53 protein-coding genes (2 of these 53 cut by a window edge) are annotated in these 57098 nt (G+C 59.5%); 36 read left to right on the top strand and 17 right to left on the bottom strand.

What is annotated here, in order from left to right; genetic code table 11:
* The 3 genes from ACSQ83_RS12370 to def all read left to right on the top strand — a co-directional run.
* Positions 1-18, top strand: partial view of a cell division protein ZipA C-terminal FtsZ-binding domain-containing protein gene (locus ACSQ83_RS12370; protein WP_436228304.1) — the 3' end only. It extends 1227 nt beyond the left edge of the window; only the last 18 of its 1245 coding nucleotides appear in the window; the start codon falls outside the window, past its left edge; its stop codon occupies positions 16-18.
* 134 nt (positions 19-152) lie between these two features.
* Positions 153-2273 (top strand): NAD-dependent DNA ligase LigA, encoded by a 2121-nt coding sequence (ligA, locus tag ACSQ83_RS12365; RefSeq protein WP_414948354.1) that lies wholly within the window; start codon positions 153-155, stop codon positions 2271-2273.
* Positions 2270-2803, top strand: coding sequence for a peptide deformylase (def, locus tag ACSQ83_RS12360; protein WP_414948355.1), 534 nt, complete (start codon positions 2270-2272; stop codon positions 2801-2803). The genes ligA and def overlap by 4 nt, the downstream gene beginning before the upstream one ends.
* A 226-nt stretch (positions 2804-3029) precedes the next feature.
* Here the strand turns inward: def and ACSQ83_RS12355 are convergent, their stop codons facing one another.
* The 4 genes from ACSQ83_RS12355 to map form a co-directional block, all read right to left on the bottom strand.
* The gene (locus ACSQ83_RS12355; protein WP_414948356.1) at positions 3030-3269 is read right to left on the bottom strand and encodes a hypothetical protein; all 240 of its coding nucleotides are present in this window, start codon (positions 3267-3269) and stop codon (positions 3030-3032) included.
* Between the two features lie 216 nt (positions 3270-3485).
* Positions 3486-5711 carry a pseudouridine synthase gene (locus ACSQ83_RS12350; protein WP_436228303.1) on the bottom strand — a complete coding sequence of 742 codons (2226 nt, stop codon included), beginning with the start codon at positions 5709-5711 and terminating at the stop codon, positions 3486-3488.
* 6 nt (positions 5712-5717) lie between these two features.
* Positions 5718-8303: a [protein-PII] uridylyltransferase gene (locus ACSQ83_RS12345; RefSeq protein ID WP_414948359.1), complete on the bottom strand. Its 2586-nt coding sequence runs from the start codon at positions 8301-8303 to the stop codon at positions 5718-5720.
* Positions 8304-8781: 478 nt separating this feature from the next.
* Complete coding sequence (gene map, locus ACSQ83_RS12340) at positions 8782-9591, bottom strand: type I methionyl aminopeptidase (RefSeq protein ID WP_436228302.1); 810 nt, start codon at positions 9589-9591, stop codon at positions 8782-8784.
* A gap of 891 nt (positions 9592-10482) precedes the next feature.
* On the opposite strand from map, the gene ACSQ83_RS12335 reads away from it, so the two are divergent.
* From ACSQ83_RS12335 to ACSQ83_RS12255, 17 genes are all read left to right on the top strand, one after another.
* The gene (locus ACSQ83_RS12335; RefSeq protein ID WP_414948361.1) at positions 10483-10710 is read left to right on the top strand and encodes a hypothetical protein; all 228 of its coding nucleotides are present in this window, start codon (positions 10483-10485) and stop codon (positions 10708-10710) included.
* A 1154-nt stretch (positions 10711-11864) separates the two neighbouring features.
* On the top strand, positions 11865-12617 hold the full coding sequence (rpsB, locus tag ACSQ83_RS12330; protein WP_031364008.1) for a 30S ribosomal protein S2: 753 nt from the start codon (positions 11865-11867) through the stop codon (positions 12615-12617).
* Between the two features lie 257 nt (positions 12618-12874).
* On the top strand, positions 12875-13756 hold the full coding sequence (tsf, locus tag ACSQ83_RS12325; RefSeq protein WP_165093098.1) for a translation elongation factor Ts: 882 nt from the start codon (positions 12875-12877) through the stop codon (positions 13754-13756).
* A gap of 421 nt (positions 13757-14177) precedes the next feature.
* The gene (pyrH, locus tag ACSQ83_RS12320) at positions 14178-14891 is read left to right on the top strand and encodes a UMP kinase (RefSeq protein WP_165088963.1); all 714 of its coding nucleotides are present in this window, start codon (positions 14178-14180) and stop codon (positions 14889-14891) included.
* 95 nt (positions 14892-14986) lie between these two features.
* Complete coding sequence (gene frr / locus ACSQ83_RS12315) at positions 14987-15547, top strand: ribosome recycling factor (RefSeq protein WP_089159881.1); 561 nt, start codon at positions 14987-14989, stop codon at positions 15545-15547.
* 64 nt (positions 15548-15611) lie between these two features.
* Entirely contained in the window at positions 15612-16394 is a 783-nt protein-coding gene (gene uppS, locus ACSQ83_RS12310; protein ID WP_414948363.1) for a polyprenyl diphosphate synthase, read from the top strand.
* Positions 16388-17221 carry a phosphatidate cytidylyltransferase gene (locus ACSQ83_RS12305; RefSeq protein ID WP_414948364.1) on the top strand — a complete coding sequence of 278 codons (834 nt, stop codon included), beginning with the start codon at positions 16388-16390 and terminating at the stop codon, positions 17219-17221. The genes uppS and ACSQ83_RS12305 overlap by 7 nt, the downstream gene beginning before the upstream one ends.
* 18 nt (positions 17222-17239) lie before the next feature.
* Entirely contained in the window at positions 17240-18445 is a 1206-nt protein-coding gene (locus ACSQ83_RS12300) for a 1-deoxy-D-xylulose-5-phosphate reductoisomerase (protein ID WP_436228301.1), read from the top strand.
* Between the two features lie 7 nt (positions 18446-18452).
* Positions 18453-19838 (top strand): RIP metalloprotease RseP, encoded by a 1386-nt coding sequence (gene rseP / locus ACSQ83_RS12295; protein WP_436228300.1) that lies wholly within the window; start codon positions 18453-18455, stop codon positions 19836-19838.
* Positions 19839-19938: 100 nt separating this feature from the next.
* Positions 19939-22251 carry an outer membrane protein assembly factor BamA gene (gene bamA, locus ACSQ83_RS12290; RefSeq protein ID WP_436228299.1) on the top strand — a complete coding sequence of 771 codons (2313 nt, stop codon included), beginning with the start codon at positions 19939-19941 and terminating at the stop codon, positions 22249-22251.
* Between the two features lie 203 nt (positions 22252-22454).
* A complete protein-coding gene (locus ACSQ83_RS12285; RefSeq protein ID WP_414948368.1) occupies positions 22455-22973 on the top strand; it encodes an OmpH family outer membrane protein in 519 nt (172 codons plus the stop codon).
* A 16-nt stretch (positions 22974-22989) separates the two neighbouring features.
* The gene (gene lpxD, locus ACSQ83_RS12280) at positions 22990-24117 is read left to right on the top strand and encodes a UDP-3-O-(3-hydroxymyristoyl)glucosamine N-acyltransferase (RefSeq protein ID WP_436228298.1); all 1128 of its coding nucleotides are present in this window, start codon (positions 22990-22992) and stop codon (positions 24115-24117) included.
* 100 nt (positions 24118-24217) lie between these two features.
* On the top strand, positions 24218-24706 hold the full coding sequence (gene fabZ, locus ACSQ83_RS12275) for a 3-hydroxyacyl-ACP dehydratase FabZ (RefSeq protein WP_299715542.1): 489 nt from the start codon (positions 24218-24220) through the stop codon (positions 24704-24706).
* A 53-nt stretch (positions 24707-24759) separates the two neighbouring features.
* Positions 24760-25548: an acyl-ACP--UDP-N-acetylglucosamine O-acyltransferase gene (gene lpxA, locus ACSQ83_RS12270; RefSeq protein WP_414948370.1), complete on the top strand. Its 789-nt coding sequence runs from the start codon at positions 24760-24762 to the stop codon at positions 25546-25548.
* An 11-nt stretch (positions 25549-25559) separates the two neighbouring features.
* Positions 25560-26726: a lipid-A-disaccharide synthase gene (gene lpxB / locus ACSQ83_RS12265; protein WP_414948371.1), complete on the top strand. Its 1167-nt coding sequence runs from the start codon at positions 25560-25562 to the stop codon at positions 26724-26726.
* A 68-nt stretch (positions 26727-26794) separates the two neighbouring features.
* The gene (gene rnhB / locus ACSQ83_RS12260) at positions 26795-27451 is read left to right on the top strand and encodes a ribonuclease HII (protein WP_436228339.1); all 657 of its coding nucleotides are present in this window, start codon (positions 26795-26797) and stop codon (positions 27449-27451) included.
* Positions 27452-27460: 9 nt separating this feature from the next.
* On the top strand, positions 27461-28249 hold the full coding sequence (locus tag ACSQ83_RS12255) for a TrmH family RNA methyltransferase (RefSeq protein WP_414967001.1): 789 nt from the start codon (positions 27461-27463) through the stop codon (positions 28247-28249).
* Between the two features lie 388 nt (positions 28250-28637).
* On the opposite strand, the gene ppsR is transcribed toward ACSQ83_RS12255, so the two are convergent.
* The gene (gene ppsR / locus ACSQ83_RS12250; RefSeq protein ID WP_062086846.1) at positions 28638-29456 is read right to left on the bottom strand and encodes a posphoenolpyruvate synthetase regulatory kinase/phosphorylase PpsR; all 819 of its coding nucleotides are present in this window, start codon (positions 29454-29456) and stop codon (positions 28638-28640) included.
* A gap of 573 nt (positions 29457-30029) precedes the next feature.
* On the opposite strand from ppsR, the gene ppsA reads away from it, so the two are divergent.
* From ppsA to ACSQ83_RS12235, 3 genes are all read left to right on the top strand, one after another.
* Positions 30030-32435 carry a phosphoenolpyruvate synthase gene (ppsA, locus tag ACSQ83_RS12245; protein ID WP_414948373.1) on the top strand — a complete coding sequence of 802 codons (2406 nt, stop codon included), beginning with the start codon at positions 30030-30032 and terminating at the stop codon, positions 32433-32435.
* A 123-nt stretch (positions 32436-32558) separates the two neighbouring features.
* Positions 32559-32987, top strand: a complete 429-nt coding sequence (locus ACSQ83_RS12240; RefSeq protein ID WP_414967002.1) for an NfeD family protein — start codon at positions 32559-32561, stop codon at positions 32985-32987.
* Positions 32988-33062: 75 nt separating this feature from the next.
* Positions 33063-34004, top strand: a complete 942-nt coding sequence (locus tag ACSQ83_RS12235; protein ID WP_414948375.1) for an SPFH domain-containing protein — start codon at positions 33063-33065, stop codon at positions 34002-34004.
* Positions 34005-34108: 104 nt separating this feature from the next.
* On the opposite strand, the gene smpB is transcribed toward ACSQ83_RS12235, so the two are convergent.
* Complete coding sequence (smpB, locus tag ACSQ83_RS12230) at positions 34109-34558, bottom strand: SsrA-binding protein SmpB (protein ID WP_047896703.1); 450 nt, start codon at positions 34556-34558, stop codon at positions 34109-34111.
* Between the two features lie 99 nt (positions 34559-34657).
* Between smpB and ACSQ83_RS12225 the strand changes: the two genes are divergently transcribed.
* From ACSQ83_RS12225 to ACSQ83_RS12190, 8 genes are all read left to right on the top strand, one after another.
* A complete protein-coding gene (locus tag ACSQ83_RS12225) occupies positions 34658-35092 on the top strand; it encodes a type II toxin-antitoxin system RatA family toxin (RefSeq protein ID WP_414948376.1) in 435 nt (144 codons plus the stop codon).
* Positions 35089-35421 carry an RnfH family protein gene (locus tag ACSQ83_RS12220; protein ID WP_436228297.1) on the top strand — a complete coding sequence of 111 codons (333 nt, stop codon included), beginning with the start codon at positions 35089-35091 and terminating at the stop codon, positions 35419-35421. Before ACSQ83_RS12225 ends, ACSQ83_RS12220 begins: the two co-directional genes overlap by 4 nt.
* Before the next feature lie 211 nt (positions 35422-35632).
* Positions 35633-37093: an IMP dehydrogenase gene (gene guaB, locus ACSQ83_RS12215; protein ID WP_436228296.1), complete on the top strand. Its 1461-nt coding sequence runs from the start codon at positions 35633-35635 to the stop codon at positions 37091-37093.
* 2 nt (positions 37094-37095) lie between these two features.
* Positions 37096-37893, top strand: a complete 798-nt coding sequence (locus ACSQ83_RS12210) for a hypothetical protein (RefSeq protein WP_436228295.1) — start codon at positions 37096-37098, stop codon at positions 37891-37893.
* A gap of 221 nt (positions 37894-38114) precedes the next feature.
* Positions 38115-39695, top strand: a complete 1581-nt coding sequence (guaA, locus tag ACSQ83_RS12205) for a glutamine-hydrolyzing GMP synthase (protein ID WP_436228294.1) — start codon at positions 38115-38117, stop codon at positions 39693-39695.
* Positions 39696-39747: 52 nt separating this feature from the next.
* Positions 39748-40227 carry a helix-turn-helix domain-containing protein gene (locus ACSQ83_RS12200; protein ID WP_436228293.1) on the top strand — a complete coding sequence of 160 codons (480 nt, stop codon included), beginning with the start codon at positions 39748-39750 and terminating at the stop codon, positions 40225-40227.
* On the top strand, positions 40224-41501 hold the full coding sequence (locus tag ACSQ83_RS12195; protein ID WP_436228292.1) for a type II toxin-antitoxin system HipA family toxin: 1278 nt from the start codon (positions 40224-40226) through the stop codon (positions 41499-41501). The genes ACSQ83_RS12200 and ACSQ83_RS12195 overlap by 4 nt, the downstream gene beginning before the upstream one ends.
* Before the next feature lie 170 nt (positions 41502-41671).
* On the top strand, positions 41672-43876 hold the full coding sequence (locus ACSQ83_RS12190; RefSeq protein WP_436228291.1) for an OsmC domain/YcaO domain-containing protein: 2205 nt from the start codon (positions 41672-41674) through the stop codon (positions 43874-43876).
* A gap of 282 nt (positions 43877-44158) precedes the next feature.
* Here ACSQ83_RS12190 and ACSQ83_RS12185 read toward each other — a convergent pair whose 3' ends face one another.
* The 3 genes from ACSQ83_RS12185 to ACSQ83_RS12175 are packed head-to-tail and all read right to left on the bottom strand — an operon-like array spanning position 44159 to position 45053.
* Complete coding sequence (locus tag ACSQ83_RS12185; RefSeq protein ID WP_436228290.1) at positions 44159-44503, bottom strand: hypothetical protein; 345 nt, start codon at positions 44501-44503, stop codon at positions 44159-44161.
* Positions 44500-44931 carry an SbcC/MukB-like Walker B domain-containing protein gene (locus tag ACSQ83_RS12180; RefSeq protein ID WP_436228338.1) on the bottom strand — a complete coding sequence of 144 codons (432 nt, stop codon included), beginning with the start codon at positions 44929-44931 and terminating at the stop codon, positions 44500-44502. The genes ACSQ83_RS12185 and ACSQ83_RS12180 overlap by 4 nt, the downstream gene beginning before the upstream one ends.
* On the bottom strand, positions 44826-45053 hold the full coding sequence (locus ACSQ83_RS12175) for a hypothetical protein (protein ID WP_436228289.1): 228 nt from the start codon (positions 45051-45053) through the stop codon (positions 44826-44828). The genes ACSQ83_RS12180 and ACSQ83_RS12175 overlap by 106 nt, the downstream gene beginning before the upstream one ends.
* Positions 45054-45354: 301 nt before the next feature.
* Here ACSQ83_RS12175 and ACSQ83_RS12170 point away from each other — a divergent pair, with 301 nt between their 5' ends.
* Together ACSQ83_RS12170 and ACSQ83_RS12165 are read left to right on the top strand one after the other, a co-directional pair.
* Positions 45355-46428 (top strand): NAD(P)/FAD-dependent oxidoreductase, encoded by a 1074-nt coding sequence (locus tag ACSQ83_RS12170; protein ID WP_436228288.1) that lies wholly within the window; start codon positions 45355-45357, stop codon positions 46426-46428.
* A 74-nt stretch (positions 46429-46502) separates the two neighbouring features.
* A complete protein-coding gene (locus tag ACSQ83_RS12165; RefSeq protein WP_436228287.1) occupies positions 46503-47201 on the top strand; it encodes a glutathione S-transferase C-terminal domain-containing protein in 699 nt (232 codons plus the stop codon).
* On the opposite strand, the gene ACSQ83_RS12160 is transcribed toward ACSQ83_RS12165, so the two are convergent.
* The 4 genes from ACSQ83_RS12160 to ACSQ83_RS12145 form a co-directional block, all read right to left on the bottom strand.
* On the bottom strand, positions 47202-47960 hold the full coding sequence (locus ACSQ83_RS12160; RefSeq protein ID WP_436228286.1) for an alpha/beta fold hydrolase: 759 nt from the start codon (positions 47958-47960) through the stop codon (positions 47202-47204). It abuts the gene before it with no gap.
* A gap of 64 nt (positions 47961-48024) precedes the next feature.
* Positions 48025-49380, bottom strand: coding sequence for an ATP-binding protein (locus tag ACSQ83_RS12155; protein ID WP_436228337.1), 1356 nt, complete (start codon positions 49378-49380; stop codon positions 48025-48027).
* A 29-nt stretch (positions 49381-49409) separates the two neighbouring features.
* On the bottom strand, positions 49410-50123 hold the full coding sequence (locus ACSQ83_RS12150) for a response regulator (RefSeq protein ID WP_436228285.1): 714 nt from the start codon (positions 50121-50123) through the stop codon (positions 49410-49412).
* A gap of 266 nt (positions 50124-50389) precedes the next feature.
* Positions 50390-50701, bottom strand: coding sequence for an EF-hand domain-containing protein (locus tag ACSQ83_RS12145; protein WP_436228284.1), 312 nt, complete (start codon positions 50699-50701; stop codon positions 50390-50392).
* A 439-nt stretch (positions 50702-51140) separates the two neighbouring features.
* On the opposite strand from ACSQ83_RS12145, the gene ACSQ83_RS12140 reads away from it, so the two are divergent.
* Positions 51141-51461, top strand: coding sequence for a hypothetical protein (locus tag ACSQ83_RS12140; protein ID WP_436228283.1), 321 nt, complete (start codon positions 51141-51143; stop codon positions 51459-51461).
* A gap of 84 nt (positions 51462-51545) precedes the next feature.
* The gene (locus ACSQ83_RS12135) at positions 51546-52268 is read left to right on the top strand and encodes a carbonic anhydrase (protein WP_436228282.1); all 723 of its coding nucleotides are present in this window, start codon (positions 51546-51548) and stop codon (positions 52266-52268) included.
* A gap of 127 nt (positions 52269-52395) precedes the next feature.
* Here the strand turns inward: ACSQ83_RS12135 and ACSQ83_RS12130 are convergent, their stop codons facing one another.
* From ACSQ83_RS12130 to ACSQ83_RS12115, 4 genes are read right to left on the bottom strand one after another with little or no spacing between them, the layout of a single operon-like run.
* On the bottom strand, positions 52396-53046 hold the full coding sequence (locus ACSQ83_RS12130; protein ID WP_436228281.1) for an energy transducer TonB: 651 nt from the start codon (positions 53044-53046) through the stop codon (positions 52396-52398).
* Between the two features lie 52 nt (positions 53047-53098).
* Entirely contained in the window at positions 53099-53497 is a 399-nt protein-coding gene (locus ACSQ83_RS12125) for an ExbD/TolR family protein (RefSeq protein ID WP_414948394.1), read from the bottom strand.
* The gene (locus ACSQ83_RS12120; RefSeq protein WP_436228280.1) at positions 53494-54099 is read right to left on the bottom strand and encodes a MotA/TolQ/ExbB proton channel family protein; all 606 of its coding nucleotides are present in this window, start codon (positions 54097-54099) and stop codon (positions 53494-53496) included. The genes ACSQ83_RS12125 and ACSQ83_RS12120 overlap by 4 nt, the downstream gene beginning before the upstream one ends.
* 33 nt (positions 54100-54132) lie before the next feature.
* Positions 54133-56487: a TonB-dependent receptor gene (locus ACSQ83_RS12115; RefSeq protein ID WP_436228279.1), complete on the bottom strand. Its 2355-nt coding sequence runs from the start codon at positions 56485-56487 to the stop codon at positions 54133-54135.
* 251 nt (positions 56488-56738) lie between these two features.
* Here ACSQ83_RS12115 and zigA point away from each other — a divergent pair, with 251 nt between their 5' ends.
* A protein-coding gene (gene zigA, locus ACSQ83_RS12110; protein ID WP_436228278.1) for a zinc metallochaperone GTPase ZigA crosses the window boundary here: on the top strand, positions 56739-57098 show its start. Its footprint extends 849 nt past the window's final position; only the first 360 of its 1209 coding nucleotides appear in the window; it begins with the start codon at positions 56739-56741; its stop codon lies beyond the right edge, outside the window.

Genomic DNA, 57098 nt, shown 5'->3' with positions numbered 1-57098 from the left:
CGCTTGTTCAGCCAGTAAGGATCTTACGGCGGCGGCCGTCTGACAGGTAGCGGTTTCGTAAGGCATCGGCTATACGGCCGATGTCACGATTCACTGATCTCTGAGACAATCGACAGGTCGGTTTCTTCTAACTTTCTAGCCTGTCTCGCCGCATGTCTGCCAAACCGAAAGCCGCTTCTAAAGCGGGTCCTAAAGCTGATCCCAAAGCTGCCTCCGCCACTTCCGCGGCGCGGGGCGCGCCCATCGCCAGCGCCGAGCGGCCGGCTGAGCGCGCCGTCTGGCTGCGCACGGAACTCGAGCGTGCCAACTACGCGTATTACGTTCTCGATCAGCCGGATCTGCCCGACGCCGAATACGACGTCCTGTTCAAGGAACTGCAGCAGATCGAGACCGATCAGCCCGACCTGATTACGCCCGATTCCCCCACGCAACGCGTCGGCGGCCAGGTCGCAACGGGTTTCCAGCCGGTCACGCACGACGTGCCCATGCTCTCGTTGAACAACGGTTTCGCTGACGAAGACATCATCGCCTTCGATAAACGCGTGGCCGACGCGCTCGGTCACTCGCCCGTGGAATATGCGTGCGAACTGAAATTCGACGGGCTTGCCATTTCCCTGCGTTACGACGACGGCATCTTCGTCCAGGCGGCCACGCGCGGCGATGGCGCGACCGGCGAAGAGGTTACCGAGAATGTGCGCACCATCCGCTCTATCCCGCTGAAGCTCAAGGGTAAGAACATCCCGAAGCGGCTCGATGTGCGCGGCGAAGTGCTCATGTTCAAGCGCGATTTTGAAAAGATCAACGCGCGCCAGCGCGAAGCCGAACAACGCGAGTTTGCGAACCCGCGTAATGCGGCGGCTGGCGGTTTGCGGCAACTCGATCCCAAGATGACCGCGCAGCGCCAGTTGTCGTTTTTCGCTTATGGCATCGGCGTACTGGACGGCGCGGAGATGCCGGTGTCGCATTCGGCACTGCTCGACTGGTACAAGGAAATGGGCTTGCCGGTCAACTCGGAACGTGGCGTGGTGCAAGGCGCCGAGGGCCTGCTCGAGTTCTTCCGCAAGACGGGCGAGCAACGCGATGGTTTGCCGTACGACATCGACGGCGTCGTCTATAAGGTCAACCAGCGCGACGAGCAGGACAAGCTGGGTTTCGTCTCGCGTGCGCCGCGCTTTGCGCTTGCACACAAGTTTCCCGCGCAGGAAGCGCTCACGCAGTTGCTGGCAATTGACGTACAAGTTGGCCGTACGGGCGCCATCACGCCGGTCGCGCGCCTTACGCCTGTGTTTGTCGGCGGCGCGACGGTAACGAATGCCACGCTGCATAACGAGGACGAAGTGCGGCGCAAGGACATCCGTATCGGCGACACCGTGATCGTGCGCCGTGCCGGCGACGTGATTCCCGAAGTGGTCGGCGCGATTCTCGACCGGCGTCCGGACGATGCCCGCGAGTTCGTGATGCCGACCGAGTGCCCGGTGTGCGGATCGAAGATAGAAAGGCTTCCTGACGAAGCCATTGCGCGATGCACCGGCGGCCTGATCTGTCCCGCGCAGCGCAAACAGGCGCTTTGGCACTTCGCGCAGCGGCGCGCGCTGGATATCGACGGGCTGGGTGAGAAGATCATCGACCAACTGGTCGACGAGAACATCGTGCGCACGCCGGCGGACTTGTTCAATCTTGGTGTGGCAACGCTCGCTGCGCTGGATCGTTTCGCTGATAAATCCGCTCAGAATCTGTACGATTCCCTCGAGAAGGCGAAACAAACCACGTTGCCGCGGTTTCTGTACGCGCTGGGTATTCGTCACGTCGGGGAATCGACGGCGAAGGACCTCGCCAAGCATTTTGGCTCGCTCGATCCGATCATGGCGGCGAGCGTTGAAGAATTGCTGGAAGTGAACGATGTCGGGCCTGTCGTGGCCGAGTCGCTGCACAACTTTTTTAGCGAAGAACACAATCAGATGGTGATCGACCAGTTGCGCGCGCCGGGCAAGGTGACGTGGCCCGAAGGCCCGCCCGCGCCCAAGGCGCCGCAGGGGGTTCTTGCCGGCAAGACGGTCGTGCTCACTGGCACGCTGCCTAACTTGTCCCGCGAAGACGCGAAGGAAATGCTGGAGGCGGCGGGCGCGAAAGTGGCGGGATCGGTATCGAAGAAAACAGATTACGTGGTGGCGGGAGCGGAGGCGGGCAGCAAGCTTGTGAAGGCTGAAGAACTCGGCGTCCCGGTGCTCGACGAAGATGGTATGCGCAAGCTTTTGGAGGGAGAAACCCCATGATCCGCGAAATCCTCAAAATGGGCGATCCGCGTTTGTTGCGTATCGCCGAGTCGGTTGACCATTTCGATACCCCGGAGCTGCACGCTCTTGTTGAAGACATGTTCGACACCATGCGCCACGCCAACGGCGCAGGGTTGGCCGCGCCGCAGATTGGCGTGGATTTGCAGGTCGTGATTTTCGGTTTTGCGCAAAACGACCGGTATCCGGAGGCTGAACCGGTACCGGAAACGGTGCTGATCAACCCGATCATCACGCCGGTTTCGCACGACATGGAAGAAGGCTGGGAAGGCTGTTTGTCGGTGCCGGGCCTGCGGGGCGCGGTGCAGCGGTACACCATGATCCGTTATCAGGGTTTCGATCAGTACGGTTCACCCATCGAACGGCTGGCAGAAGGGTTTCACGCGCGCGTCGTGCAGCACGAATGCGATCACCTGATCGGCAAGCTTTATCCCATGCGTGTGACGGACTTCTCGAAATTCGGCTTCACCGAGGTCCTGTTTCCAGGGCTCGATCCGAAAAGCGACGATTGATCAATAGGGGCCGCCGTGCTGGTCTGAGAGTCTTTTCAGCCATAAGATGAAATAAGGGCCGCGAAGAATCGCGGCCCTTTTATTTGGCTAGATGCAGTTCTCGAGCAGCGCGTGACGAAATGGCGATTCGCTCGGCCATGCCGCACGAAACCCGGCCGTTCAGCCGGATGCTTGTTGCACCTGGAAATCACAGCCGCCGGAGCCCGGCAGCTTTCATCGTCAAGCGTCAAGCGAAGCTTTTCTTGGGTCCCGACGCCATTGCCGGTTGGCGGAACAATGCGATGTGCTCCGGATTCGCCGATGCCTGCAGGCGTCCATCCGGCAACCGTGCGATAACAACTTCACCCACGCCGGGGCTCGTGACGACGACTTCGTCGCGAACCGCGAGCAGCGCATCGAGTCGACGTCTGCCGCTGACGATTTCGAGGCCGGTTTTCGTTTCGCGAACAATGATCTCAACGGACATGGCAATTCTCCAGTAGCACTGCGCCCAGCACACGCGACTCGAAGCGGTAAATTGCGCGTGTACCTGACTAACGGTCATGCGTCATATTTTCTTTAATCAAAAAGCTGGCCAAAAAAAATCGATGCGATCGGCGGGTGCCGTTCGCATCGATTGGTAACAATTTCGTCGTTTTTCCGCGACGCCTGAAGCCCGCGGAAAGCGTGAGCGAAGCTGCTTTTAGAACGCTTCGTCCGCGCCCAGGTAACGCCATTGGCCCTGCGGCAAGGCGCCGAGCGTTACGCGTCCCATCCGGATACGCTTCAGGCCAACCACTTCCAGCCCGACCAGCTCGCACATCCGGCGAATCTGGCGCTTTTTGCCTTCACGCAACACGAAACGCAACTGTTCGCCATTTTGCCAACTGACTTGCGCTGTCTTGAGCGGCACGTCGTCGAGCGAGAGGCCGTGGCGCAGCAGCGCAAGGCTTTCAGGCGGGAAATGCGGTTCGATATCGACTTCGAGATCGCCGAATTTCACGCGCACGAGATATTCCTTATCGACGTCCGAATGACCACCGATCAGTTGCTTCGCCACCCGGCCATCCTGGGTCAGCACGAGCAGGCCGGTCGAATCGATGTCCAGACGTCCCGCCGGTGCAAGCGTGCGCAAATGCAGCGGCGTGAAGCGGATGCCTGACTGGTCGTCGGCCCAATGGTTGGACGGATTGACCAGCGTGACAGCCGGCTGATAACCGTCTTCCGCCTGACCCGACACGTAGCCAACCGGTTTGTGGATCAGGATGGTGACCTGCTGCATCTGGGCCGCGTGCGCGGCGGGTGCAATTTCAACGTTCTGGTCGGGACGAATCTTGGTGCCGAGCGTATCGATGACTTCTCCGTCGACCAGCACCCAGCCCTTTTCGATCCATTCATCGGCTTCGCGGCGCGAACACAGGCCGAGCTCCGACATCACCTTCGACAAGCGCACGAGCCCTTCTTCATTTTCGCGTGCGATGCGAGCGGGTGAGGGAGGTGCGTCGGCGTCACGCGGTTTTGACGGCTTCGATACCGGTTTGCGCGCGGCAGGCTTCCGGTCGTCGCCGAAACGTCCGGATGTGTCGCGAGCTGCGTAAGGGCTGTCGCTCGATGGCCGTTGACGGTCGGTGGGAGCGGGGCGCGGGCTCCCGTCGTGCGAGTGATTGCGCTCGCGCGGGGTGCCACGGTCGCCGCCGCGGTCATTGAACGATGGGCGAGGCGTGCGATCGCCGCCCGGACCGCGCGAGTCGTCGCGGGGTTTGAACGGACGGCGTTCGCTGTCGCCTGACGGACGGTCGCCGCGCGGGGCGCCGCGGTCGCCGAACGACGGGCGCGGGCCGCGATCGCTGCTGGGACCACGCGGAGCGTCGCCGCGAGGTGTGAACGGACGGCGTTCGCCGTCGCCCGAAGGCCGATCGCCACGCGGGGCGCCACGGTCGCCAAAGGACGGACGCGGGCCGCGGTCGCTGCTGGGACCGCGCGGAGCATCGCCACGCGGCGTGTACGGACGGCGTTCACCATCGCCAGACGGCCGATCGCCACGCGGGGCGCCACGGTCGCCAAAGGACGGACGCGGGCCGCGGTCGCTGCTGGGACCGCGCGGAGCATCGCCACGCGGCGTGTACGGACGACGTTCGCCGTCGCCGGAAGAAGGCCGGTCGCCACGCGGAGCGCCACGGTCGCCAAAGGAAGGGCGTGGACCGCGATCGCTGCTCGGACCACGCGGAGCATCGCCACGCGGCGTGTACGGACGGCGTTCGCCGTCGCCGGAAGAAGGCCGGTCGCCACGCGGAGCGCCACGGTCGCCAAAGGAAGGGCGTGGACCGCGATCGCTGCTCGGACCACGCGGAGCATCGCCACGCGGCGCATACGGACGACGTTCACCATCGCCAGAAGAGGGCCGATCACCACGCGGAGCACCACGATCACCAAAGGAAGGGCGCGGACCACGGTCGCTGCTCGGACCACGCGGAGCATCGCCACGCGGCGCATACGGACGACGTTCACCATCGCCCGAAGGCCGATCACCACGCGGAGCACCACGATCACCAAACGAAGGGCGCGGACCACGATCGCTGCTCGGACCACGTGGGGCGTCGCCGCGAGGCGCATACGGACGACGTTCACCGTCGCCCGAAGGCCGATCACCACGCGGTGCCCCGCGATCCTCAAACGAAGGCCGCGCTCCGCGATCCCCCGCGCCACGCGAGTCATCGCTACGCGCCTTGAAAGGTTTCCGCTCGCCCGCACCCGAACCAGCACCCGCTGGCCGTGCACCGCCCGCAGGTTTCTCACTACGCGCTGGCCGCTCGGCGCTCGCCATCTCGGCGCGCGGGGGTTTCTTCCGGCCGGCAGCGCTGCCGGTACGGACGGGGGAACGTGCCGGCGATGCCGGGCGCGGGTGCTTCGCTGTCAGTTTGACGCGCATATATTCTCAGGCTGCGATCGCGCGCAGCAGTTCAGTTTCGACCTGGATCTGTGTCCGGTTGTCGGATAGGGTTTTGCCGTCGAGCAGGAACACGTCTTCCACGCGTTCGCCAAGCGTATTGATCCGCGCCGCGTGGACGCCGATCCGGTGCTGGGCCAGAACCCGCGCGATCGAATAAAGGAGGCCCTGCCGGTCGTTAGCCGATACGGACAGGATGTAATACTGACCACGTTCGTCGGGACGCAAGTCCACGCGCGGCGTGATCGGAAAAGTGCGTACAAGCCGTGAAAGCCGTCCCTTCGACGGTTCCGGCAAGATGCCCTCGGCGGTCAGCAACATACTCAACTGCTGTTCGACGAGATTCGCAATGTCGCGATAATGCCCGTCATGGTCCGGATGCGCGACCAGAAAATTGTCGAGCGCATAGCCGTGCCGCGTGGTCGTCACGCGGGCATCGAGCACGGACAGGCCATTTTTGTCGAAATAAGCACAGATACCGGCGAACAGATCAGGCCGGTCCTGCACGTACACCAGCACCTGGAGCGCGGCGCCAATCGGCGACGGCCGTGCCCGCACAATGGGCTTCTCGCTCTCCACATGCTTATAAAGCACGCGGGTTTGCCAGGCGATATCGGCGGCGTCGTGGCGCAGGAAATAGCCGACATCGAGCTTGTCCCACAACACTTTTTCCGCGTTTTCAGGCACGGTTTCAAGCCGCAGCAACGCGAGCGCGTCTTCCTGACGTGACTTGAGTTCCGAGTGCGCGTGCAGTTCGGCGCCGCCGAGCACGGCGCGCGTGGCGCGGTACAAATCCTCGAGCAGCTTGCCTTTCCACGCGTTCCAGACCTTGGGACTGGTGCCGCGAATATCGGCAACGGTCAGCAGATACAGCGCGGTCAGCCGCCGCTCGGTCTTGACCATCGATGCAAATTGCTTGATGACTTCCGGATCGCTCGTGTCCTGCTTTTGCGCAACCTGGCTCATGGTCAGATGTTGTTCCACGAGCCACACCACCAGGTCGCTGTCGTCCGCGCCAACATCGTGTTCACGGCAAAAACGCCGTGCATCCGCCATGCCGAGCACGGAGTGATCGCCGCCGCGGCCCTTGGCAATATCGTGGAAAAGCGCGGCGATGTACAACACCCACGGGCGCTCGAAATTGCCCATTAGCTGGCTGCAGAACGGATATTCATGCGCGTGTTCGGCCATCGCGAAACGGCGGATATTGCGCAACACCATCAGGATGTGCTGATCGACCGTATAGACGTGATACAGGTCGTGCTGCATCTGGCCGACAATGCGCCGGAAGTTGAGCAGGTATCGCCCCAGCACGCTCGTCTGGTTCATCAGCCGCAGGGCGTGCGTGATGCCTTCGGGCTGCTTCAGGATCTCCATGAAGAGGCGCCGGTTCTCGGCGTCCCGCCGCCAGTCGCGGCCCATCAGGTCACGGGCGTTATAGATTGCCCGCAGCGTCCGGGCGGACAAACCCTTCACGCCGCGCGTCTGTTCGTACAGAAGGAACGCTTCGAGAATGGCGTTGGGTTCGCGTTCGAACACGTCGTCGCTGGCAATTTCCAGCATGCCTTGCTTCTCGACGAAGCGTTCGTTGAGCACGCGCGTAATGCCACTCGTCGATGGAAACAGTTGCGCTTCCACGTTCTGGATCAGGATGGTGGCAAGCTGCGTGACGGCCTTCGCGGCCCAGTAATAGCGGCGCATGAGCTGTTCGCTCGCGCGCTTGGACGATGTCGCTTTGTAGCCCAGACTTTCGGCCAATGCCGTTTGCAAGTCGAAGACGAGAATGTCCTGGCGCCGCCGCGCGATCACATGCAGCCGCGCGCGCAGGGTCTTCAGAAAGCCTTCGTTTCTGCGCAGTTCGCTCGCTTCGCGTTCGGTGATGAGGCCGCGCGAATCCAGTTCACGCCAGCTGCTGCCGAAACCGGCCGCGCGCGAGATCCACAAAATAAGCTGCAAGTCGCGCAGGCCGCCGGGACTTTCCTTGATATTCGGCTCGAGGCTGTACGGCGTGTCCTGATACTTCGCGTGCCGCTGGCGCATTTCCAGGACTTTCGCCTGGAAGAAAGCGCGCGGATCAAGCGTTTGCCGATACCGCGCCTCAAACGTCTCGAACAGGGTTTCACTGCCAACGATGCGCCGCGCTTCCAGCAGGGAGGTCTGGATGGTGATGTCGTTGCTCGCTTCATCGATACATTGCGTCACCGAACGCACGCTGCTGCCGATGTCCAGGCCAAGATCCCACGCCATGCCGATCAACTGTTCGATGCGCGCGGCCTGTGAGGCAGCGTGGTCGGGCGTCTCGTCATCGGGCAGGAGAACGAGGATATCGACGTCGGAATAGGGCGCGAGCTCGCCGCGCCCGTAGCCGCCGACCGCAACCAGCGCCGCCGATTTTGGCATCGCGCAGGCATCCCAGGCGCCTCGGAGCGCATCGTCGGTCGCGCGCCCGAGGGCGTGCATCAGGCCATCGACGTTGGTTGCGCTTTGGAAACGCTCGAGCAGGGCCGCCTTGGCCGTCTTGTAGGAGGCTTTCAACGAATCAGCGCGGGGCGGGGCGTCGGCAGGTACGCTCATGGGCAGGCGGGTCGTGAGGTCAGTGGGTGAAAATTGATCGTGGCGAACAGGCGGTTCGCAGGCTTTCGGGTTCGCGGCTTTCAAGCAGGTCACGGCGATGCAGTCAGCGCGCATCCCACTTTGACCGCTCGCAGCGTATGACACAAACGAATGCCTGCCCAGACTTGACCGCGAGCCTGAGTTGCCCGGGAGACAAGGTGGGATAGTGCTCTCCCTGACGCAGTATCTATACAGCAAGCTTAAGCTGTCTTTAACCCGGGCGAAATGATTGGCTTCAACGATTCGGCGCAGATTAACGACGAAAATTCAAAACGGGAAAAGCGCTTGCCGGACGGAATGCGATCCAGGTGGCGCGATCTGACCGCTTAAAAACCGTCCAAAACACGATGCGTGCACTGCACGGCCACGCTTCGCTAAATCAGCAACGCGACCGCTCAAACGCAGAACCCCGGCACTCGGGTTCTGCATCAGATCGGCTTCAGGCCGTCGCTGCGATCAGTTGCGATGGCGCTTGCGTACCCGCCGACACGGTCAGCACGTCGTAACCCGTCGGCGTGACCAGCACCGTATGCTCCCATTGTGCGGACAAGCTGCGGTCGCGCGTCTTGACCGTCCATTGGTCAGGCATGGTGCGGATATCGCGGCGACCGGCGTTAATCATGGGTTCGACGGTAAAGATCATGCCCGCTTCCAACTCGATGCCCGTGCCGGGCCGGCCGTAATGCAGCACCTGCGGGTCTTCGTGGAAAACCTTGCCCACACCGTGGCCGCAATACTCGCGCACCACGCTGTAACCCTGCGCTTCGGCATATTTCTGGATAGCGTGCCCAATATCACCCAGATGCGCACCCGGCTTGATCTGGTCGATCCCGAGCCACATGCAGTCGAACGTGGTTTGCACCAGGCGTTTCGCCATGATCGACCCTTCGCCGACCAGGAACATCCGGCTGGTATCGCCGAAATAGCCGTCCTTGATCACGGTGATGTCAATGTTCAGCGCGTCGCCGTTTTTCAGCGCCTTGTCGCCAGGAATGCCGTGGCAAATCACGTCGTTCACCGAGATGCAGGTCGCTTTCGGGTACGGCGGATAGCCGGGCGGCTGATAATTCAGCGGCGCGGGCACCGTGCCTTGCTCCTTCACCATGTATTCGTGGCAGAGCCGATCGACTTCGCCCGTCGTCACGCCCGCGACAATATGCGGCGTGATGAAGTCGAGGACTTCGCTGGCGAGGCGGCAGGCGATGCGCATTTGCGCGATATCGTGATCGTTTTTCAGCGTAATGGACATTAATCCCTCAGAAGCCTTATGGAATAGGGGTTTCCTAGTTTGTCGGATCTGGATTAACGCAAATTCGACCAGAATTCCACCAACAGGTACGAAACCACCAGCCAGCAGGGTTTTTTACGGGTAAGCGGTGGATGTTCTCACCAGTAACCCGGCAGACCGCTGCATTTCGGGCCGAATCGGCCATTTTAGCACCGGTCTGCCTGATGGACGGGCTGACTGCTTTCGAAATCAAATGCGCGGCCCGACTGCTGGTTGCTGCCAGGCCTGACCTTTGAAACGGGACTTTTCTATGAGCAGGTCATTGACTCGGTCAGGCGCGTCAAACTGGAATTAGTGAGGTCTTCCATCTGACGTTTATCGCTTCTGTTCGGCTGATTCTCATGGCGAGGGATAGTTGCAAATGGCCAAGTCCGCCAGCGTCGGTTTTGCGCTAACTGCATACGCCGGTCATCCAGCTTGTCCCGTTCATTCGAAAGAATCGCACCCCCCGCAATTTCGTCAACGATCGATACTGGACAGATCGCACTAGCGCTTGTCGCCTTTGTGTAGCCTGCGAGCTGGTAAAAATCATTCACCAGCCAAATCCCGGATGGTTCGGCCCACTAACCGTGTGCGCCGAAAAATCCAGCCGCCACCGCATGCGCCAGCAACATCGGTGGATTCTTCTAACGCGTACCAGGCACATACTGCGCAAGCCGCCGCGGGCACGGACAAACGGGCGTCATATCAATTACACAGGACAACAGAAGGACAAAAAATGACTAGGCTTCACGAATCTATCGTGCAGTCCCGTTTTAGCGTCACATTTTTTCGTTAGGTACAATTGCGGCCCACGACGGCTCTAGCAATCATCCGACAAATATTATGGTGAACTCATCGACAGGACTACCAATGCACGCGCTCATTGACAGAGAGCTGACACACATTGAAACGATTATTCAGCACTCACTGTCAGAAATCGAACTCAATCCTTTTTTAACCTCAGACTATTGGCGCAAACGGCTCTCCGATATATTGGATTGCATCGAGCGGTCGCCCTACCTGCTCCGTCGCGCCGACGCCCTATTCGTCGCACTTGATCAATTCGACGAGCAGTGCGCGTTTTTGGAAAAGCCGTAAAGAGTGTCCTAGAATTTATGGGTGGGGAATGCCCATAAATATTAAGCGGACACTGACATGCATGCCATTCCTGTTCCATACAAGGGTTGGATCTTGCTGCCCTTGGCCGTCGGTTCTGCGGGGTCATTTGCGTCCATGCTGGTTCTTCGATCACCTGACGGCCATCATCGCGCTATCGGTTCGCTTGGGGATTTTGCCACTGAGAATGAAGCCTGCGAGTGTGCGATCAAATATGGGCGGACGACAGTTGATAAGCAGCACTACAAAAAGAATTCCCACGCGCGAAGGGCGGTAGCATGACGTAACCGCACGCAATCGTTGGCTCTTACCTCGTCTGCTCCTCGTCCGCTTTCTAGCCGATTTCTGCTCCCCTGTCGACTGCGCTCTGCTCCCCTGTCGACTGCGCTCTCAGTTGCGCGGAAGTCGCGCGGACTCTGCTGCGATGAGTGTCGGCAAACATCAAGCGACGCCGATCAGAGCGGGGTTATCGCATGAGCGATAGCGAAACGCATTGCCGCAGACTGTCGGCGCTGAACACGGGGCCAAACAGCCGGTAAGGCAAGCGCCACACACGAACACTCTCAGGCGGGATGTGCAGCCGCCTGCGATTGCCCGCGGCGAGCCAAGGAAGAGCGGGTGGCTGCCTTCCGAACCCGAAACCGTGTCTTAGGCCCGATGTCGGGCTTGTAAGGTTTTGCTTTCGATTGGGTGTCTGAGGAGCCAATTTCAGGTGCTGATGCAAGCTCGAGGGGCGGGGGCATGACTGCCATTCTTGGAAGTGTGAGAAATCCCACGCAATTTTTACCGATCGCAAGGGCGCCTTTAGCCCTCGGCGAGGCGACTGGGGACAGCCATCTCTGCGCCTGTTCGGATGAGCGGACATCTTGAGCCGCGTCATTTGAGCGTGATATACTCGCTGGCTAAGTCTGCATCTACTTTGTAATCGTCTTCTCTATAGGTCTTCCCAAGGGTCTCCCTGAAAACAACGTTTTCTCGGGAAGCCGGTGCGAAAGGCGTGCAGAAAGATCGGACTTTGAATCGCAAGCCGGCGCACCCAGGGTGTCCGGCGCTCCGGTCCGGGGAAACTCGGCTAAGAAACACGGGGCGCCCGATGCGGCAGCCGACTTAAGACCTAACCCTCGCGGAGAACTCTCATGGCAGTAACAATGCGTGAAATGCTGGAAGCCGGTGTCCACTTCGGTCACCAAACTCGCTTCTGGAACCCGAAAATGGCACCGTTCATTTTCGGTCATCGCAACAAGATTCACATTATCAACCTCGAAAAAACGCTGCCGATGTACAACGACGCGCTGAAGTACGTGCGTCAACTGGCGGCCAATCGCGGCACGATTTTGTTCGTTGGCACGAAGCGCCAGTCGCGTGACACGGTGGCAGAAGAAGCGCAACGCGCTGGCATGCCTTTCGTGAATGCACGCTGGCTCGGCGGCATGCTGACCAACTTCAAGACGCTGAAGGTATCGATCAAGCGCCTGAAAGACATGGAAGCAGCGCTGGAAGCGGGTGAAACGGAACGCATGAGCAAGAAGGAAGCGCTCCTGTTCGAACGTGAAATGGCCAAGCTGGTTAAGTCGATTGGCGGCGTGAAGGACATGGGCGGCATTCCGGACGCAATTTTCGTGGTTGACGTTGGTTACCACAAGATTGCCGTGACCGAAGCCAAGAAGCTGGGCATTCCGGTTATCGCCGTGGTCGATACGAACCACTCGCCGGAAGGCATCGACTACGTGATCCCGGGTAACGACGACGCCAGCAAGGCAGTCATGTTGTACACGAAGGGCGTGGCCGACGCGATCCTGGAAGGCCGTTCGAGCGCAGTGAACGAAGTCGTGCAGGCTGTTCGCAGTGGTGATGGCGACGACTTCGTGGAAGTCAACGCAGAAGCGTAAGTCTCTGCATAAGACGCCGACATGATGGTTTCGGCAAAAAAGGGGGCTTTGCGAAAGGCCCCCTTTTTTTAACCGACGGCAACTGCAACATAAAGTAATGACGGCAGTATTCGTGGGCAGCAGAACGCGAAACAGTTGTGAAGTACGCGAGAAGTATCAGGCAACACCCCCATTCTGGCTGCGGGCAATTCTCGCCGGCGGCGCGTGTCAATAGTGCGATACGTGCGAAAGCACGGCACAGACTCAAGGAGCAAATGATGGCGGCAATTACCGCAAGCATGGTGGCAGAACTGCGCGCAAAGACCGACGCGCCCATGATGGAATGCAAGAAGGCGCTGACGGAAGCTGAAGGCGACATGGAGCGCGCTGAAGAGCTGCTGCGCGTGAAGCTGGGCAACAAGGCAAGCAAGGCAGCATCGCGCGTGACGGCTGAAGGCATCGTGACGTCGCACATCGCCGACGGCGTGGGCGTTTTGGTCGAACTGAACTGCGAAACCGACTTCGTTGCGAAGAACGACGACTTCCTGGCGTTTGGCAAGGCTGTCGCTGAACTCATCGCGAAGAATCATCCGGCTGACGTGGCCGCTCTCTCGGCCCTGCCGCTGGAAAGCTCGACTGTCGACGCAGTGCGCCTCGCGTTGATCGGCAAGATTGGCGAAAACGTCTCGGTTCGCCGTTTCGTGCGTTTTGAATCCGCCAACAAGCTGGCTTCGTATCTCCACGGTACGCGTATCGGCGTGCTGGTCGAATTCACGGGCGCGGACGAGCAGGTCGGCAAGGACGTTGCCATGCACGTTGCTGCAATGAAGCCGGTTTCGCTGTCGTCGGACGACGTTCCGGCGGAATTGATCGCGAAGGAACGCAGCATCGCTGAGCAGAAGGCTGCGGAATCGGGCAAGCCGGCTGAGATCGTTGCGAAGATGGTCGATGGCAGCGTTCAGAAGTACCTGAAGGAAGTCTCGTTGCTGAACCAGACGTTCGTTAAGAACGACAAGCAGACGATCGAACAGATGTTGAAGGCGGCAGGCGCGTCGGTGCAGAAGTTTGCGTTGTTCGTCGTCGGCGAAGGCATCGAAAAGCGGACGGACGACTTCGCTGCCGAAGTGGCCGCGCAAGTTGCTGCTGCCAAGCAAGGCTAAAACTTCAAACGGCGGTCACGGTCACGGTTGCGCAGGCGTTAAGCTAAAGCAGGCGCATCAAGCAACCGTAAAGCAGTGGCGCGAGGCGAATGCGCGCAGCAGTGCGGTGCAGCATCAGCCGGCCCGTCAACCGGGCCGCTCGAAGCCGGCTCACTGACCGCCGAGTCAAAAATGCAGTAAAAAGCAGTTGAATGCGAGTCTGGCGTCACCGTTCGTCACCCATCGGGAAACGTCAGCCTCGCGCCCTCATGGCGGTCAAAACCGCGCCGGACGGGCAAACCGGGGTTGATTCAGGTTGACCGCCTGGTAAATCCGTTACGCCGCCGCGGCTTGTCCAATATGGGATGCTTGCCGGAAATATCGTTTCACCCCTACAGTTCTACGTTGTTGCACTCCCTCTCGGCGCGATCGGAACCCTCATATGCCCACAGCCTACAAACGCGTACTCCTCAAACTCTCCGGCGAAGCACTAATGGGCGACGATGCCTTCGGCATCAATCGCGCGACAATCGAAAGGATGGTGGCAGACGTCGCGGAAGTGGTGCGCATGGGCACGCAACTCGCGGTCGTCATCGGCGGCGGTAATATTTTTCGCGGCGTGGCCGGTGGTGCGGCCGGCATGGACCGTGCGACCGCCGATTACATGGGTATGCTCGCCACCATGATGAACGCGCTCGCATTGCAGGACGCCATGCGTCACGCCGGTATCGAGGCGCGTGTGCAATCCGCGCTGCGCATGGATCAGGTGGTCGAGCCGTATATTCGCCCGCGCGCCATTCGCCAACTCGAAGAAGGCAAAGTGGTCATTTTTGCGGCCGGTACGGGCAATCCGTTCTTCACCACCGACACAGCCGCTGCGCTGCGCGGCTCGGAAATCGGTGCGGAAGTCGTGCTGAAAGCGACCAAAGTGGATGGTGTATATTCCGCCGATCCCAAGAAAGACCCGAGCGCCACGCGCTATAGCACGATCAGTTTCGATGAAGCGATCGGCAAGAATTTGCAAGTAATGGACGCGACGGCGTTTGCGCTGTGCCGCGACCAGAAGCTGCCAATTCGCGTGTTTGCGATCAATAAGCCGGGCGCGCTCAAGCGCATCATTCAGGGCGACGACGAAGGTACGCTCGTCCACGTGTAAACTCTCGCGGTGACAAAGGGTGAGGGCGGGCGCGGTCCCATGGGAACTGCGCCGCCACCGCCGGCACTGCACGCAATAAAAGTACGGAGGCTCAAATGAGTGTGGCTGACATTAGGAAGAGCGTCGATCAGAAGATGCAGAAGTCGATCGAAGCGTTCAAGAACGATCTTGCCAAGATCCGCACGGGCCGCGCCCACACGGGCTTGCTGGACCATATCCAAGTGGATTACTACGGCTCGAGCGTGCCCATTTCGCAAGTGGCGAACATGACGCTGATCGACGCGCGTACGATCGGCGTTCAGGCGTGGGAAAAGAAGATGGTGCCGGTGGTGGAAAAAGCGATTCGCGACTCCGACCTGGGCCTCAACCCGTCCAACCAGGGCGATCAGATCCGCGTCCCGATGCCTGCGTTGACGGAAGAACGCCGCCGCGAGCTGACGAAAGTCGTCAAGAGCGAAGGCGAAAACGCCAAGATTGCGGTACGCAATCTGCGTCGCGACGCTAATGAGCAACTGAAGAGGCTCGTGAAGGACAAGGAAATCTCCGAGGACGACGAACGCCGTGCAAGCGATGACGTCCAGAAGCTCACCGATAAAAACGTCGCGGAAATCGACAAGCTGGTTGTGTCGAAAGAAGCCGAAATCATGACGGTTTGAGACCGTTTCCGGTCTCTTGCGTCGTGCCGGCGCGTCACTCTGTCGATACTTAGATTCAGCGGCCATGACCTATACCAGCTCTACCGTTCGCGTACCCGATGTCGCGGCTATCCCACGTCATATCGCGATCATCATGGACGGCAACGGCCGTTGGGCGACGCAACGGCGCCTGCCGCGCGTCGCCGGGCATACGCGCGGCGTCGACGCCGTGCGGGCTACGGTCGAAAGCTGTGCGCGCCAAGGCGTCGAATTCGTGACGCTGTTCGCTTTCAGTTCCGAAAACTGGCGTCGCCCGACCGACGAAGTTTCCTTTCTCATGCGCCTGTTCGTGACGGCGCTGGAACGGGAAGTCGGCAAGCTGCACGCCAATGGCATCCGTTTGCGCGTGGTCGGCGACACCTCCATGTTCGACGACCGTATCCGTGCGCTGATCCAGCGCGCCGAAACCAAGACAGCGCGCAATACGCGGCTGACGCTGACCATCGCCGCGAATTACGGCGGCCGCTGGGACGTCATGCAGGCGGCAAAAAAGCTTGCGGAACAGTCGGTTCTGGAAGGCCGTGTCGTTCCAGTTGACGAAGCGGCGTTCGAGCAGCACCTCGCCATGGCCTACGCGCCCGAACCCGACCTGTTTATCCGGACGGGCGGGGAGCAGCGCATCAGCAATTTCCTGCTGTGGCAGATGGCGTACACCGAGCTCTATTTCACCGATACCTACTGGCCCGATTTCGACGCCGAAGCACTGGCTCGCGCGATCGAATCGTATGCTGAGCGCGAACGCCGCTTCGGGCGCACCAGCGCGCAGCTCGAACCGCAATCGCAGAAGGCCGACACCCTTTCATGCTAAAGACCCGTGTCATCACGGCAATCGTCCTGCTGGCAGTGCTTCTGCCAATCACGTTATTCGCGCCAGTCGGCGTTTTCGCGGCACTGATCGCCGTCGTGGTCATCTTTGCTGCCTGGGAATGGGCGCGCCTGCTCAAGCTGGGCGGCGGGTCGCCGGTGGTGTACGCGGTGGTTGCCGGCATGGCGCTGATCGCCAGCACGCGGCTCGGGCTGGGTTACAAACCGCTGTATCAGATGGCGGCCATATTCTGGGTGCTGGCCGGGCCGTTCGCGCTTGCGCGCAAGCCCGCTCTCGCCGACGGCGCCTGGCGCGTCTTCCTGCTGTTCGCCGGCATTGTGACGTTCGTGGCCTGCTGGCATGCGCTGGTGGCGGCCCGTGCGGTCGGGGTGGCGTTCGTGCTATCGCTTCTCCTAGTCGTATGGCTGGCCGACATAGGCGCATACTTCGCCGGAAAAGCGTTCGGCCGTCATAAACTCGCGCCATCCATCAGTCCGGGCAAAACCCGCGAAGGCGCGGTGGGCGGCTGGCTGGCGGTCATGATCGTCGGCTCTGCGGGCGCGGCCACGCTGGTTTTTGCGCCGACACTTTTTTCGGCGCTGGTGGCGCATCTCGGCTGGGCCGGCGCGCTTCTGTCGCTGACGGTGCTGACCGTATTCAGCGTAATTGGTGACCTGTTCGAATCCCTGCTGAAACGCCAGGCTGGCGTCAAGGACTCGAGCGGATTACTGCCCGGGCACGGTGGCGTTCTCGACCGGATCGACGCCTTGTTGCCCGTATTGCCGATCGCACTCCTGTTGCTCGGTCCTGTTGCCCAGTCAATCGGCTAATCGGCTAAAGAAGGAATTATGCAAAAACGTCTGACTCTGCTCGGTTCCACGGGCTCGATCGGCGAAAGCACGCTCGACGTCGTGGGACGGCATCCGGACCGCTTCAAGGTCTACGCGCTGACCGCGCATCGCAACGGCGACAAGCTCGTCGACCAGTGTGTGCAGTTCCAGCCGGAAGTGGCCGTGGTCGGTGACGCCGATACAGCAGCGAAGGTCGCCGCCGCGCTGCGCGCCCAAGGCTGCAAGACCGAGGTGAGCTACGGTCCGCAAGCGCTTGTGGACGTCTCCGAGAGCGCGAGTTGCGACACGGTGGTCGCGGCTATTGTCGGTGCTGCCGGCTTGGCGCCTACGCTGGCTGCCGCGCGTTCGGGCAAGCGCATCCTGCTGGCCAACAAGGAAGCGCTGGTCATGTCGGGCAAGATTTTCATCGACGCGGTGCACGACAACAACGCAGTCCTGCTGCCCGTCGATAGCGAGCACAATGCGGTATTCCAGTGCATGCCGCGTGAGATAGCGCTGCACGGCGGGGTATCGAAGATCATCCTGACAGCGTCCGGCGGCCCGTTCCGCACCCGCGATCCGTCTACTCTGCGCCGCGTCACGCCCGACGAAGCCTGCAAGCACCCGAACTGGGCCATGGGCCGCAAGATTTCCGTCGATTCCGCCACGATGATGAACAAGGGCCTCGAAGTAATCGAGGCCCATTGGCTCTTCAACGTTCCGGGTTCGCGCATTGAAGTGCTGATCCATCCGCAAAGCGTGATTCATTCTCTGGTTTCATACGCGGACGGTTCCGTGCTCGCGCAGCTCGGCAACCCCGACATGCGTACGCCGATCGCCTATGCGCTGGCGTTTCCGGAGCGTGTGGATTCAGGCGTTGCTCAACTTGATCTTGCACAAATTGCAACACTTACCTTCGAGAAGCCTGACCTGAAACGTTTCCCTTGCCTCGCGCTCGCGCTGCAGGCGCTGGAAGCCGGCGGCACCGCGAGCGCGGCGCTCAACGCGGCCAACGAGGTCGCGGTGGAGGCGTTCCTTGCTCGCCGTATCGGCTTCATGGCGATCGGGGACGTGGTCGAGCGCGTACTGAATGCGTTGCCGAACGGCAGTGCATCCACGCTCGATGAAGTGCTCGCCGCCGATGCCGAAGCGCGTCGCCTGGCAGGCGAGTTCGCTGCTTTGCTGACAGCCGACGCGCCGCACGCCGAACGCGTCCTGCATTGAGGTCGCCATGAACTTCCTGATCGAAATCGTTGCATTTGTGGTGGCTATCGGCGTGCTGGTCGTCGTCCACGAGTTCGGCCATTACAGCGTCGCGCGGATGTGCGGCGTCAAGGTCCTGCGATTTTCGGTCGGGTTCGGCAAGCCGCTCGTGAAATGGGTCAGCAAGACCAGTGGCACCGAATGGACGATTTCGGCGCTGCCGCTCGGCGGCTACGTGAAGATGCTCGACGAGCGCGAAGCGGAAACGAGCATTCCCGAAGCCGATTTGCCGCGCGCATTCAATCGTCAGCCGGTGTTCAAGCGGATCGCCATTGTTATCGCGGGACCGGTGGCGAACTTCATCCTCGCCATCTTGCTGTTTGCCGGCGTGTTCGCGGGTGGCGTGTCGGAGCCTGCTGCCATTATCGCCACGCCCGCGCCCAATACCGTTGCCGCCAAGGCGGGCTTCGAGGGCGGCGAGACAGTCGTTTCAATGCGCGATGTGCAGAGTGACAGCGATGCAAGCGGCGAGACGCATAAGGTGCGCTCATGGTCCGACCTGCGCTGGAAACTGCTCGACGCGTCATTTGATCATCGCCGGGTGGTGCTGACGGCCAGGACGAACAGCGGCACGTTCGATTTCCCGGTGAGCGTGGGCAAGATCGACGATCAGGATGTCGACCAGGATTTCATGGACAAACTCGGTTTCGAGCCGGGTGGCGGAACGTTGGCGGTAGCCGGTGTGGAAGCGGGCAGCGCGGCCGCGAAAGCGGGCTTGCAGGCCGGCGATGTGTTGCGCGCTATCGACGGTAAAAAGATCGATAACGCGATGGGTTTTATCGAGTACGTGCAGCATCGTCCGGGTAAGCCGGTCTCGCTGACCGTTGAGCGCAACGGCGCGCAGCGCGTAGTGCAGATCGTGCCGGAGCTCAAGCAGGACACTGCCACGCACCGCGATGTCGGCCGGATCGGCGCGTCGCTCGCGACCCGGATTCCGTCGGTGGACGTGCGTTACGGTCCGGTCGAAAGCCTGCAGCTGGGCGTGAAGCGGACCTGGGACATCAGCATTTATTCGCTGCGCATGTTCGGGCGGATGATCACGGGCGAAGCATCGCTGAAAAATCTTTCGGGGCCGGTGACGATCGCCGACTACGCCGGCAAGAGCGCGCGGCTTGGATTGTCGGCGTTTCTTTCATTCCTCGCGCTCGTGAGTATTAGTCTCGGCGTCTTGAACTTGTTACCGATTCCGGTTCTTGACGGTGGGCATCTGTTATATTATTTGGTTGAAGCCGCAACCGGCAAGGCCGTGTCAGATCGCTGGCAACTGGTTTTGCAGCGGGCGGGTCTTGTTTGCATCGTTGCGTTGTCGATGATCGCACTCTTCAATGACCTTGCCCGTCTGATCCGCTTTTGATCCGGCTTGGGCGTTCACCTTGATCCTTTTCCATCTTGTCTGGCGGCGCTTGAACGAACGCCGTCCGGCTTGATGCAGCTATACACACTGGGGAAGCACGTTGTTCAAACCTCATCGCTTTGTTCCTAAGTCGGCTGTGGCCGCAGCATTGGCCGCAACCGGAATGGCGGCGCACGCGACAACGCCGTTTGTCGTGCAGGACATCCGGATTGACGGCCTTCAGCGCATTGAACCCGGTTCGGTATTCGCCTACTTGCCTATCAAGCAGGGCGACACGTTCACCGACGACAAAGCCTCCGAAGCAATTCGCGCGCTTTATGCAACGGGCTTCTTCAACGACGTCCAGATCGCCACACAGGGCAACGTGGTGGTGGTGCAGGTGCAGGAGCGTCCGGCCATTTCGCAGATCGACTTCTCCGGGATCCACGAGTTCGAAAAGGACAACCTAACGAAGGCGTTGCGCGCAGTGGGCTTGTCGCAGGGCCGCTCGTACGACAAGGCACTCGTCGACAAAGCCGAGCAGGAACTCAAGCGTCAATACCTGACGCGCGGGTTCTATGCAGCCGAAGTCACGACTACCGTGACGCCGGTCGACCGTAACCGCGTGCAGATCCTGTTTTCGGTGGCTGAAGGTCCGAGCGCGAAGATCCGCCAGATCAACTTCATCGGCAATAAGGCGGTCAGCACGAGCACGCTGCGCGACGAGATGCAGCTGTCCACGCCGAACTGGTTCTCGTGGTACACGAAGAACGACTTGTACGCGAAGGACAAGCTCACGGGCGACCTTGAAAACGTACGCTCGTACTACCTGAATCGCGGTTATCTCGAGTTCAACATCGACTCGACGCAGGTGTCCATCTCGCCCGACAAGAAGGACATGTACCTGACGATCGCGCTGCACGAAGGCGAACCGTACAAGATCAGCGCGATCAAGCTCTCGGGTAATCTGCTTGACCGCTCGGCCGAGTTGACCAAACTCATCAAGATCAAACCAGGTGACCGTTTCTCGGCCGAAAAGCTGCAGGCGACCACGAAGGCCATCGTCGACAAGCTCGGCGAATATGGTTATGCGTTCGCGCAGGTCAATGCCCAGCCGCAGATCAATCAAGCTGAGCACACCGTTGACCTGACGCTGAATGTGGATCCGAGCCGTCGCGTGTATGTGCGGCGCGTGAACATCGTCGGCAATACGCGTACCCGTGACGAAGTGGTGCGTCGCGAAATGCGTCAGCTCGAAAGCTCGTGGTTCGATTCGAGCCGGCTGGCGTTGTCGAAGGATCGCGTGAACCGTCTCGGCTACTTTACCGATGTCGACGTGACCACGATTCCGGTCGAAGGCACGAACGACCAGGTGGACGTGGACGTGAAGGTCGCTGAAAAGCCAACCGGCGCGATTACGCTCGGCGCGGGTTTCTCGTCAACGGACAAGGTGGTGCTGTCGGCCGGTGTGTCGCAGGACAACGTGTTCGGTTCGGGTACCAGCCTTTCGGTGAATATCAACACGGCCAAGACGTATCGGACGCTGACGGTGACGCAAGTCGATCCGTACTTCACCATCGACGGCATCAAGCGTATTACCGACCTGTACTACCGCACGTATCAGCCGCTGTATTACTCCACGGATTCCAGCTTCAAGATCGTTACCATTGGTGGTGACCTGAAGTTCGGCATTCCGTTCTCGGAGCAGGACACTGTCTACTTCGGTGCGGGTCTTGAGCAGAACACGCTCGATATCGATTCCGCTACGCCGCAAAGTTATATCGATTACGTGAAGGAATTCGGCCGCGTCGTGAACAACGTGCCGGTGACGGTGGGCTGGTCGCGTGACAATCGTGATAGCGCGCTGGTCCCGAGCCGCGGTTATTACACGCAGACGAACTTCGAATACGGTACGCCGGCGGGTAACACCACCTACATCAAGGCCGACGCGCAAGCGCAGTATTACTATTCGTTCGCGCGCGGCTTCGTACTCGGCTTCAACTTGCAGGGTGGCTACGGTAAGGGCCTGCAAGGCCAGACGTACCCAATTTTCAAGAACTACTATGCTGGCGGTATCGGCTCGGTTCGCGGGTATGAACCGAGCTCGCTGGGTCCGCGTGACACGACCACGGGCGACCCGATCGGTGGTTCGCGCATGGCCGTGGGTAACATCGAGTTGACCTTCCCGTTGCCGGGTACGGGTTATGACCGCACGTTGCGCGTCTTTACCTTCCTCGACGGCGGTAACGTCTGGGGCGATCCGGGTCAGGGCGGTACCAGCACGGGCGCGAACGGCCTGCGGTATGGTTACGGTTTCGGTCTCGCGTGGATCTCGCCAATCGGCCCGCTCAAGTTGAGCCTGGGTTTCCCGGTGACGAAGCATGCCGGCGACCAGTATCAGAAGTTCCAGTTCCAGATCGGTACGGCGTTCTAAACCGCGATCAGGATGTGTTGGTGGCCCGGTTTTCCGCTCTTGTTGCGGAACCGGGGCGCCGGACGCAGTGGCTTAACTGGGTGATCTGATTGCGTGCCTTGATTCAACGGATTGAGCAAGACAAGTCAGTGGAGTAAATAAGTAACGTGAGGAAGACTTTGCGAACCGGTAAGCTTTCGAAACATGTAGCGTTGGCGCTTGTTATGTCGGTGACGCTCGGCCTGATGGGTGCCGCCACGGCGGACGCGCAAGAGACCCGGATTGCAGCCGTCAACTCCGATCGAATCTTGCGTGAGTCGGCAGCGGCCAAGGCTGCGCAGAGCAAGCTCGAACTGGAATTTTCGAAGCGCGACAAGGCATTGCAGGACATGGCAGCACGTCTGAAGACCATGTCGGACGCGATGGACAAGAACGGCGCCACCATGGCGCCTGCCGACCGTGCTGCCAAGCAACGCGATTTGTCGCAGCTCGACCAGGACTTCCAGCGCAAACAACGCGAATTTCGCGAAGACTTGAACCAGCGTCGTAACGAAGAACTTGCTGCAGTGCTGGACAAGGCGAACAAGGTCATCAAGCAGATTGCCGAAGCGCAGCATTACGACCTGATCGTGCAGGAAGCAGTGTACGTCAGTCCGCGTATCGACATCACCGATCAGGTGCTGAAGGCGCTGGCCGCAAATCAGGCGAGCCTGTCGACCAATCCAGCTAGCAGTTCGAACTGATCGGGAGCGGTATCGGATGGCATCAGACAGCACGATTTCACTGGGTGAACTGACGCAGCGCTTCGGCGGAGACATAGCAGGCGATGCAGCGCATCGCGTGAATGGCCTCGCGCCGCTCGACAAAGCGGGCCCCACGCAACTCGCTTTCCTCGCGAACCAGAAATATCTGTCTCAAGTGGAAAGCACGCAGGCCGGTGCGGTGCTGATTTCCCCAGCGGACCTGGAAAAAGTGGCGGCGCCGGAAGGGCGTAACTTTATCGTCACGGCAAATCCCTACGCTTATTTTGCACGTGTGGCGCAGGTTTTCATCGACCTCGCCACGCCGCCGGTCGAACCCGGCGTGCATCCCACGGCGTTTATTCATCCGGGTGCGAAGGTGGCGGCGAGTGCCGTGATCGGGCCGCACGTGAGCGTGGACGCGGGCGCTGAGATTGGCGAACGTGTGAAACTGGACGCGGGCGTGAGTATTGGCCGGGGCGTGAAGCTGGCCGATGACGTCCATCTTTATCCTCACGTGATTGTCTATCATGGCTGTAAGCTCGGCGCGCGCGTGATCGTGCATGCAGGCGCGGTAATCGGTGCGGACGGTTTTGGCTTTGCCGCGGATTTCGTCGGCGACGGCGACGCGCGCACCGGTAGCTGGGTCAAGATCCCGCAAGTCGGCGCGGTGGTTGTCGCGCAGGACGTGGAGATCGGTGCAAACACCACGATCGACCGGGGCGCTATGGCCGACACGGTGATCGAGGAAGGCGTCAAGATCGATAATCAGGTCCAGATCGGGCATAATTGCCGGATCGGCGCTTATACCGTGATTGCAGGCTGCGCGGGCATTGCGGGCAGCACGAACATCGGGCGGCATTGCATGATCGGCGGCGCAGTGGGCATCGCGGGCCACGTGACGCTGGCGGATTACGTGATTGTCACGGCGCAGTCGGGCGTATCGAAATCGCTGCTGAAGCCGGGCATGTACACCAGCGCGTTCCCTGCCGTGAATCACGCCGACTGGAACAAGAGCGCCGCCATTGTGCGCAATCTGGACAAGTTGCGCGAACGCATCAAGACGCTTGAAGCGACCGTAGCTGCGGGCACCAACCCGGATAACACCGCGGATAACATCCCGGGCAGCACTTCAGGCAAGCACTAAGACGGTAAAAACCGGCATCCCACGCGAGTCCGTTTGTTAGGTTCTGACAAGCGGTCTCGCAGTCAACACCCGCGCTGTGAAGCGCGCGAGCAGAACGACTATGAGCACCGAAAAAATCAATCTAGACATTCACAAGATCCTCACGTTGCTGCCGCATCGGTATCCGATCCTGCTCGTCGATCGTGTACTCGAACTCACGCCGCATCAGAGCATCAAAGCGCTGAAGAACGTGTCGATCAACGAGCCGTATTTCCAGGGTCACTTCCCGACACGGCCCGTGATGCCCGGCGTGCTGATTCTTGAAGCGCTTGCGCAGGCAGCCGCGCTCCTGACGTTCGCCGAGGAAAAGGAACCGCACGATCCTGAAACGACTCTGTATTACTTCGTGGGCATCGACAAGGCGCGCTTCAAGCGCGTGGTCGAACCCGGCGATCAGCTGATCCTGAACGTGAACTTCGAGCGCTATATGCGCGGCATCTGGAAGTTCAGCGCGCGTGCCGAAGTGGACGGCGCAGTGGCAGCGGAAGCCGAACTGATGTGCACCGTAAAGAACACGGCCGCCGACACGAAGACGCCTGGCACGCCATAAAAGGCGCGGCAGAGCAGGGCAAACTCAGCAACAGAACACCCAAGCGAGGGCGCATGAGCAAGATTCACCCTACCGCGATTATCGAGCCGGGCGCGCAGCTCGACGAATCCGTCGAAGTCGGCCCGTACGCGATCATCGGCCAGCACGTGCAGATTGGCGCGCGCACGACTATCGGCTCGCATAGCGTCATTGAAGGGCATACGGTCCTCGGCAGCGATAACCGCATCGGCCATTACGCATCGGTCGGCGGCCGGCCGCAGGACATGAAGTACAAGGACGAGCCGACCCGGCTTGTGATTGGCGACCGCAATACTATCCGCGAATTCACGACCATTCATACCGGCACGGTGCAGGATACGGGCGTTACCACCATCGGCGACGACAACTGGATCATGGCGTACGTGCATGTGGGCCATGACTGCCAGTTGGGTAACAACGTCATCATGTCGAGCAACGCGCAACTGGCGGGGCACGTGATCATTGGCGACCACGCCATTGTGGGCGGCATGTCGGGCGTGCATCAGTTCGTGCGCATCGGCGCGCATTCCATGCTGGGTGGCGCGTCCGCGCTTGTGCAGGACATCCCGCCGTTTGTGATTGCTGCCGGTAACAAGGCTGAACCGCACGGTATCAATGTGGAAGGGCTGCGCCGGCGCGGTTTTTCGGCTGAGGCTATTTCCGCGCTGCGTTCGGCGTATCGCGTGTTGTACAAGAGCGGCGCGACGCTCGAAGAAGCGAAGGTGCAATTGCGCGAACTCGCGTCTGCAGGTGGCGATGGTGATGCGCCTGTCACGGCGCTGGCTGATTTCATCGACGCGTCGCAGCGCGGCATCATCCGTTGACCGAGCGCCCAATGACGCTGGCTCCCGCCCCTCTGCGCGTAGCGATGGTGGCGGGCGAGCCGTCGGGAGATCTGCTCGCGGCTTCCCTGCTTGAGGGTCTGAACCAGCGCTTGCCGGCCGGGACGCAGTTCAACGGGATTGGTGGTCCACGCATGACGGCGGCCGGTTTCGATGCCCACTGGCCGATGGACAAGCTCACCGTGCGCGGGTATGTCGAAGCGCTGAAGCATATTCCCGAGATCCTTGGCATCCGCAACGAGCTCAAGCGGCAACTGCTTGCGGAACCGCCGTCGGTGTTCATTGGCGTGGATGCGCCCGATTTCAATTTTGGTCTCGAACACGCGTTGCGCGATGCCGGTATTCCGACGGTGCATTTCGTGTGTCCGTCGATCTGGGCATGGCGCGGCGGCCGGATCAAGAAGATCGTCAAAGCAGTCGATCACATGCTGTGCGTGTTCCCGTTCGAAACGGCGCTGATGGAGAAGGCGGGCATTGCGTCTACCTACGTGGGCCATCCGCTCGCCGATGAAATTCCGCTCGTGCCTGACGTTGAGGGCGCGCGCCGCGCATTGGGCTTGCCGGAAGGCGGTCCGATCATCGCAGTGTTGCCGGGCAGTCGACGTTCGGAGATCGCGTTGATCGGCCCTACGTTTTTCGACGCCATGGAGCTCATGCAGCTTCGCGAACCGGGCGTGCGTTTCGTGATGCCGGCGGCGAATGCCGCGTTGCGCGAACTGTTGCAGCCACTGGTGGCCGCGCATCCGAATCTCTCGCTGACGATTACTGAAGGCAAGGCCCAGGTTGCGATGACTGCCGCCGACGCCATTCTGGTCAAGAGCGGCACGGTGACGCTGGAAGCGGCATTGCTCAAGAAGCCGATGGTCATCTCATACAAGGTGCCTTGGCTGACGGGCCAGATCATGCAGCGGCAGGGTTATTTGCCGTATGTCGGCTTGCCGAACATCCTGGCCGGGCGGTTTGTCGTGCCGGAAATTCTGCAGCATTTCGCGACACCCGAAGCGCTGGCGGACGCGACGCTGAAACAGTTGAACGACGATGCAAACCGCGCGACACTGACGGAAATCTTCACGGAAATGCACCACGCGTTACGTCAGAACACGGCTCAGCGTGCGGCGGAGGCGGTGGCGCAGTTGCTGGAAACGAGGAGGCCGCGGTAATGGCGAAGATCGTCGTGAAAGGCGCGGTTCGGCGGGCGGTGCAGCCTGCGTTCGACTTTGATGTCGATATGCCGTCCGACGTCATTTGCGGCGTGGACGAAGCCGGCCGTGGCCCGCTGGCCGGTCCTGTGGTTGCGGCGGCGGTGATCTTCGATCCATCGAAACCTAAAATTCGCGGACTTGACGACTCGAAGGTGCTGAGCGCCAAGAAGCGCGAGGAGTTGTACGAGAAGATCATCGACCGGGCGCTGGCCTATTGCGTGGCTTCGGCGACGGTCGAGGAAATCGATACGATCAACATTCTCCACGCTACCATGCTCGCGATGAAACGAGCGGTGGAAGGGCTGTCGGTCGCGCCGACGGTGGCGAAGATCGATGGCAACCGGTGTCCTCAATTGTCGATGCGTTCGGTGGCGGTCATTGGTGGCGACGCGTTGATTGCGCAGATCTCTGCAGCGTCAATTCTGGCCAAGGTCACGCGCGACCGGATGCTGCTGCAATTGCACGATGTCCATCCCGTTTATGGTTTCGATGCCCACGCCGGTTACGGCACGCCGCAGCACTTGAGGGCGTTGCTTGAACATGGCCCTTGCGAGCATCATCGGCGTTCGTTTGCGCCCGTTCGTGAAGCGCACGCGCGCTTCGGTCTGCCGCTGCCGGTTGTTGCTGCGCAGGCGCTGGAAGCGGCTGCTGCGGAACAGGGCATCGACTCTCCTCCGTTCTGAATTCCCCCAGTGAAATCCATTACCTCGCGGGATAACCCGCTTTACAAGCGGCTGAAGGCGCTCGCCGGATCGACCGCGCAGCAGCGTCGCAGTGGTCACGCGTTGCTCGAGGGGCTGCATCTGGCCAGCGCATATCTTGATGCAGCTGGGCAACCTGAGACGTGCGTTGTGACCGAGGGTGCGCTTCAGCATGAGGAAGCGCGGCAGATTGTCGATCGGATGGATCCTGCGCACGTCTATACGTTACCTGATGCTTTGTTCGGACAGCTATCGAGCGTCGTGCATGGCATAGGGATGGTGTTGCTGGTCGAGAAGCTTGAGCTGTTGTTGCCTGAGCGCATTGCAGAGACGTGTCTGGTTCTCGATGGTATCCAGGATGCTGGCAATGTCGGATCCATTTTGCGGAGTGCGGCGGCGGCTGGCATTCAGCATGTGTTTTGCGCGCCCGGGACGGTGTATGCGTGGTCATCGAAGGTGCTGCGCTCGGCGATGGGCGCGCATTTCCTGCTGGGCATTTACGAGGACGTTGAGCCGGCGGAATTAACGACGCGACTCTCGCCTGAAGTACGCGTGACGATCACTGATTCGCATGGTGCGGAGGCGATCTACGATGCCGATTTGTCTGGGCGTGTGGCTTGGGTCATGGGCAATGAGGGGGCGGGTGTTTCGCCGTTCTGGCGCGACCACGCAACGTTGCGAGTGACGATACCTCAGCCGGGCGGGATGGAGTCGCTGAATGTGGCGGCGGCTGCGGCGATCTGCATCTTCGAGCAGTGCCGTCAGCAGCGCCTGCGCTAGGAGATGTGCATCGCGGGAGGTTGTCCGCGGATAGCGCGGGGTGGACCAGAAGCAGGTTCAATCACTGGCGGCGAAGCGTGGGGTATCCGTGTTCGGAGAAGGAGGGTTTCACACATCGGTGGCTCTGGCGAGCACCGTGCTTTTGGGGCACCCATGAATGAAAACTGCACGCTGTGGACACTTAGGGTAGAGCGGTGAAAGCGTTTTCTTTGCTTCATTTCTTTTTCGCTTTGGAAAAAGAAATGACGCGCTGCCACGCGCAGTGGCTAATAGAGCGAAAAAGATCAGCCAGAACGGAACCCGCGAAAACCTGGAAAGCAGCAACCTGGCACCAACCCCGACCGCTGCCCTCAAGAACCCAAACCCCGTCCACCGGCGCGAGCAAAACCTAGTAGTACGAAGGCCGCTCCAACCGAATCTCCTGCAGGATAGTCGTAGCGATTTCCTCAATCGACTTATGCGTCGACGATAACCACTTGACCCCTTCGCGTTTCATCATCGCTTCGGCTTCGTTGATTTCATAGCGGCAATTTTCCAGCGCAGCGTACTTACTCCCCGGCCGCCGCTCGTTGCGAATCTCCGCCAGCCGCTGCGGATCAATCGACAATCCGAACATTTTCTCCCGATACGGCAACAACGGCGTAGGCAACCGCCCGCGTTCGAAGTCTTCCGGAATCAGCGGATAGTTCGCGGCCTTGACACCGTACTGCATCGCCAGATAAAGCGACGTCGGCGTCTTGCCGCTGCGTGATACGCCAACCAGAATCACATCGGCATCGGAGAGATTGCGATTCGACTGGCCGTCGTCGTGCGCGAGCGAAAAATTGATCGCTTCGATCCGATTCTTGTATTCGTCGGTATCCGCGTTCTGGTGGACCCGGCCCATTGCGTGCGTCGACTTGATGTCGAGTTCCAGTTCCAACGGTTCGATGAAAGTCTGGAACATGTTCAGCACCAGCGCATTCGAGCGCTGCACGATCTCGTTGGACGCGCTGTCAACAAGCGTAGTGAACACGATCGGCCGGCGGCCATCCAGCGACACGGCCTCGTTGATCTTCGCGATGGTCGCATGCGCCTTCTCGGTCGAATCGACAAACGGCACGCGCACGAGCCGGAATTTCTGGTCGAACTGGGACAGGATCGAATGCGCGAATGTTTCGGCAGTGATCCCGGTGCCATCGGAAACGATGAATACGGTGGGCGGCATCGGCGTTGAGTGACGTAATTGAACTGACGGTGATTATGATCGGAGAATGCAACTCACGGGAGCAACTTGCGGGACGGTCAGCAGATCTGCGCGAAAGGTCTGCAACAGGTCTGCAAAAGGTCCGCAAAAAGCCCTCATGCAAGCCGCGGCAACGACGGGCGGCGAGCGGCGTTCAGGCGAATATCTTCAAACTACGCATCCACTAAAATGCCCGATGTGCGCCGTCATACCATTGGCGTGTGAAGGGCCTCATTGCTCGGTGCTTTTATGCCCCGCGATGAAACATTTCGAAGAGTTAGCACGGTAGAATAGCGGCAACCTGTTCGATAAGCAATTGCGAACGATTAATCATCGATTCACGGAAGTTACCGCTCATTGGTGCGTTTTAGAAACAAAACGTAGTTTTTATGGGCAGTTTTAACCGATATCGATGTCTTTCGAAGCTGTGTTTTTCAGCGATGCAGCATGTGCTTATCAAACAGGTTATGCAGGTTACGGTATGCGCTTCCAATGAGCGCCGCCGTTACGAGCCCACTTGCATGATCGTGAATTCCATCCACCTTAGGGGCTTACATGACTAACGAAGCTAACGTTGCAAAGGACCAGGCGTATGTAGTGCCATTCGAGCAGTTGCGAATGACCGACGTCGACATTGTCGGCGGCAAGAACGCATCACTCGGCGAGATGATCAGCCAGCTCGCCGAAGCAGGCGTGCAGGTGCCAACAGGTTTTGCGACCACGGCGCAGGCGTTTCGCGACTTCCTGCATCACAACAACCTGACCGATCGCATCGCCAAACGTCTGGAACTCTTCGACGTAGACGACGTGAAAGCCCTGGCCGAAGCCGGCAAGGAAATCCGTCAATGGATCGTCGACGCGCCGATGCAACCGCGCCTCGAAGAATTGATCCGCAAAGGCTTTGACACGCTGCAAAACGGCTCGCCGGAAGAGCTTTCGTTCGCCGTGCGTTCGTCGGCGACCGCTGAAGACTTGCCGGACGCATCGTTCGCGGGTCAGCAGGAAAGTTATCTGAACGTGGTTGGCATCGACGAAGTGCTCGATCGCATGAAGCACGTGTTCGCGTCGCTGTATAACGACCGCGCTATTTCGTATCGTGTGCATAAGGGTTTTACGCACGCTGAAGTCGCGTTGTCGGCAGGCGTGCAGCGCATGGTCCGCTCGGACGTGGGCGCAGCCGGCGTGATGTTCACGCTCGACACCGAATCGGGTTTTAAAGACGCCGTGTTCATTACGTCGAGCTACGGCCTGGGCGAAACGGTCGTGCAGGGCGCCGTGAACCCGGACGAGTTCTATGTCTTCAAAACCACGCTCGAACAAGGCAAGTACCCCATCATCCGACGTTCGATCGGCTCGAAGCTCATCAAGATGGAATTCACCAACGCTGGCGAAGCCGGCCGCGTGAAGACCGTCGACGTATCGCACGAGCAGCGCAACCGCTTCTCCATCACCGACGAAGACGTGATCCAGCTCGCGAAGTACGCGGTGATCATCGAAAAGCATTATCAGCGTCCCATGGACATCGAGTGGGGCAAGGACGGCCGCGACGGCAAGATCTTCATTCTCCAGGCACGTCCCGAGACGGTGAAGAGCCAGGCTGCGGGCAAGGCTGAAATGCGCTTCAAGCTGAAGGGCCAGTCGAACGTACTGGCAACCGGCCGCGCGATCGGCCAGAAGATTGGTGCAGGTCCGGTGCGCGTGATTCGCGATCCGTCGGAGATGGATCGCGTGCAGCCCGGCGACGTGCTGGTAGCCGACATGACCGACCCGAACTGGGAGCCGGTGATGAAGCGCGCATCGGCTATTGTGACGAATCGCGGCGGACGGACTTGTCACGCGGCCATCATTGCACGCGAACTGGGCGTCCCGGCAGTAGTGGGTTGCGGCGATGCAACCGACATCCTGAAGGAAGGCCAGCTGGTGACGGTGTCGTGCGCTGAAGGCGACGAAGGCAAGATCTACGACGGCTTGCTCGAAACCGAAGTGACCGAAGTCGAGCGCGGCGAACTGCCCGAGATTCCGGTCAAGATCATGATGAACGTCGGCAATCCGCAGCTCGCCTTCGACTTCTCGCATCTGCCGAATGCAGGCGTGGGTCTGGCGCGGCTTGAGTTCATCATCAACAACAACATCGGCGTGCATCCGAAGGCGATTCTCGAGTACCCGAATGTTGATGCCGACTTGAAGAAAGCCGTGGAAAGCGTGGCGCGTGGTCATGCATCGCCGCGCGCGTTTTATGTCGACAAGTTGACTGAAGGTATCGCGACGATCGCGGCGGCTTTCTATCCGAAGCCGGTGATCGTGCGTCTGTCCGATTTCAAGTCGAATGAGTACAAGAAGCTGATCGGCGGTTCGCGTTATGAGCCGGACGAAGAGAACCCAATGCTCGGCTTCCGTGGCGCGTCGCGTTATATCTCGGAAGACTTCGCTGAAGCCTTCCAGATGGAATGCATCGCGTTGAAGAAAGTGCGCGAAGAAATGGGCCTCGATAACGTCGAGATCATGGTGCCGTTCGTACGTACGCTGGCACAGGCTGAGAAGGTCGTTGGCCTGCTCGAGAAGTTTGGCCTGAAGCGCGGCGTCAACGGTCTGCGGTTGATCATGATGTGCGAGATTCCGTCGAACGCGATTCTTGCCGAGGAGTTCCTGCAATTCTTCGACGGTTTCTCGATCGGATCGAATGACTTGACGCAGCTCACGCTGGGTCTGGACCGCGATTCGGGCATGGAATTGCTCGCAATTGATTTTGACGAACGCGACCCGGCGGTGCAGTTCATGCTGAAGCGCGCGATTGAAACGTGTCTGCGGCTCGGCAAGTACGTGGGCATTTGCGGTCAAGGCCCGTCGGACCATCCGGACCTCGCCGAATGGCTTGCGAAGGAAGGCATTGAGTCGATGTCGCTGAACCCGGACACGATCATCGATACATGGAAGACGCTGGCGAAGGCTTTGAACAAGTAAGCGCACTAGCTCGGCGCAAGATGTGAAACATGCGGCTGGATCGAAAGAGTATGAACCTTTCAAAACAGTAAGCGTGCTATAACACCCCGGACGTTCCGGGGTGTTTTTGTTTGGAGGTAACGCATGGCTGCTAACGGACTTTTCTGGTGGATCGGCGCCGGGGTGCTCGTGTTGCTCGAGTTGATGTCCGGCACGTTTTATCTGTTGATGGTGGCGATTGGTTTCATCGCGGGCGGGATCGCGCATTTCTTTGGAGCGGGACTGGAGATCGAACTGCTCGTGGCTGCGTTGGTCGCGATGATCGCGGTCACTGTGTTACGGCGTTCGAAGCTGGGTCATGTCACTCGACGCGATGCATCGCATGATCCGGGCGTGAACCTGGACATTGGCGAGACGTTGAAGGTGAATGAGTGGCATGAAGGCCGCGCGCGGGCGCTGTATCGCGGAGCGGAATGGGACATTGAACTGGCGCCGGGGGAAACCGAAGGCGCACACATGTACAGGATCACGGCATTTTCCGGTAATACGCTGGTGGTGGCGGCAAAACGCTGAGACGCTGGACCGGGGTTTCAGCTTTCCCAAAGTAGGCCAATAAGACAGGCAAGACACGCATAACAAGGAGTAGAGATGGACGTGACTATCATCGGGGCTATTTTGTTGATCATCGTCATCGCGATTGCCGCGCAGACGATCAAGATCGTGCCGCAACAACACGCATGGGTGCTGGAACGGCTCGGGCGCTATCACGCGACCCTCACGCCGGGGCTGACCATCGTCCTGCCGTTCATCGACCGCGTGGCCTACAAGCACGTGCTGAAGGAAATTCCGCTCGAAGTGCCGAGCCAGGTCTGTATCACGCGCGACAACACGCAGTTGCAGGTGGACGGCGTGCTGTACTTCCAGGTGACGGACGCCATGAAAGCGTCGTACGGATCGAGCAACTTCATCTACGCGATCACGCAGTTGTCGCAGACCACGCTGCGTTCGGTGATCGGCAAGCTGGAACTCGACAAGACTTTCGAAGAACGCGACTACATCAACCACAGCATCGTCACGTCGCTCGATCAGGCCGCGGCGAACTGGGGCGTAAAGGTGCTGCGTTATGAAATCAAGGATCTGACGCCGCCGAAGGAAATCCTGCACGCGATGCAGGCGCAAATCACGGCCGAGCGTGAGAAGCGTGCGGTGATTGCTGCGTCCGAAGGTCGCAAGCAGGAGCAGATTAATATCGCGTGGGGCGCACGCGAAGCGGCCATTCACAAGTCCGAAGGTGAACGTCAGGCGCAGATTAACCAGGCTGAAGGCGAGGCGTCGGCCATTCTGGCAGTGGCCGTTGCGAATGCTCAGGCGATTGAGAAGATTGGCGCAGCGATACAAACATCCGGCGGCATGGAAGCGGTCAACCTGAAGGTCGCCGAGCAATATGTCACTGCGTTCGGGAACATCGCCAAGCAGGGCAATACGCTGATCGTGCCCGGGAATTTGTCGGAGATGAGTTCGATGATCGCGTCGGCGCTGAGCATCATCAAGGCCGACGGAGCCGGTGGCGGCGTGATTCGTAAGAGCTGAAATCTCGCGTTAGCTGAGCCGGCTAACGTTAAGAAAAAAGGGCGTCGACTATCTGGTCGACGCCCTTTTTGCATTGGATATGCTCACTGTCATGCTGATGGTGCTCAATGCTTGGCACCGCGCATGATTTGCGCTTTTTCGCGTTCCCAGTCGCGTTTTTTCTCGGTTTCGCGTTTGTCGTGAAGCTTCTTGCCCTTCGCGAGACCGATTTCGCATTTCACGCGACCGCCTTTGTAATGGAAGTTCAGCGGCACGAGCGTATGACCTTTTTGCTCGACCTTGCCGATGAGCTTCGAGATCTCTTCGCTATGCAGCAGCAGCTTGCGTGTGCGGACCGGGTCTGGATGGATGTGGGTCGATGCTTCAGGCAACGGGCTGATGTGCGCGCCGATCAGGAACAGTTCACCGTCACGAATGATGACGTAACCTTCCTTGATCTGGCCGCGGCCGGCCCGGAGCGCCTTGACTTCCCACCCTTCCAGCACGAGCCCGGCCTCGTAGCGATCTTCGATGAAGTAATCGAAGAAGGCTTTTCTGTTGTCGATGATGCTCATGAATGAAAAGTGCCTAACTCGTTTAAAATCCTGATTTTAGCAGCGCGGGCGAGGTAAAGCCCGCAAAGCTTCCCACTCTTGCCACGCGTTGCGCCCTTTATGGCAGATGTCCAGAAAACTGTATTGATTCGCCATTCTGCAGAGCAGATGTTCGACCTCGTCACCGATGTCCCCGATTACCCGAATTTTTTGCCATGGTGTGGAGGCGTAGAAGTAGGCCGCCACGACGAACACAGCATGGAAGCGAAGATCCACATCAATTTCAAGGGCATCAAGCAGCATTTCGCTACGCGCAACGTCCATACGCGGCCGACCACCATCGATATGGAGTTCATGGACGGCCCTTTCAAGAAGTTCACCGGTTACTGGCGGTTCACGCCGTTGCGTGCCGATGCTTGCAAGATCGAGTTCGCGCTGCACTACGAATTTTCGAACATCATTCTCGAGAAGATCATCGGGCCGGTGTTTAGTCACATTGCGCACACGTTCGTGGATTCGTTCGTGAAGCGCGCCGATCAGCGGTATGGGAAATGATGGCGCTCTCCGTCGAGGTTTGTTATACGTTGCCGGAGGGAAAGAGTGCGATTTGCGCGCTTTCTCTGGGCGAAGGCGTGACGGTGCGGGAGGCTATCGACGCCAGTGGTTTGCTCGCGCAGTTTCCCGAGATCGATCTGACTGTGCAGAAAGTGGGCGTTTTTGGAAAGATCCAGACGCTGGATGCCGTGCTTGCTGATCACGACCGGGTGGAGATTTATCGGCCGTTAAAGGTCGATCCGAAGGTCGCGCGGCAAAGGCGGGTCGAGAAGACGCGGCGCGGCGGGTCCATAGAAGGGCGCCGGTGGACGCGTAAGGAAGCGCGGTAAGGCAATGCCCCATGCTTCCCTGGTTTCGCAAAACCGAACTTGTATCGAACGCTAATCGAGCGAAAAAGCGAAACCGCGGGGTAAATCGGTCACGCGTCCAAGGCCCGTAAATTGCGGCGAAAAACGGGAAGCGCCGCGTAAGCTGCTGTTCGGTCAGTGAAAATCCGGGGAACTATCGGTATAATTCGGTTTTGCGCCCATAGGATTTGCCATGCGTCTGATCCAGAAAGCACTCACGTTCGATGACGTGCTCCTCGTGCCCGCGTTTTCCAACGTTCTCCCGCGCGACACCAGCCTGAAAACACAGGTTACCCGCAAGATATCCCTGAATATGCCCCTGTTGTCCGCCGCCATGGACACAGTCACCGAAGGCCGGCTCGCTATTGCGATGGCCCAGCTCGGCGGCGTCGGCATCATTCACAAGAACCTTACCGCTGCCGAACAGGCCCGCGAAGTCGCCAAAGTAAAGCGCTTCGAATCAGGCGTCGTGCGCGACCCGATCACCGTTCCGCCGCAAATGAAAGTGCGCGACGTGATTGCGCTCACGCGACAGCACGGCATTTCCGGCTTTCCGGTGGTGGAAGGGCCGCAACTGATCGGCATTGTGACGAACCGGGATCTGCGTTTCGAAGAACGTCTCGACGACGAAGTGCGCAAGATCATGACGCCGCGTGAGCGTCTTGTGACCGTCAAGGAAGGCACGCCGCTCGCCGAAGCCAAGGCGCTGATGCACAGTCATCGGCTGGAACGCGTGCTGGTCGTCAACGACGCGTTTGAATTGCGCGGCCTCATGACGGTCAAGGACATCACCAAGCAAACCGAACACCCGGATGCCTGCAAGGACGAACACGGCAAGCTGCGCGCCGGCGCGGCAGTGGGCGTGGGTCCGGAGAACGAAGAGCGCGTCGAGGCACTGTCGGCGGCGGGCGTGGACATCATCGTGGTGGATACGGCGCACGGTCACAGTCAGGGCGTGCTTGAACGCGTGCGCTGGGTGAAGCAGAACTATCCGCACATTGAAGTGATCGGCGGGAATATCGCCACGGCTGCGGCCGCCAAGGCGCTTGTGGAATACGGCGCCGATGGCGTGAAGGTCGGTATCGGCCCGGGTTCAATCTGCACGACGCGGATCGTGGCGGGTGTGGGCGTTCCGCAAATTACGGCAGTGGCTAACGTGTCGGACGCGTTGCGCGGCTCGGGCGTGCCGGTGATCTCGGATGGCGGCGTCCGTTTTTCCGGCGATGTCAGCAAAGCGCTCGCAGCCGGCGCGGACGCGGTGATGATGGGCAGCATGCTGGCCGGCACCGAAGAATCGCCCGGCGACGTGTTCCTGTTCCAGGGCCGCCAGTTCAAGGCGTATCGCGGCATGGGTTCGGTCGGCGCGATGAAAGACGGTGCCGCGGACCGGTATTTCCAGGACAACTCGGCGAATATCGACAAGCTCGTGCCGGAAGGCATTGAAGGGCAGGTCGCCTATAAGGGCTCGGTCAACGCCATCCTGTTCCAGGTGGTCGGCGGCGTCCGGGCGAGCATGGGATATTGCGGCTGCCGCAATATCGCCGAAATGCACGATAAAGCCGAATTCGTCCAGATCACGGGTGCCGGCATGCGCGAGTCGCACGTGCACGACGTGCAGATCACGAAGGAAGCGCCCAACTACCACGTGGACTGACCATGAAACCGCTGCTGCGCGCTGTTCTTGTCATCAATGCACTGATTTTCCTGGCCTTTGGCGTGCTGTTCCTGCTCACGCCATGGACAGCTTTGTGGGCATCGATGCATCTGGTGACCGTGCAGCCGCCGTTTATCGGACAGTTGTTCGGGATCGCGCTGATCGGGATTGCGTGGCTCGCGGTTCATGCTGCTATCGATGGTGCGCTGACCGCGACTGCCGCGAAGGTATCGGGACATGTGGAGTGGTTGTCGGGCCTCGTGATGATGGTTTGGCTTCTGGGACTGCATACGCCCGAGCTGACGGGGTTTGGTCAGGTGGTCGCGGCGCTGGTTGGCGTGGCCATGCTGGTGCTGGGGCTTGGCAGCGTAAGGCTGTCAGGCGCGGTGCGGCGGCGTGAGCGCGCCGCGCTGGCCGGCGCTGCCGCGGCTGAGCGTGCCGAGAAGCGGGCGGCGAAGACCAAGGTGGATGAACGCGTCACGCCGCCGCCGAGGCCTTTGTCGTCGGACCCCGTTGCGCCGGCGAATCCTCGGTGGGATAACGAGCCCGTTGTAGGCGAGGCTATTGCTCGTCCCCTTGCGCCGGCGCCGTCGGCTACCGCGTTTGATCCTGCTACTGGCCACGTGGTCGATCCGGCTACGGGGCGTTCGCTGGATCCCGCCACGGGCCGCGCATTCGATCCCGTCAGCGGTCACAAGATCGATCCTGAAACGGGTCGTCCGATCGATCCGGTCACCGGGCGTACCGTAGACCCGGTGACTGGCCAGTTTATCGACCCGGTTCGCCGCGATCCACGCTGAAAATTTGTGCTGTGTTGGGTGGGTCGAATATTTATCGATGAACGAAGCGTTTCGTTTTATCGATGAACCTGTCTTGCTGCGGTCGGCTTTGAGCGCCGGCCGTTGAACTTTCTGCCTTACGCTTTGACGATGGCGATACGCGGAACTTCATTCCTGCTGCGTGCTTTATCGTTTTCGCTTTTTGCCAACCTTTTCTGTTCACTCGCCTTCCGGCCGCTGCCATGCACGACAAGATCCTGATTCTCGATTTCGGCTCCCAAGTCACCCAGTTGATCGCACGACGCATCCGCGAATCACATGTGTATTCGGAGATCCATCCGTACGACGTCGACGACGCATTCATCCGCGAGTTCGCGCCGAAGGGCATCATTTTGTCGGGCGGCCCGAATTCGGTCACCGAACTCGGCTCGCCGCGCGCGCCGCGCGCCGTGTTTGATCTCGGCGTGCCCGTGCTCGGCATTTGCTACGGCATGCAGACGATGGCCGTACAGCTCGGCGGCAAGGTCGAACTTGGCAATGTCCGTGAATTCGGTTACGCCGAGGTGCGGGCGCATAACCACACAAGCTTCCTGAACGGCATTGAAGACTTCCAGACGGCCGAAGGTCACGGCATGCTGAAAGTGTGGATGAGCCACGGCGACAAGGTCGCGGACATGCCCGTCGGATTCAAGATGATGGCCTCTACGCCGGCTTGCCCGATCGCTGCAATGGCCGATGACGAGCGCCATTTCTACGGCCTTCAGTGGCATCCGGAAGTCACGCATACCGTGCAAGGGCGCGCGATGCTCGATCGATTCGTGCTCGAGTTGTGCGGTGCGCGGCCGGATTGGGAGATGGGGCATTACATCGACGAAGCGGTCGAGAAGATTCGCGCGCAAGTCGGCGATGAGCACGTGATCCTGGGGTTGTCGGGCGGCGTGGATTCGTCGGTGGCGGCGGCGCTTTTGCATCGCGCGATTGGCGCGCAATTGACGTGCGTTTTTGTTGACCATGGATTGCTGCGGTTGAATGAAGCCGAGCAGGTCATGACGACGTTCGCCGATCACCTTGGCGTGAAGGTGATTCATGTCGATGCGAGCGACGTGTTTTTATCGAAGCTTGCCGGGGTGACTGATCCTGAAGCGAAGCGGAAGATTATTGGCGCTGAGTTTGTTGAAGTGTTCCAGACGGAAGCCAACAAGCTGGCGGACGCAAAGTGGCTCGCGCAAGGGACGATCTATCCGGATGTGATCGAGTCGGCGGGCAAGGGCAAGAAGGGCCACACGATCAAGAGCCATCACAACGTGGGTGGGTTGCCCGAGACGCTGAATTTGAAGTTGCTTGAACCGCTGCGCGAATTGTTCAAGGACGAAGTGCGCGAATTGGGCGTGAAGCTGGGGCTGCCACCGGCGATGGTTTATCGGCATCCGTTCCCGGGACCGGGTTTGGGCGTGCGGATTCTGGGCGAGGTGAAGAAGGAGTTCGCTGAGTTGCTGCGTCACGCGGATGCGATTTTTATCGAAACGTTGAGGAATACCTTCGATAAGGAATCGGGTAAGTCGTGGTACGAACTCACGAGCCAGGCTTTTGCGGTGTTCTTGCCGGTGAAGAGCGTGGGCGTCATGGGCGATGGGCGGACTTATGAATATGTGGTCGCGCTGAGGGCCGTGCAGACGCTGGACTTCATGACCGCGCAATGGGCGCATCTGCCGCATGAATTGTTAGGGCAGGTTTCGAACCGGATTATTAACGAGGTTAGAGGGATTAATCGCGTTGTTTATGATATTTCGGGGAAGCCGCCGGCTACGATTGAGTGGGAGTGAAAAGGAAAATATTCTTTCCTTTTTAGCCTGATAAAGTTGTAATATTGACTTTATGGCTAAGAAAACCGCTCCCTTGCTGCCTGCTACCGAGTTGCGTTTGCAGCAATTCGGGCAGCGTTTGCGGCTAGCGCGCCTGCGTCGCCGCTTGACCGGCAAGCAGGTGGCCGAGCGTGCGGGCATGACGCCTATTACGTTGCGTAGCCTCGAAAAAGGCAGCTCGGGGGTCACGATGGGTGCTTACCTGGCAGTTATGCAGGCCTTGGGCGCTGAGAAGGATCTTGATCTTCTGCTCACGGACGACACGCTCGGTCGTGACTTGCAGGATGCCGCGCTGGTGCGGCGCTCAAGCCGACCAAAGCGGGCTGCGGCGTTGCCACCAGAGCGTCGAACATCATCTTCTCCTCAGAACCCAACCATGCCGGAGCCGATCGGCCCCAGTGAGTGGGTGGCGGATCACGCATTCGTGAGCGCTGAAAGTCTGGCGTCCTTACTCAAGTCTCCTCATTCAAAGAAAAAAGGACCGGAGAGATGAAGGAGGGGTTCGTTGGAATTTATGCTGACTGGGACGAGCTTGCCGAGCCGCTGCGCTTGGGCAGGCTCTATTCGCATCGTGCGGCTGCCCGGGAAGTATTCGAGTACGAATTTGACGCTGACGCGCTGGCTCGTCCCGATATGGCGGGTTTTAAACTCGATCCGCGGCTCGGATGGTTCGCAGGCCGACAGTATCCGCCGGCGGGCCAGGAGACGTTTGGTGTTTTCGCCGACGCCAGCCCGGATCGCTGGGGACGAGTGCTGATGCGCCGCCGTCTTGAGCGCGCGCAGCGTGCCGGCCAGGTTGATCCTAAGGCTCGGCTCTACGAATCCGACTATCTCTTAGGCGTGCATGACATGTATCGCGCTGGGGCTCTTCGTTTCCGTCGCAACGATGAGGGCCCGTTTCTAGACGATCAGAACGATATCGCCGCGCCTCCCTTTGTTCAGCTGCGCGCACTCGAGGCCGCGAGCCTGGCTCTGGAGCGCGACGAGGACAATACGGCGACCGAAGCGGACGAGTGGCTGCGGATGCTGATCGCGCCCGGCGGCTCCTTGGGTGGTGCCCGTCCCAAATCCTGTGTGGTTGATCCAAACGGCCATCTGTGGATTGCGAAGTTTCCAAGCGTTCGAGATGAGTTCGATGTCGGCGCATGGGAAATGGTGGTGTACACGCTGGCTAAGGCCTGCGGCCTTGACGTTCCCGACGCACTGGTACGGCGCTTCAATAGCGCCGATCACACCTTCCTGGTTAAACGCTTCGATCGCACGGTAGCCGGACGGCGGCGGCACTTTGCCTCTGCAATGAACCTGACCGGTCGTCAGGATGGCGACGATGCTTCGACCGGCGCCAGCTATCTTGAGATAGCCCAAGTGTTGATGACAGACGGTGCACGTACCAATGCCGATCTGCGTGAGCTATGGTCGCGCATCGTTTTTAATCTGTTGGTATCGAACACGGATGACCACCTGCGTAATCACGGGTTCTTGCTCGAGCCGGGCAGGGGGTGGGCGCTGTCTCCGGCATTCGATATGAATCCCGTACAGCATGCGCATGGCTTGAAACTGAACATTAGCGAGTCGGACAGCGCGATTGATTTGGAGTTGGCACGGTCGGTTGCACCTTATTTCAGGTTGTCCACGAGCGAGGCTGACGAAATTATCAGTGAGCAACAGCAACTCATTTCGCAATGGCGAACTATCGCAACATCTTTGGGTATTCCCATCGCTCAGCAACGACAATTCACCACCGCCTTTCGATTATCTGAGCAATAGGCGGGGGGTAAAGCACATGTCGATCACAGCCGATCCTCCAACCACTCGGCATGGTTGAGTGGGAGTAAACTTCCTGCCAAGAAACCTCATTCGCTCGTTGATCGCCTATCCAGGCCCTGTTTTTACAGGGCTTTATATTTTGTTTTGAGCACCATTTTTGGAATTTCCCCATGGAAATCAAAGTCAACTTTCTCGATAAGCTGCGTCTTGAAGCCAAGTTCGATGACTTCACGGTAGTCGCCGACCAGCCTATCCGCTATAAGGGCGATGGCTCGGCGCCGGGTCCCTTCGATTATTTTCTGGCCTCATCGGCTTTGTGCGCGGCTTATTTCGTGAAGTTGTACTGCGTAACGCGCAATATTCCCACCGAAAACATCCGCCTGTCGCAGAACAATATTGTTGATCCGGAAAACCGGTACCAGCAGATTTTCAAGATTCAGGTCGAGTTGCCGGCGGATATCACGGCCAAGGACCGTCAGGGCATCTTGCGCTCCATCGACCGTTGTACCGTGAAGAAAGTGGTGCAAGCCGGGCCCGAGTTTGTCATCGAAGAGGTGGAGAACCTGGACGCCGATGCTCAGTCCTTGCTCATGCTGAAGCCGGCTTCTGACGCCAGCACCTTCATTGCCGGCAAGGATTTGCCGCTGGAGCAAACCATCGCCAATATGTCGGGCGTTTTGGCGGGCTTGGGCATCAAGATTGAAATCGCTTCGTGGCGCAATCTTGTTCCCAATGTGTGGTCGCTGCATATCCGCGATGCGCACTCGCCGATGTGTTTTACCAATGGCAAGGGAGCGACCAAGGAAAGCGCGCTGGCATCGGCGTTGGGAGAGTACATCGAGCGGCTGAATTGCAACCATTTCTATGCCGGCACGTTTTGGGGCGAAGACATCGCCAATGCGGCATTCGTACATTACCCGAATGAGCGCTGGTTCAAGCCTGGCCGTAAGGATGCGCTGCCGGCTGACATCCTGGATGCGTACTGCCTGGAAATTTATAATCCCGACGGCGAGTTACGCGGCTCGCATCTGGTCGACACCAACTCCGGCAATGTGCAGCGCGGTATCTGTTCGCTGCCGTTCGTGCGGCAGTCGGACGGAGAAGTGGTGTATTTCCCGTCCAACCTCATCGAGAACCTGTTCGTCAGCAACGGCATGAGCGCCGGTAATACGCTGGCCGAAGCGCAGGTGCAATGTCTGTCGGAAATTTTCGAACGGGCGGTAAAGCGTGAAATTCTCGAAGGTGAAATCGCATTGCCTGACGTGCCGCATGAAGTGCTGGCGAAATATCCTGGCATTCTGGCCGGGATTCAGGGGTTGGAAGAGCAGGGCTTTCCGGTGCTGGTAAAGGATGCGTCGCTGGGTGGAACCTACCCGGTGATGTGCGTCACATTGATGAACCCGCGGACCGGCGGTGTCTTCGCCTCGTTCGGCGCGCATCCAAGCCTCGAGGTGGCGCTGGAACGGAGCCTTACCGAGTTGCTACAGGGCCGCAGTTTTGAAGGCCTGAACGAACTGCCTCGGCCCACCTTTGCCAGTGAAGCCGTGACTGAGCCCAATAACTTTGTCGAGCACTTCATTGATTCCAGCGGAATTGTGTCATGGCGCTTTTTCAGCGCCAAAGCGGATTTCGATTTTGTTGAATGGGATTTTTCTGGTCAGGGTGCAAACTCCAATGCCGACGAAGCCGCAACCTTGTTCGGAATTCTCGAAGAAATGGGCAAAGAAATATACGTGGCGAAGTATGACCAGCTGGGCGCGGTGGCCTGCCGGATTTTGGTGCCCGGGTATTCAGAGGTTTATCCGGTAGAGGATTTAGTCTGGGATAACACGAACAAGGCGCTGTTGTTCCGAGCCGATATCTTGAACTTGCATCGTCTGGACGATGCCGGCCTGGCAGCGTTAATTGAGCGGTTGGATAACAACGAACTGGATGAGCACTCCGATATTGCCACTTTGATCGGCATCGAGTTTGACGAGAATACAGACTGGGGGCAGCTCACCGTTCTCGAGTTGAAGCTGCTGATTCATCTTGCTCTGAAGCAATTTGAGGAGGCACAAGAGCTGGTGGGAGCTTTCCTGCAGTACAACGACAACACGGTCGAACGCGGATTGTTTTACCAGGCCTTGAACGTGGTGCTGGAGGTGCTGCTCGATGACGACCTGAACCTGGACGACTACGTCGTCAACTTCCGTCGCATGTTTGGTAATGCTCGGATGGACGCAGCAATGGGGTCGGTGGACGGCAGCGTGCGGTTCTATGGCTTAACGCCGACGAGTATGAAACTGGAGGGTCTCGACAGGCACCACCGCCTGATCGACAGCTACAACAAACTGCATAAGGCGCGGGCCAATGCGGCGGCTACTGCGAGTTAGGGTCACGAGTCATGGCTGGATGTGATGACGCCGTTCATCCTCCAGCACAAACGGTCGTGGCGCGTCGAGTCGCAGAACGATTCCGTCCATCTATATCACCGAGCTGATTAGCCGGCAGATGGAAGATTGATCCCGCCAATCTGCTGTCTGAGCCGATCTGCCTGGGCGTAAGCGTAAGGAACGAGGCGAATTCACGGCCAGAACTGAACACGGGTGTGCCCGCTGCGAAGCATTGGGCCGAAATCCAAAACTCCGCGAGATTGGCGGTAGCCGCTCCACAGCCTATCGATCCCAAACCCTCAACGCGCCAGATCTCCCAGCAACTCTTCGCTCAACCCTTCTTCCGCAAAAGCCTGCCCATGCTCGCGCATCGGCGACGCCGGCCCGACGCAACGCGGTATCGATGAGATCAATCTCGAGCAATATCGAGTTCGAAATGCTCGGCTTTTTACCCATCAGCGACGCCAATATTTCGTGCTCATGCGGCGACAGTCCGGTCATGCGAAACGCAGCGCCGCGCTCGCCCGCTTCCCGGCTTCCAAGCGTGCGACGCAGACGCCTTCGCAACGCCGACAGCATGGGACCGCCAAGCAGCCGTTCGAGCCGGGCATCGACAGGCGCCGTCATGACGCTGGAAACCGGCGGCCGGGGTCGGCGTCGCGCGCTTTGGTGCGCCCGTCCCAGGTCCAGCGCGAGACGAATACCGCATCGATACCTTCACGCCGTTGCAACTGGCAGATCGCGACCCCTGGCAACGTCGCGTAGCAACCCCATTCGCGCTCGCTCGTGATGACAAAGTCGAGATCGAATTCGCGAATGAGACCCATGCAGTGGGCGCGGGCTGTGTCATCGATACCGGCGAACGCTTCGTCGAGCAGCATCAGGCGTGGCGCCAGCGCAAAGTTGCTGTGGCTGTAGAAGCTGGCGACTGCGGCAAAGAGCGGTACGGTCAGGCCCAGCGCCCGCTCACCGCTCGAGGCGGGACCGGATAGTTTGCGCCACTGGCCATCCTGCCAGCGCTCGACCCGGAACCGGTGCCATCGACGATAGTCCAGTGCGCGTGCCAGCTGATCGAGGAGACTGCCACTGTCGTCTTTGCGGGCGCCCGAATCTGCTCGTTCGCGCTCACATGCCGGAAGAGGTTAGCAGTATCGGCGGTATTGATTGATGCGGGCATCGGCGTCTCGGCTCCCGGTTGCATGTCGTCACGGGCGCATCCGCGTTATGCGTGTCCGGAAGCGCTCGCGTTGTGCGAGATTCGTTTGATTCTGGCACTTACTGCGGCTCAATTGATCGAGACCACGTTGGGATGCCTTTCGCGGCCGTGCGAACAGATTCGAGTGAGCGGCACGCGATCTTTATCCCTTCACATTCTACCCACACCGCCGGTGGTGCCTTCGTTGCCGTCGCCCAGCAGGTTCTGTATGGTGGATCAAACAGATGCTGCATCCTCGCCAGCATGACACCACGGATAATGAATGACTTCTGAAGCAGGCACTCGCGTCGATGGATTAATGGCGCCATTGCGTACCGACGTACTGATTGTCGGCGCGGGACCCGTGGGCCTCTTTGCGGCATTCGAGGCGGGTGTGATTGGTTTATCGTGTCAGATCGTCGATACGCTCGAACGGATCGGCGGCCAATGCATCGAGTTGTATCCGGATAAACCCATCTACGATATCCCCGCCATTCCTTCGTGCACCGCACGCGAGCTTGTCGACCGGCTCATGGAGCAGTGTCGCCCCTTCGATGTCCCGATTCACTTAGGTCAACGAGTCGAAACCGTTCAGCAACGCGAAGACGGCCGCTGGACAGTCACGACAAACCAGGGCCTCCTATTCGATACCGCCGCGATCATGCTGGCTGCCGGGAATGGCGCGTTCGTACCGCAACGTCTGGCGCTCCCCGAAGCAACACCGCTTGAAGATAGCCACGTTCATTACAGCGTGCGCAATCTCGCCGATTTCGCCGATAAGACCGTGATAGTCGCCGGCGGCGGCGACTCCGCGCTCGACTGGGCGCTGGCGTTGCGCAAGGTCGCGCGCCGAGTCGTGCTGGTGCATCGGCGCAATGGCTTCAGCGCGGTGGCATCGAGTGTCGATGCGATGAGGCGCGCGGTGGACGCGGGAGAAATGGAGTTCATGGTCGGTTCTATCGGTGCGTTGTCAGCGCCTGAGGACAAGCTGGCATCGATAGAGATCCGGCAGATTGGCGGTACGGCGCAGATCAATGCGGATCATCTGGTCGTGTTGTACGGTCTGGTCGCCGACCTCGGACCAATCGCGAACTGGGGTTTGAAAGTCGTCGGCGGCCGAGTCGATGTAGATACGTCGAACTATGAAAGCTCACGACCGGGAATCTTCGCGGTGGGAGATATCGCGAACTATCCGAACAAACAAAAGCTGATTCTTTCGGGCTTTCACGAAGCGTCGCTGGCACTGCGGAAGGCGTACACCTACGCGTATCCTGACAAAAAGCGGGTGCATGTGCATTCCAGTTACGACGCCGGCCTGGCTGAGCGCATTGCCACGGGTTCGGCGCATCAGGAGTGAGCGGCGACTGAGCCGGCTGGCATAAACTACAAGCTCAACCCCGCCACGCAGCACCCTTTTTCAGGGAGCGTCGCATGATCACTCTCTTTTCGTACCCTGGCCTGTACGGTCTCGAAGACAACAACCCGTATGGTCTGAAGGTATTCGCGTTCCTCAAGCTGTGCGGATTGCGGTTCGAGCATCGGCATATTGTCGATACAAAATCCGCGCCTCGCGGACAGCTTCCCTACGTGACCGATGACGGCGAATCGATTGGCGACAGCGACGCCATCGTCGCTTATTTCAAGCGGGAGTACGGCCTCGATATCGATCAGGCGCTGACACCCATGCAGCACGACCTGGACTTCCTGATCAGGCGAGCGCTCGACGATCTGTATTGGGTCATGTCGTATTCACGCTGGAGCGATCCGCGTTTCTGGCCGCTCTTCAAACATGCGTTCCTGTCGGCCTATCCGGATGTCACCGCAGACAGTCTCGACGCGGCGCGACAATACAACTTCGAGCGATATCGATATCAAGGCATCGGGCGCTTTGAAACCGAGGCGGTCTACGCGCGGGGTATCGCCGATTTGCAGGTGGTGTCGAACCTGCTTGGCGGCAATGAATTCCTGTTCGGCGCGCAGCCTGCGAGCATCGATGCGTGCGTCTATGGCTTCGTGGCAAACATCTTTTTCTACGACATAGACACGCCGCTCAAGCAGTTCGTTTTGACACGACCGGATCTTGTGCGGCACTGCCGCGCAGTACGTGCGGCGATAGCCACGCCGGCTTGACTACGGCGCATACCGGAGCAATTTGGCAGCGAGCGCTTCGGGCGCGCTGATCATTGCGTCGTGTCCGGTTTTTATCTCGTCCCACGTCCAGTCTTCTTGAGCACGCACGAAGTCCCGGCTGGCTTGCAACGCTTCGTATACCGGATCAATACACTGGATGTACACCTTCGGGATCGTGCCGCCCACGGGTCCGTTGAGCATCATGGGGTCATTGAAGGTCTTGAGCGGATGCGGCGTACAGTTGCGTTCCAGCAGCGCCACCTGGGCGGCGTCGAACACGCCAAACGCGCTCGCGGGCGGCGCGGGTATGGAGAGGCCGCCGCTCATTTCGTTCGATTGCGCGATACGTCGCGCCACGATATCAGGCGCGAGCCGGGAGAAAGCCGTTTGTCCGTGTCCGAGCACGACGGCGTCAAGAAAGACAAGCTGCCGGATGCGCTGAGGCACGCGATCGGCCGCACCGGTGATCGGCAGTCCGCCAAAACTGTGGCCGACCAGAACGACGTTGGTCAGGTCTTCGTACTCGAGGACATTGATCACGTCCTGAATAAAGACGCCGAGATCAATCGCCTTCGAAAGCAGATGCGCACGTTCGCCAAGGCCGCTGAGCGTAGGGGTAAAAACCTCATGCCCATGCGCGCGCAGGATTCGCGCGACGGCGTTCCAGCACCATCCGCCATGCCAGGCACCGTGAACCAGTACGTAGGTCGTGCCCTTGCGGGCAGTGGTTGCATCGATCAGGTTGTCTGGGGTGGCCAAGTGCATCTCCGTCTCTTTCTCTGTTTGATGGGGCGTTACGCAGTGATCGTTTTAGATGTGGCCTTCAAACCGCACCGCGTTCCTCTAGCGAGCGCTGATTTGGTGGCCTCATCGACAACGAGACGATAGCCGCAAACCCGCCGCCCTCGCGCTGCATCAACTGAAGTTCACCGCCATGCAGCTTTGCGATCCTTTCGACAATCGCCAGGCCCAACCCGGTACCGCCCGGATGCGTACCCGTCGATCGCCCTCGTTTGAACGGTGCTCTCAACGCGTCCAGATCGCCGCCGTTCACGCCTTTGCCGCGATCGGCGATCTCCACGTACGCGGTGTGACCGGCAGCGTCGGTCCACGTCCGTGCCGACAATCCCACGCGCCCGTATAGCACCGCATTCTGCATCAGGTTCATCAACACGCGCATGACACTGATCGGGCGGAACGCGAACGGTCGCAAGTCGCCCAGAGTGAGTTCGAACACATGACCAAGACCCGCGAAGTCGGCGGCGAGATTGTTGACCAGCGCGTCGAGGTCGCTTATTTCCGCCGCCTCACGCGCGCCGCTACCGGCGTAGTCCATGAACTGCTGGAGGATAGCGTCGATCTGATCGAGATAATGATCCGTCGATATCGCGAGTTCAGCGTGTTCTTCCGATGGCGATGTCATCGCCACGGCGAGGCGCAGCTTGGTCAATGGCGTGCGGATATCGTGGGAGATACCGGCGAGCATCAGGGATCGGGTTGCATCGGCTTCCTGCAGCGCGTGGACCATCTGGTTGAACGCGACACTGACCTGCGCGATCTCGGTCGGTCCATCCACGCGCAGCGCTTGCGGCGCCTCTCCTGAGCTCAAGCGGTTGGCAGCGTTTGCGAGCTCCTGCAACGGCCGGTTGATGTGGCGCTGGATCAGATACGCGGTGACGATGGCAAGCGCGGCGAGCGCGAACGATAGCGCGACAGCCGAGAGCATGCCGTCGTTGTGTGCGGCTTCAGGAACGGGCAGCGCGATCCAGTAGGGTTCATGACCCAGATGTGCGCGAATCCAAAGGCGTTGTTCACCCGCTGTTTGCCATTGAACCTGCATGTTGGAGGGCAGATGCTGGCGCAAGGTATCGATAAAAACATCGCGCTGATAAGTCCGATAGAAATTGCGCCATGTCACTTTAGGCTCGGAGGCCGCGCCGGCGGGGAATTGCCGGCTGGCTTCGAAACGAACCGCGAGTCGGCTCTGTGCGTCAGGGGTGGCGGTCTCTAACAGGTCATCCAGCGTTTGCACGTAGATCGCAAAAGTTTCGGCGGCGCGTTCTATCCGCGGTCTCTGGACGAAGTGAATTAGTACGCTTAACGAACTAATCTGACTGACAACGACCAGCACCACGAGCAGCGCGATATTGCGTGCGAACAACGAGCGCAGCAGCGTCATTGGACCGGTGCGAGGACTGATAGGAGGGTTCACTGTTCGACTTCCGCGACCAGCATGTAGCCAACGCCCCACACCGTTTTGACGAAGCGCGGCTTCGACGGATCGGCTTCCACGATCTGCCGCAGCCGCAGCACTTGCACATCGATACTCCGGTCAAGTGCATCGTGGTCGCGTCCGCGCGAGCGGGCGATCAGGTTGTCGCGGCTCACGGGCCGGTTCGGTGACGAGCCTAGCGCGTTCAATAGCAGCATCTGGGTCGAATGAATCTCGAACAACTCGCCCGACTTGTACAGGCGTTGTTTGCCGAGATCGAGGCAATAGTCGCCAAAACGCACGGTCTGCGACCTGAGTACGGGTTCGCCCGCAGCGATCTTCTGGCGTCTCAGCAAAGCGCGAACGCGCGCAACGAGTTCACGCGGCAGGAACGGTTTGGCGAGGTAGTCGTCAGCACCGGTTTCGAGGCCAATGACCTTGTCGACCGGATCGCCCTTGGCGGTAAGGATGAGAATGGGCAACGTCTGGCCTTCGGCACGCAAGCGGCGGCAGACCGACAAGCCGTCCTCGTAATCCATCATCAGGTCGAGGATCAGCAAGTCGAACGGCTCGCGCTGCAGATAGCGATCAAGCCGCTTGCTGTCGGCGACTACCCGGACTTCGAATCCGTGACCGCTCAGGAAACGCTGCAGCATGTTGCGCAACTCGGCTTCATCGTCGAGAACGATGATCTTCGGCTGACTCTCCATTCACGCCTCCTTCTAGGTGTCGATATGCAGCACGGTCAGGCTTCGTGACGTTCGGCAAGCCGCTAAAGCAGTGCCTGGAACGGATGGCTTTCAAACCACGGGTTCTGAGGGCCGGCCATCACGCAGTCGGCCAGCGTCAGGAAGAACGCCGGGCTGGCTGCACGAGGAAGGCAAACGAGAAGGCAAAGCGACCCTCCGTTCAAAGACAATAGTTCAATAGTCGAGTAAGCACAGGACAAAAAGCTTCCACCGCCGTTGCATCGCCGTCAGTGCGATGTCGCGCGCTGCTGCATGAATTGCTCGATTTGCGGGAGGGTGATGTAGCCGGCCTTTTGCGTGTCGATCTGATCGAAGTTCCGCGCGACCATCGGCATGCCTTGTGCTGCTTGCGCCTGGGTCAGCTTGCCGTCGTGCGTGGTGTTGGCCGCGGCGAAGCGCACCTGCAATTGTTGCATCGCGTGCTCCATGCGTTGCGAGCTGACCGCGGGTTGCGGTGCGGTTTGCGCCTGTGCCATGGCGGCCGTGCTGGCGAAGGAAGCGGCAATGGACAGGATAAAGATGGCGATCGCGTTTTTCATGAGGTTCTCCAGTGGATTCCAGTGAATGAGGGGTTTGTTTGCCATTGGTTGCGGGTGTTTGCTGAAGTTCCGTTGGGCCGCTTGAAGCGGTCCCGATCAATGGCAGACCGAAGCTTATCGGCCGACGCTGGAAAATGAATGACAAACCGGCTACGAATCATGTCGCCGCGTGTCATGCATCGGACACGAAAAACTAAGCATCTGCTCCCTACAAAAATGCGTGCTCCGGCGTCTGCGGGCCAGTGATCCGTGACATCGAATGAAATATGTTTTGACGTGGTTTGCAGCCACAGTTTGCGTATCTTTCGATGGTCGGCGCCACGAGCGCTTCAACGGATTCGCAAGGCTCTCAGTAAGGCTATCAAGCGATGCGAATCATCCGGCGGAACGGCTTCCAAAGCGAAGACGCAACCTGCCGCTCGAATCTAAGGGAATCCAAATGAACATTCGTCTTATCAGTGCATCCGCCGCCACGGCTCTCGGCCTGTTGCTTTCCACGGGCGCCGAAGCGCGAACATTCGTTGTCTACGGCGGACCGGCAGTGGTCTATGTACCGCCGCCACGTCCGGTCTATTACGCCGTTCCGGTTCAGCCCGGATACGTCGCGGTGGTGTCCGCGGCTCCTGTTGTTGCAGTGCCCGTGCCGGCGCCGAAACCAGTGGTCTACGTGCCGGTGCAGCGGAGCTACGCTGCCGTGCCAGTGGCGAACGTAAGGTACGTACAGCCCGTCACCATGGATCCGGTTGCCGGAATGCAATAAGCGAGTCGACGGTTTTTGCCGCTTGATAGCCGTCATTAGCGGGGCGCTGGCTACCGCGTTTTATTCCTCTGGAGGAGGTGATCCATGTGCGTTCATTCGATGTGTTCTTTGTCACGGCGGCGCGCGCTCTTTGCCGGTGTGGCGTCCGCGACGCTTGCTGCATTTTCGCTGCACGATGCGCGTGCCGATCAACCTTCGGCGGGGCCTGGTCCCAACGCGATTGCACCTTCGGACGTGCTCGCCCGCCTGCTGCAAGGCAACAGCCGATATGCTGCTAATACGCCTGCAAACAAGGACTATTCCGCTGGCCGGGCCGCCCGGGTCACGGCCCAATATCCTGTTGCAGCGATTGTCGGTTGCGCGGATTCGCGGGTCTCGCCTGAATTGGCGTTTGATCAAGGTCCGGGCGATTTGTTCGTCGTAAGAGTCGCTGGAAATTTCGTCAACGACGATGGACTCGCGAGCCTGGAATACGGGGTGAAGTTTCTGGGTGTACCGTTGATCATGGTGCTCGGACATACACATTGCGGGGCAGTCTCCGCTGCGGTCAAAGCGGTCCGCGAACACGCCGTCCTGCCGGGCCATTTGCCAGAGTTGGTCAGGGCGATCCGGCCGGCCGTCGAGATTGCCGGGACGCACGGGCATGGCGATCTGGTAGCGGACGCCACTATCGAAAATGTGCGGCTGAATGCCAACCGTTTGAGGGTCTCGAAGCCGCTGATCGGAGCGTATGTGAAAGAAGGCAGGGTGCAAGTAGTCGGAGCGATCTACGATCTCGCTTCGGGGAAGGTCCGGATGGTCGATTGAAGCGATGGCATTGGGTGCCGGTCGAGCGGAGGGTCCCGAATGACCGCTTGTGGCCTGAGTTATCGGAGCGGTCGCGGCGCGTGAAGGCAATGAACGATCAATGTCCCTGCTCACCAAAGCAAGCGGCCTAACTCACATTGAAATGCACGCGCACATCCTGATGACTCTCCACAGGATGTCCTCCTTGCATTGCGGGGAAAAAGCGCCATTTGTGCAGCGCTTCCAGCAGTAATGCATTCAGGCGAGGGTTCTGCGTCGGCTTTGAGAGTTCTACATCGGTCGTTCCATCTGCGTGGATATCGAAACGCGCGACGGCGACTGCCTGATAGGCGTCTTCACGAAGATCGTCGGGCAGAGACGGCATTGGCTGACTAACGACACGCGCGGCGGAGCCCGTTGACGGAGCCGCCGGACTGCTTGACGACGTCGGCGCACTCGCAGTGGATGTCGCGGGAGGGCTCGTTTCCGATTGCGCCGGCGGTGCCGGTTGATCCGCTTTCGCAATGGAACGATTCTCGCTCGGACGCTGGATCTCGTGCGGTTTCACCACTCGGATTGGCGTTGAATCCTGTCGCCGTGCGCGCGCTTGCGGGGTGACTGCAGCGGCGGGCGCTGAAGGGGCAGGAGGCGTATTTGCAGGAGGCGCGGCCAATTCGACAAGACGCATTTCCATGGTCGTTTGCACCGGGGCGATAGGGCTCGGCAGAGGCCGCAAGAGCGGGTTCAAGAACTGGGTCAGCAGAATGGCCCAAAGCACAATCGCCATCAGAACGGCCACGCTAAATCTGATTCGCGGCGCATCCATCAAACTGGCCCGTCTCTCCATCCCGCTACTCACGATGTACAGCGATCAGAAAATGTTCCGCGCCTGCACGGCGTGCGGCCAACATGGCTTGAACCACGGCGCCTTGGGACGCGGCATCGTCAGCGGCAATGACCACGTTATGATCCGGCTTCAGCAGCCGCCTGACGCTGGCTTCCACCTGATCGAGACGCATGGGCTGACGATCGAGAAAGATTGCGTTGGAGCGATCGACCGCCAGCGTCAACGGCTGATCTTCCGACATCTGCTGTGCCTGTCCCGACGGCAAATCGACCTTGACGGCATCCAGCCGTTGCATAGCCAGCGACGCCAGCATGAAGGTGGCGAGCAGAAAGAACATCACGTCAATCATCGGAATGATCTCGATGCGCCCACGCTTCGACGCCCGCGAGCGCCGTAACTTCATTGCGCGTCCCCGGTGGCCACTAACGCACTTTCCGCTTTCAGCCGAATCTCGCTGAGACGCTCGTTCGCGTGCACTTCGAGGTCGTCGATAAGACGTTCAAGCCGTCGCGAGAAATAGTTGAACGCGAAAAGCGCGAACAGCGCGACGACCAGTCCAATAGCCGTGGCCACTAGCGATTGCGCCACGCCACCGGTTACGCCGCCCGGATTAACCAGGCCGTTGCCGCCGAAAAGCTGGAACGAATGCATCATCCCGACAATGGTCCCCAGCAGCCCGAGCAAGGGGGCGGCCGTCACGATAGTCTCCAGCACCCAGAAGCCGCGGCTCATGTCCCGTTCAATCCGCGTGGCGACCGATTGCGCACGGGCTTCGACCAGCCATAGCGGTGTTCCTGCGGGAGTGGTTACTGTCACGTCGAGGCGTTTAAACGCGTGCTGTTGCGGCAGCGAAGTGAGGTTTTCTCCCGGCTGGCTTGCAAATCGCACAAACACGTATGCGCGATCGATTACGATAGCCATCGCTAGCACGGCAAGCAGTGTGAGCGGGTACACCACCCAGCCACCGACCTGTGCCGCGGCAGTAATACCTGCCCAATCCTGCATGATCAAAGCCTTTTCGTTAAGTTATCCAATCTATTAAAAATTCTTCGTGATGCCCGCGTAGACGGCAATGTGCGGGCCATACTGCGGCGCGCCCACGCCAATGCCCGAGCCATCGCGCAACTCATAGACGCGGTTGAACGCGTTGATGAGTAACAGGCGTGCGTCGAACTTGCCGATCAGCGGGTCGTTGAAGTTGAAGTGATGGATCACGCCGAGATTGACCTGCGTGTACACAGGCAAGCGGTCCGTGTTGGCGAAGCCGCTGCGCAGGCCGCTACCCACAATGCCATCGAAAGTGAAGGTGGTCTTGCCCAACTGGTAAGCGCCGCCGAACGAAGCGGTCACGCGCTGGTCGTGATCGAGGAACACGTAGTGGTTGCTGATGAAGGCGAGTTCATCGGCGTCGAAATTGAACTGCGCCGAGTCGATGTCCTTGCCCTGCGCGCGGCTGAACGCGACGTTCATGTACGCCGAAATATTGCCCTGCTTATAGTTGCTGGTGAGCTCGACCCCGTAAACGCGGCCGTATTGATAGTTGAAAGGCGTGAAGATCAGTGCAGTGCCGAACTGTCCTTCGTCGAGCAGGTTCGTCGATTTTTTATAATAGGCGTCCACGCCTACCGTGAGAGTCGAACTCAATCGCTGAGTGATGCCAAGATCGAAATAGTGGCTCCGTTCCGGTTGTACGGGATCGTTTTGGGTCGACGTCTGAGCGGTTGTGCCGGCAAAGCGCGCAATGTCTTCGCCCGACACAAGCTCGAACGCAGGCGGTGTGAAATAGCGGGAATAGCCGGCGTGAACTGTTGTTGACGGCGTCAACGCATAGACGAGACCAACGCGCGGACTCAGCTGACTTGCGCTGACGTACTCGTCCATCTTGTCGTAGCGCAGGCCGTAGTTGATCGTGAGTTTATCGGTGAGTTTCCACTCGTCCTGAATGTACGCGCTATACAGATAACCCGTCTTGCTGCTCGAATCAGGTACGTTGATCGGCTGGTCGGAGAGCTGGTTGCCGTCGGCATCGGCGGGGAAGACGCTCAGGTTGTTGTCAAAGACCGCATGTTCTTGCTGGAACGAAATGCCAGCACGAAGCGTGTGGTTTTCATTGAGCCGATAGGTCGTGTCCGCCTGTACTCCGTTGGCGCTGTCGCTGTGAAAATCGTTTGCTGCGACGCCATTGAACAGCAAATCGCCTACAGGATCAGGATTGAATTGGGTGCGCGAGTAGCGCGTGAAGAGTGCGACCTGATAGTCCAGCGCACCACCGTTGGTACCTTGCAGCGCGACGACCGCGAACTCGTTGAGTTCGGATTGTGTCTCGTTGAGCTTGCTCGAATCGAACGTCGTGTTGCCGTTCAAGGTAAAGGCGGTCGGCAGGCCGGGCGTATTGGGAATCTCGAACTGGTTGCTGGTTGTGCCGAACATCAGGCTCACGCGGGTGAGCGGATTGATGATGTAGGACATGAGGCCGAACGCATCGCCCTGACGCGTGTGATCGTGAAGCGGACTCGCGCTTGACGTTGGATTCTCTATGCCGAGATTGTTCTCGCCCAGCGAGCCGCTGAAATAGTAGCTGAACGGTCCCTGGCTACCGAAGACATCGGCGCTGGTCTTGATGGTCTGGTGACTGCCGCCGAAGACGTCGATAGAACCGCCATTGCCCTGGTCGCCGTTCTTCGTATGGATATCGACAATACCCGCCGTGCGGTCGCCGTATTGCGCGGGCAATGCGCCGGTCAAAAGATTGAGCTGGTCGATAATGCGCGTGTCCAGCGACTGGCCGAAACCGCTGATTGGCTCCGGAATGATGATGCCGTTGATACGGTATTGCAGATTCGCGTGATCGCCGCGCACATGTAACTGGCCATACGAATCGCTTGCCACGCCGGGCGCTTGCAGCAGCACCTGGTTAAGCGGCGTGTCCTGGCCGGCGGGGAGGGTGTCAATATCGGCCTGGTTGAAACGATACACGCTACTGCCCGTTTCAGGCAGCAGGCCGTTGCGCGCGCGATCGAGCCGCTTCGCATTGACCTGCACATCGATAGCGTCGCTCTTGCTGAGCGCCGCCGACACGGACGCATCCGCGCCCTCGCTGGTTGTCGCGATGCTGCTGCCGCTTGCGTAGCCCGGCGCCGCGACGACGACCGCGTAGATTCCTGGCGCGACATGATGGACTGCGAAGTGTCCGCTGGCGTCCGTGCTCGTGGCGCCGACGGACGCACCGCTGGCATTTTGCAGGACCACGCTGGCGTTGGCGACGGGCTTGCCGGAACTATCCGTGACGGAGCCTGACACGGCGCTGTCAGAACCTGCTGCATAAACAGGTCCGGCGGATATCTGCGCGAACAGCAATAGGGCCGCGTGGGCGATGAGCGTACGATTTTTCATCGATTATTTTTCTGAGTGGGTCGTGTTAGATGTGCGCTGCCCACTGACGTCGCGGGGTCGCCAAGGGTTGATTTAGTTGTTAAAACGTAGTCCTAATCGATCTTTGGCAGGTGCCTCGTGCAGGCATATCAAGTCTCGCGGGCGACATTGCGGGCAGCGTATCGCCGTAAGGAGAAAAAGTTCACTAAGTTGTGAATGCAATGTTATAACATTCGTTACCAATTGTGCGAGAACTTTTTGGACGGAAAGAAATGGACAAGCTGCCGGTAACTGTTTTGTCGGGTTTCCTGGGCGCAGGAAAGACCACGTTGCTCAATCACATCCTGAACAATCGGGAGGGCAGGCGAGTGGCGGTGATCGTCAACGACATGAGTGAGGTCAATATCGACGCCGCGCTGATACGCGACGGCGGCGCTGAACTGGCGCGTACGGACGAAAGGTTGGTTGAGATGAGCAACGGCTGCATTTGCTGCACGCTGCGCGAAGACCTTCTCCTCGAGGTGAACCGGCTCGCGAAGGAAGGGCGCTTTGACTATCTCGTGATTGAATCGACCGGCGTTTCGGAGCCGCTGCCGGTGGCTGAGACTTTTACTTTCGCCGACGAGCACGGC

Origin of the sequence: Caballeronia sp. LjRoot29, assembly GCF_964252755.1 — a bacterium.
Taxonomy (GTDB): domain Bacteria; phylum Pseudomonadota; class Gammaproteobacteria; order Burkholderiales; family Burkholderiaceae; genus Caballeronia.
This window is presented reverse-complemented; position numbering and strand designations above follow the sequence as displayed.

What these genes read in the sequence shown, in the direction of transcription:
- frr (WP_089159881.1), top strand. Translation starts at nt 14,987, where the DNA reads ATGAGTGTGGCTGACATTAGGAAGAGCGTCGATCAGAAGATGCAGAAG.
- ACSQ83_RS12170 (WP_436228288.1), top strand. Translation starts at nt 45,355, where the DNA reads ATGACTTCTGAAGCAGGCACTCGCGTCGATGGATTAATGGCGCCATTG.
- lpxD (WP_436228298.1), top strand. Translation starts at nt 22,990, where the DNA reads ATGGCATCAGACAGCACGATTTCACTGGGTGAACTGACGCAGCGCTTC.
- ACSQ83_RS12150 (WP_436228285.1), bottom strand. Translation starts at nt 50,123, where the DNA reads ATGGAGAGTCAGCCGAAGATCATCGTTCTCGACGATGAAGCCGAGTTG.
- ACSQ83_RS12190 (WP_436228291.1), top strand. Translation starts at nt 41,672, where the DNA reads ATGGAAATCAAAGTCAACTTTCTCGATAAGCTGCGTCTTGAAGCCAAG.
- ACSQ83_RS12335 (WP_414948361.1), top strand. Translation starts at nt 10,483, where the DNA reads ATGCACGCGCTCATTGACAGAGAGCTGACACACATTGAAACGATTATT.
- ACSQ83_RS12120 (WP_436228280.1), bottom strand. Translation starts at nt 54,099, where the DNA reads ATGCAGGATTGGGCAGGTATTACTGCCGCGGCACAGGTCGGTGGCTGG.
- pyrH (WP_165088963.1), top strand. Translation starts at nt 14,178, where the DNA reads ATGCCCACAGCCTACAAACGCGTACTCCTCAAACTCTCCGGCGAAGCA.
- uppS (WP_414948363.1), top strand. Translation starts at nt 15,612, where the DNA reads ATGACCTATACCAGCTCTACCGTTCGCGTACCCGATGTCGCGGCTATC.
- ACSQ83_RS12225 (WP_414948376.1), top strand. Translation starts at nt 34,658, where the DNA reads ATGGCAGATGTCCAGAAAACTGTATTGATTCGCCATTCTGCAGAGCAG.
- def (WP_414948355.1), top strand. Translation starts at nt 2,270, where the DNA reads ATGATCCGCGAAATCCTCAAAATGGGCGATCCGCGTTTGTTGCGTATC.
- ACSQ83_RS12235 (WP_414948375.1), top strand. Translation starts at nt 33,063, where the DNA reads ATGGACGTGACTATCATCGGGGCTATTTTGTTGATCATCGTCATCGCG.
- smpB (WP_047896703.1), bottom strand. Translation starts at nt 34,558, where the DNA reads ATGAGCATCATCGACAACAGAAAAGCCTTCTTCGATTACTTCATCGAA.
- ppsA (WP_414948373.1), top strand. Translation starts at nt 30,030, where the DNA reads ATGACTAACGAAGCTAACGTTGCAAAGGACCAGGCGTATGTAGTGCCA.
- ACSQ83_RS12345 (WP_414948359.1), bottom strand. Translation starts at nt 8,303, where the DNA reads ATGAGCGTACCTGCCGACGCCCCGCCCCGCGCTGATTCGTTGAAAGCC.
- ACSQ83_RS12300 (WP_436228301.1), top strand. Translation starts at nt 17,240, where the DNA reads ATGCAAAAACGTCTGACTCTGCTCGGTTCCACGGGCTCGATCGGCGAA.
- ACSQ83_RS12175 (WP_436228289.1), bottom strand. Translation starts at nt 45,053, where the DNA reads ATGCCCGCATCAATCAATACCGCCGATACTGCTAACCTCTTCCGGCAT.
- guaA (WP_436228294.1), top strand. Translation starts at nt 38,115, where the DNA reads ATGCACGACAAGATCCTGATTCTCGATTTCGGCTCCCAAGTCACCCAG.
- lpxB (WP_414948371.1), top strand. Translation starts at nt 25,560, where the DNA reads ATGACGCTGGCTCCCGCCCCTCTGCGCGTAGCGATGGTGGCGGGCGAG.
- rseP (WP_436228300.1), top strand. Translation starts at nt 18,453, where the DNA reads ATGAACTTCCTGATCGAAATCGTTGCATTTGTGGTGGCTATCGGCGTG.
- tsf (WP_165093098.1), top strand. Translation starts at nt 12,875, where the DNA reads ATGGCGGCAATTACCGCAAGCATGGTGGCAGAACTGCGCGCAAAGACC.
- guaB (WP_436228296.1), top strand. Translation starts at nt 35,633, where the DNA reads ATGCGTCTGATCCAGAAAGCACTCACGTTCGATGACGTGCTCCTCGTG.
- ACSQ83_RS12125 (WP_414948394.1), bottom strand. Translation starts at nt 53,497, where the DNA reads ATGAAGTTACGGCGCTCGCGGGCGTCGAAGCGTGGGCGCATCGAGATC.
- ACSQ83_RS12210 (WP_436228295.1), top strand. Translation starts at nt 37,096, where the DNA reads ATGAAACCGCTGCTGCGCGCTGTTCTTGTCATCAATGCACTGATTTTC.
- ligA (WP_414948354.1), top strand. Translation starts at nt 153, where the DNA reads ATGTCTGCCAAACCGAAAGCCGCTTCTAAAGCGGGTCCTAAAGCTGAT.
- ACSQ83_RS12285 (WP_414948368.1), top strand. Translation starts at nt 22,455, where the DNA reads ATGTCGGTGACGCTCGGCCTGATGGGTGCCGCCACGGCGGACGCGCAA.
- ACSQ83_RS12155 (WP_436228337.1), bottom strand. Translation starts at nt 49,380, where the DNA reads ATGACGCTGCTGCGCTCGTTGTTCGCACGCAATATCGCGCTGCTCGTG.
- lpxA (WP_414948370.1), top strand. Translation starts at nt 24,760, where the DNA reads ATGAGCAAGATTCACCCTACCGCGATTATCGAGCCGGGCGCGCAGCTC.
- ppsR (WP_062086846.1), bottom strand. Translation starts at nt 29,456, where the DNA reads ATGCCGCCCACCGTATTCATCGTTTCCGATGGCACCGGGATCACTGCC.
- rnhB (WP_436228339.1), top strand. Translation starts at nt 26,795, where the DNA reads ATGCCGTCCGACGTCATTTGCGGCGTGGACGAAGCCGGCCGTGGCCCG.
- ACSQ83_RS12185 (WP_436228290.1), bottom strand. Translation starts at nt 44,503, where the DNA reads ATGACGGCGCCTGTCGATGCCCGGCTCGAACGGCTGCTTGGCGGTCCC.
- ACSQ83_RS12115 (WP_436228279.1), bottom strand. Translation starts at nt 56,487, where the DNA reads ATGAAAAATCGTACGCTCATCGCCCACGCGGCCCTATTGCTGTTCGCG.
- ACSQ83_RS12350 (WP_436228303.1), bottom strand. Translation starts at nt 5,711, where the DNA reads ATGCGCGTCAAACTGACAGCGAAGCACCCGCGCCCGGCATCGCCGGCA.
- ACSQ83_RS12305 (WP_414948364.1), top strand. Translation starts at nt 16,388, where the DNA reads ATGCTAAAGACCCGTGTCATCACGGCAATCGTCCTGCTGGCAGTGCTT.
- ACSQ83_RS12200 (WP_436228293.1), top strand. Translation starts at nt 39,748, where the DNA reads ATGGCTAAGAAAACCGCTCCCTTGCTGCCTGCTACCGAGTTGCGTTTG.
- ACSQ83_RS12165 (WP_436228287.1), top strand. Translation starts at nt 46,503, where the DNA reads ATGATCACTCTCTTTTCGTACCCTGGCCTGTACGGTCTCGAAGACAAC.
- ACSQ83_RS12220 (WP_436228297.1), top strand. Translation starts at nt 35,089, where the DNA reads ATGATGGCGCTCTCCGTCGAGGTTTGTTATACGTTGCCGGAGGGAAAG.
- rpsB (WP_031364008.1), top strand. Translation starts at nt 11,865, where the DNA reads ATGGCAGTAACAATGCGTGAAATGCTGGAAGCCGGTGTCCACTTCGGT.
- map (WP_436228302.1), bottom strand. Translation starts at nt 9,591, where the DNA reads ATGTCCATTACGCTGAAAAACGATCACGATATCGCGCAAATGCGCATC.
- ACSQ83_RS12195 (WP_436228292.1), top strand. Translation starts at nt 40,224, where the DNA reads ATGAAGGAGGGGTTCGTTGGAATTTATGCTGACTGGGACGAGCTTGCC.
- ACSQ83_RS12355 (WP_414948356.1), bottom strand. Translation starts at nt 3,269, where the DNA reads ATGTCCGTTGAGATCATTGTTCGCGAAACGAAAACCGGCCTCGAAATC.
- fabZ (WP_299715542.1), top strand. Translation starts at nt 24,218, where the DNA reads ATGAGCACCGAAAAAATCAATCTAGACATTCACAAGATCCTCACGTTG.
- ACSQ83_RS12140 (WP_436228283.1), top strand. Translation starts at nt 51,141, where the DNA reads ATGAACATTCGTCTTATCAGTGCATCCGCCGCCACGGCTCTCGGCCTG.
- ACSQ83_RS12135 (WP_436228282.1), top strand. Translation starts at nt 51,546, where the DNA reads ATGTGCGTTCATTCGATGTGTTCTTTGTCACGGCGGCGCGCGCTCTTT.
- ACSQ83_RS12240 (WP_414967002.1), top strand. Translation starts at nt 32,559, where the DNA reads ATGGCTGCTAACGGACTTTTCTGGTGGATCGGCGCCGGGGTGCTCGTG.
- ACSQ83_RS12145 (WP_436228284.1), bottom strand. Translation starts at nt 50,701, where the DNA reads ATGAAAAACGCGATCGCCATCTTTATCCTGTCCATTGCCGCTTCCTTC.